Origin of the sequence: Luteibacter rhizovicinus (assembly GCF_004342265.1) — a bacterium.
Taxonomy (GTDB): Bacteria; Pseudomonadota; Gammaproteobacteria; order Xanthomonadales; family Rhodanobacteraceae; genus Luteibacter; species Luteibacter rhizovicinus_B.
In genome coordinates, this window is the sequence record NZ_SMCS01000010.1 from 1 (window position 1) to 57671 (window position 57671).

Genomic DNA, 57671 nt, shown 5'->3' on the forward strand with positions numbered 1-57671 from the left:
GGCCTCCCCAATCGGGGAGGCCTTCGTCTTTGCGGCTGTTGCCGGTGCGCGCATCGCGCGCGACCCGCAACAGGTCACCGCCAGGGGCTTTATCCTGAAATACCCGCTACGAGCCATCGTGGCGGGTTTTTCTTTGCCCGCGTTTCCACCGGAAACGACCCGCAACAGGTCTCCCAAAGCCGCGCGTGAGGCACAAGCATCAGCGCATTCCCGCACCGCCTTCCAGTAACCAAGTCCGCAAGAACTTGCGCCTACCCGCTATCATCGGGAATTACCCAGAAACACGAGATCCCGAATGCAACGCTCCAACCGCCTAGGCCTGATGTCTTACCTGATCTTCTCTTCGCGCTGGCTGCAGCTGCCGCTCTACCTCGGATTGATCCTTGCTCAGGCCATCTACGTCGTGCAGTTCCTGCGCGAGCTCTGGCACCTGATCGAAACCTCGCTCCTGCATGGCGGCATCGATGCCGCGGTTGCCGACCAGAGTGCCGAAACGACGATCATGCTCACGGTCCTCGGCCTGATCGACGTGGTCATGATCTCCAACCTTCTGGTTATGGTGATCGTCGGCGGCTACGAGACGTTCGTTTCCCGTCTTCGCCTCGAAGGCCATCCCGATCAGCCCGAATGGCTATCCCACGTAAACGCCACCGTCCTGAAAGTAAAGCTGGCGATGGCGATCATCGGCATCTCGTCGATCCATCTCCTGGCCACATTCATCAAGGCGAAAAACCTCGATGGAAGCGTAATCATGTGGCAGATTCTGCTGCACCTGACCTTCGTGGTTTCCGCGCTTGCCCTCGGCTTTATCGATCGTGTGATGCAGCCCGCGGCGAGTCGCTCTGGCGCACCGCACTAAGCCCCGGGAATGACATGGCGAGCCGCAGCGGTCATGATGTCGCTGCGGTTCGCATTTATCTCTGAGAACGATGGATCCAACACTCAATCGCCGCCAGGAAGAACTGATCGCTCTCGTTCAACGCGAGGGCTTCGTTGCCGTCGAGCAACTGGCGGTGCATTTCGACGTAACGGCTCAGACGATCCGTCGCGACCTCGCGATGCTGTGCGACGCCGGGTTGCTACGTCGCTATCACGGCGGTGTAAGTCCGCCCTCGAGCGTCGAAAATCTGGCCTACAACGCACGAAAAGGCCTCCTGCAAGCCGAGAAGCAACGTATTGCCGCACTACTTGCGCGGCACATTCCCGATGGTGCATCGCTCTTCATCAATCTAGGGACGACCAACGAAGACGTAGCGCGCGCATTGCTCGCGCACAAAGGCCTTCGCGTCATTACCAACAACCTCAATGTCGCGATCATGCTCAGCGACAACCCGTCGTTCGAGGTGATCGTCGCGGGCGGTGTCGTTCGGGGAAGGGACCATGGGGTGACGGGCGAAGCGACGATCGAGCTGATCCGTCAGTTCAAGGTGGACTTCGGCATCGTCGGTATTTCCGGTATCGACCTGGACGGAACGCTCCTCGATTTCGACTACCAGGAAGTTCGCGTGGCCCAGGCGATCATCGAGCATTCGCGCCAGGTCTATCTGGCCGCCGATCACACGAAGATAGGGCGCAACGCCCTCGTGCGACTCGGATCGCTCTCGCGCGTGGACGCCTGGTTCACCGACCAGGCCCCGCCAGAACCGCTCGCGGCGTTTCTCGAGACCGCGGGAACGCACCTGTATATCGCCGACTGAAGTCGGCGCCTCTCCTCCCCGCCAGCCATCCCGCCCGGTGCTCCGCTGCACTGCAGCGTGCGATGTTTGTAAATGTTCGAATATGATCGATAACGTTCGCTCATGGCGAAATATGCGTGCCATACGCAAATATTGCCGCTTACAATTTTCATTTGTCTCATAAATCGAACGTTCCCTGGCGTATGGTTCTCCCGGTCGACGGCCTTCTCCGTCGTAAGCCTTGCCTTCGGAGTGGTGAATGATCGAGCAGGTCGATGTACTGGTAGTCGGTGGCGGCATCAATGGCGCCGGCATCGCGCGCGACGCGGCGGGACGGGGAATGTCGGTCGTACTTTGCGAGCGTGACGACCTCGCCTCGCATACGTCGAGTGCAAGCACCAAGCTGATTCACGGCGGTTTGCGCTACCTCGAGCAGTTCGAGTTCGCACTGGTAGGCAAGGCCCTCGCCGAGCGCGAAGTGTTGCTGCGTGCGGCGCCGCACATCATCTGGCCGCTGCGTTTCGTCCTGCCACATCAGCCTCACTTGCGTCCGGCCTGGATGATTCGCATCGGCCTGTTCCTCTACGACCATCTCGGTCGCGGCCGCCGCACGTTGCCGGGCTCGCGGCGCATTCGTTTCAGTAAACACGTCGCCGGCGAACCGCTGCGCGACGAGTTTCACGTTGGCTTTGTTTATTCCGATGCCTGGGTGCAGGACGCGCGGCTCGTGGTTCTCAACGCGATGGATGCCTCACGGCGTGGTGCAGAGATACTCACGCACACGCGTTGCATCAGTGCAAAACGCGATGGTACGGAATGGATCGTCGAGCTCGAATCGGAGAAGGAGGGCCGGCGTACCATTCGTGCGCGTGCGCTCGTCAATGCGACCGGTCCCTGGGCCTCGTCGTTTCTCGACGACGTGGCTCACGTAAAGCACGATCACGCACTGCGTTTGATCAAGGGCAGCCACATCGTCGTGCCGAAGCTGTTCGAACATCGCTACGCGTACATTTTCCAGCAGCCCGATCGCCGCATCGTCTTCGCCATACCCTACGAACGCGACTTCACCCTCATCGGTACCACCGATATCGAATACCGTGCCGATCCGGCGCATCCGGCCATCGACGCGGAAGAAACGTCCTATCTGTGCGAGGCGGCCAATCGCTATTTCAAGCGCAGCCTAGCGCCTGCCGATGTGGTGTGGAGTTACAGCGGGGTGCGGCCATTGCTTGAAGACAAGAGTGGCAACGCGTCGGAAGTGACACGCGATTACCACATCGAACTCGATCAAAACGGGCCGCCGTTGTTGAATGTGTTCGGCGGAAAGCTCACCACCTACCGGAAGCTCTCCGAGGAAGCCGTCGATCTTCTCGGTCCGGCGTTGGGGAATCCCCAGCCGGCATGGACTGGCACGGGACACGCGCTGCCTGGCGGCGGCGAGTTCGACATCGATGCGCTGCTTGCCGACGTTCGCGCGGATCGCCCATGGCTACCGGAAGATCTGGCATGGCGACTGGTGCACAGCTACGGCACGCATGCGCGCGATCTCCTTGGCGAAGCATCGGGACTGGAAGCGCTCGGTCCGCATTTCGGCGGTGGCCTGTATCGGGCCGAAGTGGATTACCTCGTGAGACACGAGTGGGCAACGCAGGTCGAAGACATTCTCTGGCGTCGAAGCAAGCTTGGTTTGCGTCTGGTTCCCGCCGAGGTCGAGCGTCTTGCGCGGTACCTCGACGAAAAGAAAATCGCCACGAGCGCGTGAGCGCCCTGAAGACAAATTGAACGAAGAGGGCGCGCGTCGCTCCATGGGCGAAGCGCGTGTGTAGTGACTGGATCCGGACGGCTGGCGTTCCGGGCCTTGGCCAGATGGCACAGAGTGATCGTGCCGTCTGAGTGGATACAGGAGAGTGCGTCCATGTCGGTCTATCTAAGTGAATTCCTCGGCACCATGATCATGATTCTGCTCGGCGACGGCGTGGTTGCCGGCGTATTGTTGAAAGACTCAAAAGCAAAGGACGCCGGTTGGAGCGTCATTACCTGGGCATGGGGACTTGCCGTACTGATGGGTATCTATGTCGCCGCAGCGAGCGGTGCGCATCTGAATCCGGCAATCACGCTGGCCATGGCATCCATCGGCAAACTGAGCTGGGCTCTCGTGCCCGGCTACATGGCCGCCCAGTTCGCCGGTGCGTTTACCGGCGCCGTACTCGTCTATTTGACCTATCTCCCGCATTGGGCAGGTACCGTGGACCCAAAGGTAAAGCTCGGCGTCTTCTGCACGATTCCCGCGGTACGTTCGCTGCCGTCCAACATCCTTACCGAAGTGATCGGCACGTTCGTTCTCGTCTACTGCGTACTCGCGATCGGTAGCAATAACCTTTCCGCGGGTCTCGCGCCGATCGGCGTCGCATTGCTGGTGGTCGTCATCGGTATGTCGCTCGGTGGACCGACCGGCTATGGCATCAATCCCGCGCGCGACTTCGGTCCCCGCCTCGCGCACGCACTACTTCCCATTCCCGGCAAAGGCGGCTCCGACTGGGGGTATGCACCGGTGCCTATCGTTGGCTCCGTTATCGGTGCGTTGCTCGCAGCCTTCACTTATCGCGCTATTGCCGGCTAATTCGAGGACTTATCGTGACCAAGAAAAAATACATTCTCGCTATCGATCAGGGCACCACCAGTTCCCGTGCGATGCTTTTCGATCACGACGGGCGCGTCGCAGGCATGGCGCAACGCGAATTCACCCAGATATTTCCGCAGCCGGGTTGGGTCGAACACAATCCGCGCGAGATCATGACAAGCGTCCTGGTGACGCTTACGGAAGTGATCAACGAGGCAGGTGTCGACGCTGCGTCCATCGTTGGTATTGGCATCACCAATCAACGCGAAACCGCTGTCGTATGGGACAAGGCGACGGGGCAGCCCATTTATAACGCGATCGTTTGGCAGTCCAGACAGACTCGCGACATCTGCGACAAACTTCAGGCCGATGGCTACGAAGACATGGTGCGCGCAAAAACCGGATTGCTCATCGATGCCTATTTTTCAGGCACGAAAGTGAAATGGATACTCGATCACGTCGAGGGCGCACACGAGAGAGCCGAGAAGGGCGAGCTGCTTTTCGGCACGATCGACACCTGGCTTATCTGGAATCTCACGGGCGGCAAGGCGCACGTCACGGATTACACCAACGCATCGCGTACCCTGATGTTCAACATCCACACGAAGGAATGGGACGACGAGCTGCTGAAGATGCTCGATGTCCCGCGCGCGATGCTTCCGGAGGTGCGCTCGTCCAGCGAGGTCTACGGAACGACGTTGCCGCAGCATTTCCTCGGTCGCGAAGTGCCCATCGCCGGCGTCGCCGGCGATCAGCAGGCGGCGCTCTTCGGTCAGGCATGCTTCGAACCGGGTCTTGCGAAGAATACGTATGGCACCGGTTGCTTCATGCTTATGAACACCGGCGAGAAGGCTGTCACGTCGAAGAACGGACTGTTGACGACCATCGCGTGGGGCATCGACGGAAAGGTCGAGTACGCGCTGGAAGGAAGCATCTTCGTCGCCGGTTCGGTGATCCAGTGGTTGCGCGATGGACTGCGCATGCTCGGCAAGGCCAGCGATTCCCAATCGTATGCCGAACGCGCGCGCGATAGCGACGGCGTGTACTTCGTGCCGGCATTCGTAGGACTGGGTGCGCCGTACTGGCGTAGCGACGTGCGCGGCGCGGTGTTCGGTCTGTCGCGCGGTACGACGAAGGAGCAGTTCATCCGCGCGGCGCTCGAATCGATGGCGTACCAGACGCGCGACGTGCTCGCCGCCATGGAAACGGACTCGGGCATTCCGGTCAAGGAACTGCGCGCGGACGGCGGCGCTATTGCCAACGACTTTATGGCGCAATTCCAGGCGGACATCCTCAACATTCCCGTGCTGCGTCCCGAAGTGCAGGAAACGACGGCGCAGGGTGCTGCCTATCTTGCGGGTCTGGCGACGGGCTTCTGGTCCAGCCAGGAAGAAATCGCCAAGAAGTGGGCGGTGGACCGGCGCTTCAAGCCGACCATGCCGGAGCAGCAGCGTGAAGAACTGTATGCGGGATGGAAGCAGGCGGTGGAAGCTACGATGGGCTTTCGGGTGAAGTAAGCGGCTTTACCGCTTCCTAGGTTTCGCGCGCAGGCGCGCTCCCACAGAAGCTGGTTGTGCAGGTGCCTTGCTCTCTGGGGGAGCGCGCCTGCGCGCGAAGCCTGCGAAGCGAAGATACAAAGCGCATAAAAAAGGCGATGCCCGAAAGCATCGCCTTTTTTCATCGCATCGAAGCGACGCGTTACGCGAACGAATATCCGAACTGTTCGTTGAACTCGCTGGCGAACTGCTCGTACGTAAAGCTCTGGTTCTGCGTGCCCGGATGCTCGACCTTCAACGCGCCCATCAGCGACGCCATGCGGCCGACCGTCTTCCAGTCGTAGCCCTTCATGATGCCAAAGATCAGACCCGCGCGATAAGCATCGCCGCAGCCGGTGGGGTCGACGACCTGACGCTCGCGTGCCGGCGGGATTTCAATCACGTCGCCGGCGGTGTGGATCAGCGAACCGCGCGGACCCTGTGTGACGATATACGCCGTGACGTGCGAAGCGATTTCCGTCGCGCTCCATCCCGTGCGCTGCTGCAGCAGCTGCGACTCGTAATCGTTGACGATGACATACGTCGACTTCTCGATCATCGAGCGGAACTCGTCGCCGTTGAACAGCGGCATCGCCTGGCCCGGATCGAAGATGAAGGGCACGCCGCGCGCCGCGAATTCGTCCACATGCTGGAGCATCGCATCGCGACTGTCCGGCGCAACGATGCCGAACTCGCAGTCGGGAATATCGCGCACGTGGTTTTCATGGGCGCTGGACATCGCGCCCGGATGGAACGCGGTGATCTGGTTGTTATCCAGGTCGGTCGTGATGAAGCACTGCGGCGTGAACTGGTCGTCGTACTGACGGACGTTGTCCAGGCTGATGCCGCAGTTGACCAGATGCGTGCGGTACGGCGCGAAGTCCTGGCCAACGGTTGCCACCGGCATCGGATTGCCGCCGAGCAGTTTCAGGTTGTAGGCAATGTTGCCCGCGCAGCCGCCGAACTCGCGACGCATGCGCGGCACGAGGAACGAAACATTCAGGATATGAACCTTGTCCGGAAGGATGTGATTCTTGAACTGATCCGGGAACACCATGATGGTGTCGTAAGCCAAGGAACCGCAGATAACGGCTGTCATGCGTAGGCGACCCAATATCGGTTGAGGCGGCGCAGACCCCTGCTGCCGCGGGTGGCGGGCACGAAGGCCCGGCAAAGGTTCCAATCCTACCCGGAATGCTTCGATGTGGCGATATCGAAGTACGTACAGAATTACGCGAACGGCAGAGAACATGCTCGCATCATTCAGACTTACAAGGCTTTCTTAACTTCTTCGCCCTTGCGTGGGAAGGGGCGCCAAACTAGACTGCCACGCTTACTTTTTCCCGCTATTGGCGCCTGCCGCATCATGTTTAAGAAGTTTCGCGGACTCTTTTCCAACGACATTTCCATCGATCTCGGCACGGCCAATACGCTGATTTATGTGCGGGGCCAGGGGATCGTCCTTAACGAGCCATCCGTCGTCGCGATCCGCCAGGATCGTGGACCGGGCGGCCCGCGCACGGTTGCCGCCGTCGGTACCGATGCCAAACGCATGCTGGGTCGAACGCCGGGCAACATCGCCACCGTGCGTCCGATGAAGGACGGCGTCATCGCCGACTTCACCATGACCGAGGCGATGCTGCAGCACTTCATCAAGCAGGTTCACCGCTCGCGCATGCTGCGTCCCAGCCCGCGCGTGCTGGTCTGCGTGCCCTGCGGTTCCACCCAGGTGGAGCGCCGCGCCATCAAGGAATCGGCCGAAGGTGCCGGTGCCCGCGACGTGTTCCTGATCGAGGAACCCATGGCGGCCGCCATCGGCGCCGGCATTCCGGTGCACGAGGCGCGTGGCTCGATGGTGCTCGATATCGGTGGCGGTACTTCCGAAGTGGCGGTCATCTCGCTGAACGGCATCGTGTACTCGCAGTCGGTGCGCGTCGGTGGCGATCGCTTCGACGAGGCCATCATCAATTACGTGCGCCGCAACCACGGCACGCTGATCGGTGAATCCACGGCCGAGCGCATCAAGCTGGAAATCGGCTGTGCCTTCCCGCAGAGCGAAGTCCGCGAGATCGAAATCTCCGGCCGTAACCTCGCCGAGGGCGTGCCGCGCCAGTTCACCATCAACTCCAACGAAGTGCTGGAAGCGCTGCACGAGCCCCTGTCGGGCATCGTGGCGGCCGTCAAGGCCGCGCTGGAACAGACGCCGCCGGAGCTGTGCTCCGACGTCGCCGAGCGCGGCATCGTCCTGACGGGCGGCGGCGCGCTGCTGCGTGACCTGGATCGTCTCATCTCCGAAGAAACCGGCCTGCACGTCATGGTGGCCGACGACCCGCTCACCTGCGTGGCGCGTGGCGGCGGCAAGGCGCTGGAGATGATCGATCAGCACGGCAGCGATTTCTTCGCGTTCGAGTGATCGGTGCTGACGACGGGGCTCATCGCGCGTCCCGTCGTCCTCGCCAAAGCCGGGTGCGTATCCGCACCCGCAATCCTTCGTAATACCGCGTTCGCCGACCGGCGAACGCCGGCCTGGGTACAGAGCCTCCATGCATCCCACGCTTCCAGCCTCGTCGTCCACCGATCCGACGCGCCGCTTCGCGGCGGGCGTCGTGTCGTCCGGAGCGTGCTGACGTCATGGCACTGAACAGGGATGATTCCTCGCCGCTGTTTGCCGGGTCCGTCGCCGGTACGCTGAAGCTCATCGTGTACCTGGCGCTGGCCTGCATCCTGATGGTGCTCGACCACCGCGGCGGCTGGCTGGCCAACGTGCGCTACGGACTGTCGCTGGTCGTCGAGCCGGTTTACCGCATCGCGGGCCTGCCGTCGCAGGGCTTCCACGCCGCCACGGTGGCTTTCGCCGATCGCCAGCGCCTGACCGAATCGAACCAGCGTCTTCGCGAGGATCTATTGCTGGCCAATGCCAAGCTCAACCGCATGGCATCCGTCGCCGAGCAGAACACGCGTCTGAAGGAGCTGCTGGACACCCAGCACAGCCTCAATCTCAACGTGCAGCTCGCACGCCTGATTGGCGTCGACCTCGGCACCTTCCGGCATCGCATCGTGCTGAACGTCGGCGCCCGCGACCAGGTGAAGCCCGGCCAGGTCGTCATCGACGCGCGCGGCGTGATGGGGCAGGTGGTCGATGTCATGCCCACCACGTCCGTGGCCATGCTCATCACCGATCCGAACCACGCCATTCCCGTGACTATCGAACGCACGGGCCTGCGTACCATTGCCTACGGCTCCCGCGCGGGCGACATGCTGGTGCTGCCCAATATTCCCGTGTCGTCCGATGTGCGGGAGGGCGACAAGCTCGTCACCTCCGGCCTCGGCGGCCGCTTCCCGCCCGGATTTCCGGTCGGCGAAATCCGCGACGTGGCGCAGACGCCATCGGGCACGTTCCTTTCGGCGCAGGCTCGCCCCGCCGCCGATCTGGATCGCAGCGAGGACGTCCTGCTGCTGCACGATCTCGCCGAGCCCGCCGGTCCGCCGCCGCCCGCGCCTGTCGCAGGCCCGCCCGCGGATATGGCCATGCCAGCCGCGCCGCCCGCGGCAACGCTGCCCAGCGTGACGTCGCCCACCGCGACGCCCGTGCCGGCGCGCGCCTCTACCGCCACGACGACCCGGCCGGCGGTGAATCCATGAATCGTCAACGCGTTCGTCTCCTGTGGTTCATCGCGACCTTGCTCGGGTCGCTGTTCCTCATGCTCATTCCGCTGCCGTCGCCGCTGACGCCGCTGAAACCCTACTGGCCCGCGCTGGTGCTGCTGTACTGGTGCCTGCAATCGGGCGATCGCGTGACGCTCGGGCTCGCCTTCTGCATCGGCGTGGGCGCCGATCTGTTCGACGGCGTGTTGCTCGGCGAACAGGCGTTGCGCCTGACGGCGATGGTCTTCATCGCGCTGCGCTTCCGCTCGCGGCTGCGTTTCTTCCCGATGTGGCAGCAATCGCTGGCCGTGCTCGCCTTCCTGCTCAACGACCGTGTGCTGCTGTTGCTGGTGCGCGTGCTGGGCGGTGACGCGCTGCCGCCCGCCGAATACTGGATATCGCCCTTTGTCGGCGCGGCGATCTGGCCGTTCCTGTTCCTTATCCTCGACGACCTCCGTGCGCGACTGCGCATCCACGAGGCATGAGCACGCGGCGCGCATCCATCAAGGAAATGCGCGGCGAAGTGGCGCTTTTCAGGCGCCGCGCGCTGGCCGGGTTCGGGCTGATCCTGCTCGGGCTTTCGGCGCTGATCTGCCGCTACGTCTACCTGCAGGTGATGCACCACGACGAGTTCGCGGCGCGCTCGGAACAGAACCGCATCAAGCCGCGCGCCATTCCGCCCGCGCGCGGTCTGATCTACGATCGCAACGGTGTGCTGCTGGCCGATAACGTCCCGGCCTTCCGGCTGGAAGTCACGCCCGAGCAGGTCAAGGACATGGACGGCATGCTCGCGCGGCTGGGCAATGTCGTACCGATCAGCGACGACGACATCGAGACGTTCAAGAAGCAGGCGAAGGCCGGTCGACGCTTCGACGGCATCCCGCTGAAGCTGAAGCTCACCGAGGACGAGATCGGCCGCTTCGCCGTGAATCGCTGGCGATTCCCCGGCGTGGACGTCGTGCCTTATCTCACGCGGCGCTATCCCCAGGGTGCGCGTATGGCGCATGTCGTGGGTTACGTCAGTCGCATCGACGCCGACGATCTCAACCGTCTGGACGAAGCGCGCTACAAAGGCACGACGCATGTCGGCCGCATCGGCATCGAGCGCTACTACGAAGACCTGCTGCACGGCATGCCGGGCTACGAGCTGGTCGAAGTGAACGCCGATGGCCGGACCCAGGCCGTACTCGATACGACGCCGCCCACCCCCGGCAAGAATATCTACCTCAGCATCGACGTTCGCCTGCAGAAAGTCGCCGAGGAAGCGTTCGCGGGCCGATCGGGCGCCGCGATCGCCATCGATCCGCGCAACGGTCAGGTGCTGACCTTCGTCAGCGTGCCGGACTACGACCCCAATCTCTTCGTCAACGGCATCAGCCATGCCGACTACACCGCGCTGATGACCGCGCCGGACAAGCCGCTGTACAACCGTGCATTGCGCGGCGTGTATCCGCCCGGCTCGACGGTGAAGCCGTTCATTGCCCTGGGCGGTCTGGAGCTTGGGTTGCGCCGCCCTTCGGACACAGTGCTGTCGACGGGCGAGTTCTGTATTCCGGGACAGTCCCGCTGCTATCGCGACGATGTGCGCGGCGGCAACGGTGTCGTCAATATGGTCCGCGCCATCGAGAAGTCGACGAATACGTACTTCTACAGACTCGCGCTCGACATGGGCATCGATCGCTTCAGTGGCTGGATGAGCAAGTTCGGCTTTGGCAGCAAGACCGGTATCGATCTGGTGGGCGAGGTGGAAGGCATCCTGCCGTCGCGCGAGTGGAAGGCCACGCGCAGCAAAGCGGGCTGGTACCCGGGCGAAACCGTCATCGCCGGCATCGGCCAGGGTTACTGGTCCGTCACGCCGTTGCAGCTGGCCCATGCCACGGCGACATTCGCGGGCAAGGGCATCCCGTATACCCCGCATCTGCTGCTGGATACCCAGGATGGCGTCGATAGTCCGCGCGTAGCGCAGAGCTTCCCGCCCGGCGAGTCGATCATCAAGAAACAGGCCGACTGGGACGCGGTCGACCAGGGCATGATCGCCGTGATCAACGGCACGGGTACCGGTAAGGGCCTCGGCAAGGGTTTTCCCTACGTGATCGCCGGCAAGAGCGGCACGGCGGAACGTTTCTCGCGTACCACCAACGCTTACAACGAAAACAAGAATCTCGCTTACCTGGCGACTCGCCATCGCGCTCTCTTTATCGCGTACACGCCAGCGGAAGATCCGCGCATCGCCGTGGCCGTCGTGCTCGAAGCGGGCGCGTGGGGCGCGAAAGATTCCGGTCCCATCGCGCGCAAAATTCTCGACGAATGGGTCGTGGAGCAGGGCGGCCCGCGGCCGACCGATCCGGGTCCGATCGATGCCGTCACCACCGAACCGGTGCCCGACGCCGAGCATGAGCCCGCGCCCGGCAGCTCGTCCCCGTCCGATGCACCGGGCGGCGCGCCCGCCGATGTGCCCGCCGATGCCGAATCCACCGGAGACACGCCATGATCGCCAGCATTCCGGCACGCATGCGCCGTTTCGGGCTTCGGTTGCTCAAGCGTCCGCGGCTCGACCTGCCGCTGTTGCTTGCCTTGTTTATGCTGGGCTGCGCGGGTCTGGCCACGCTGTACAGCGCGGGCAACGGCAACCTGTCGCTGGTGGGCGGTCAGGCCGCGCGTTTCGCGCTCGGCGGCGTCCTGCTCGCCATCATTTCCCGTATTCCTCCACCGGTGCTGCGATCGTGGACGCCGTGGCTCTACGTAGGCAGCACGGCCCTGCTGGTGGTGGTCGCCGTGCTGGGCGAAGGCCGCGGCGCGTACCGTTGGCTGGATCTGGGCTTCATGCGCTTCCAGCCATCGGAGCTGCTCAAGCTGACGATGCCGATGATGGTCGCCTGGTACCTGCATCCCCGGCAGTTGCCGCCGCGCTGGAAGGACATCATCGTGGTCGGGCTGCTGATCGCGGTTCCCGCGGGCCTGATCGCCGAACAGCCCGACCTCGGAACGGCCCTGCTCGTCGCGGCGGCGGGTGCTTTCGCGCTGTTCCTTTCGGGCATGGCCTGGTGGCGCATCGGTGCGCTGCTCGCCGCCGTCGGCGCGGTCATTCCGGTGGCCTGGACCTTCCTGCACGAATATCAGCGCAATCGCGTGCGCACGCTGCTCGATCCCGAGTCCGATCCGCTGGGCAACGGCTGGCACATCATCCAGTCGAAGATCGCGGTCGGTTCCGGCGGCGTCTTCGGCAAGGGCTGGGGGCAGGGCACGCAGTCCCGCCTGGAATTCCTGCCCGAACATACCACCGACTTCATTTTCGCGGTGTTCTCCGAAGAGTTCGGGCTGGTGGGCGTCTGCGCCATCGTCGTGCTCTACGCGTTCATCATCGGCCGTTGCCTGTGGATCGCCATGAACGCGCGCGACACGTATTCGCGCCTGCTTGCTGGCGCCATCGGCATGAGCTTTTTCGTATACGTCGTGGTCAACGGCGGCATGGTCGCGGGCATGTTGCCCGTCGTCGGCGTGCCGATGCCGCTGGTCAGTTACGGCGGTACGTCGGCCGTATCGCTGCTCGTTGGATTCGGCGTGCTGATGTCCATCCATGCGAACCGTAAGCTGCACGAGTGATGCCTGAACAAAGCCACATTCATGGCCCGGAAAGCGCGAGAACGCGTGCTACGCTTCGGCGCATGGATGATGTCTCGATAGCGCGCAGCGCACGCCCCGCCACGAACCGGATCCGCCGCCTCGCCGGCGCGCTGTTCGTCTTTCCGTTGATTGCCGCCACCGCGCATGCCGAAACGCATCCGGGCGAAGCGCAACTGGTCAAGGAAGTGGCGAAGGAAACCGGGAAGAGCCCGGCAAAACTCACCGCCCTCCTGGATGGCGCGAAGAAACAGCAGAGCATTCTGGATGCGATCAGCCGGCCCGCCGAAGGCAAGCCGTGGAAGGACTATCGTCCGATCTTCCTGACCGAGCAGCGCATCGCCGCCGGTGCGGATTTCTACCAGGAACACCGCGCGCTGCTCGACGGCATCGGTAAAAAGTACGGTGTGCCGCCCGAATACATCGTGGCCATCGTCGGCGTGGAAACCTTCTACGGCCGCAACACGGGCAAGTACAAGGTGCTGGATGCCTTGTCGACACTGGCGTTCTATTACCCCAAGCGCGCGCCGTTCTTCCGCGAACAGCTGAAGGCTTTGCTGATCCTGCCGGACAACCATCTCGCCGGTCCGCTCGACACCCTCACCGGTTCGTATGCCGGCGCGCAGGGTTGGGGTCAGTTCATGCCGTCGAGCATCCGCGACTACGGTGTCGACGGCGACCACGACGGCCGCATCGATATGAAGGGCTCCATGCCCGACATTTTCGAAAGCGTCGCCAACTATTTCGCGAAGCACGGTTGGGAAGCGGGCGGCCCTGTCGCCGCGCGCGCCCAGCCGGATCGCAGTGCCGTCGCACCCGACGTCCTCAAGGACTATCGTCCGACCGCGCCGGTCGAGCGTTACATGGCCGACGGCTACGCGCCGGTGCAGCACCTGGCACCGGGTCGCGATGCCGCGCTGGTCCGGCTCGACGGCGTGTCCGGCGACGAATACTGGTTCACCTTCCAGAACTTCTACGTCATCACCACCTATAACCGCAGTCCGCTCTACGCCATGGCCGTCGACCAGCTCGCACAGGCCATCCGCGAGCGCACACATGGAGCAGGTTCCGGACGATGACGCGACGCGGCGCGGGGAGGGAGCCAAACCAGTCTCGTCGGATCGGCCGCGTTGCCGGTCTGTTGCTGCTTTGCGCGCTGGTGGCACTACTCGCGGGCTGCGGTGGATCGCGTAACGCGCGACCCTCGAAAGGCTCGCACGCCAGCGGTTCCTCGTCGCGTAGCGGATCGGGACGTAGCGACGATATCCGCAAATCGCAAGGCTCGCGCTACAGCGTCGACAACGACAGCGTGCCGACCGATGCTCCCGACGTCAGCAAGTTGCCCGAGCCGGTTCCCAAGGTCGAGCCGCGTGCGCTGTACGGCAATAAGTCGCCCTATAGCGTGCTTGGCAAAAGCTATAACGTGCTGCCGTCCCCGCGCGGTTACGTCGAACGCGGCATCGCATCGTTCTACGGCAACAAGTTCCACGGCTATAAAACCTCCAGTCTGGAGGAGTACGACATGTATCAGTTCTCGGCCGCGCATAAGACCCTTCCGCTGCCGAGCTACGCGCGCGTGACCAATCTCGAGAACGGGCGCAGCGTCATCGTTCGTATCAACGATCGCGGACCTTTCCACGAGAATCGCATCATCGACCTGTCGTTCGCCGCGGCCGTGAAACTGGGCGTCTGGCCGAAGGGTACGGGTCTGGTCGAAGTGCGGGCCATCGATCCCCAGCATCCCGGCGACGACGCGCCTCCGGCCTTCGTCGCCGCGCCGCCGCCGCGCCCCATGCCCGTCGCGCCGCCGGTCGTTCCCCGTCCCGCGGTCAGTGCGCCGCCGCCGTCCGCCGTTCAGACAATGCCGGCCACACTTTCGGGCACGGCCATCGTCGCTGGCCCGTTCACGGTGGCGCCCGCGCGGGTTCCGGCTGGCCCGATGCCTCCGGATGCGTCGGTCGTAGAGCCAAAACCTTCTATTTATCTGCAGGTTGGCGCATTTTCGGACATGTCCAACGCCGCCCGCGTCGCCGACCAGTTGAACCGGGCCGGCCTCGGACCGGTCAGTGTGGTGGAGGCCAGTATCAACGGGCGCAGCGTGCGCCGGGTGCGGGTCGGACCCCTGGCCGACGTGGACACCGCCGATCGCGTGACCGACCAGATAGCCAATATGGGCCTGCCCAGGCCGCAGGTCGCGGTAGACTGACCCGCTTTGAGCGGCCTCGAAGAGCCGCACGATTTCTTCAGACTTCACTTGGATTGCCGAAACAATGACCCTGTTGCCCCGCTCACTTTTCGCCTTTGCCGCAGTCGCCCTGATCGCTGGCGTCACCGTTGCACAGACGCCGCCCCGTCCGACTGTCCCGCGCCCCGTGGTGCCGGAAGCGCCGGTGCCGCCGCCGCCGGATGTGGAAGGCAAGAGCTGGGTGCTGATGGACTACACCACCGGCCAGATCCTCGCTTCGAAAGAGCCGGACATGCAGGTCGAGCCCGCCTCGATCACCAAGGTCATGACCGACTACGTCGTGTCGGCAGAAGTGGCCAATGGCAAGGTCCACATGACCGACCCGGTCAACATCAGCGAAAACGCTTGGCGTGGCGGCGGTGCGGGCACCGACGGCTCCACCAGCTTCCTGAAGCTCAACAGCCAGGTGCCGCTGAAAGACCTGCTGTACGGCATGATCATCCAGTCGGGTAACGACGCCGCCATCGCGCTCGCCGAGCACACCGCCGGCTCCGAGCCCGCGTTCGCCAACCTGATGAACGCGTACGCGAAGCAGCTGGGCATGGAGCACAGCCAGTTCCAGAACGCGTCGGGTTATCCGGTTGCCAATCACTTCACCACCGCGCGCGACATCGCAATCCTGTCCCGTGCGCTGATCCACGACTTCCCCGAGGACTACGCGATTTCCGCGGTCAAGGAATTCGAATGGAACGGCATCAAGCAGCACAACCGTAACCTGCTGCTGTGGCGCGACCAGACCGTCGACGGCATCAAGACCGGTCACACCGCCGCCGCCGGCTACTGCCTCGCCGCCTCGGCCAAGCAGGGCGACGCCCGTATGATCGCCATCGTCATGGGTGCCGGTAGCGAGAAGGGTCGCGCCGACGCCGCGCTGGCGCTGCTCAACTACGGTTTCCGCTTCTACGAAACCCACAAGCTGTACGAAGCCAACAAGCCGCTCGCCACGCCCAAGCTCTGGAAGGGCGCCGAAAACACCATCGCCCTCGGCGTAGCCGAAGACGCCATGGTGTCGGTCAAGCGCGGCGACTACGACAAGCTGAAGGCCAATCTCGATATCCCCGCCACGCTGATCGCCCCGTTCAAGAAGGGCCAGCAGGTCGGCACGCTGCGCGTGACCCTGGACGGCCAGCCCGTCATCACCGCGCCGCTGGTCGCGTTGGCCGATGCGCCCGAAGGTGGTTTCTTCTCGCGTCTGTGGGACACGATCATGCTGTGGTTCCACAGCGACGGCGACAAAGACAAAAAGTAAGAGGGCTCTCAGATGCAGCACATCGACCTGCACGCCATAAAGCGTCCGGACCAGGGCTTCCAGTTCCCCGGCGAATTCGAAATCACGGCTATAGGCTTTGCCGACAAGGGCCTGGATGCGCGCGTTCCGGAGATCCTCGCCGGCATCGGGTTGAAGGTGCTGCACGAGACGCTGAGTACGAAGAAGACCCCGGCGGGCAACTACCAGTCGGTCTCGGTCACCTTCGTGGCGCTCACTCGCGAGAAGTACGACGAGGCGCACGCAGCTCTCAAGGCAGACGAAAACATCCGCTTTACGCTGTAATCCAATCAATATGCCTGCGAAACCCCTGTGGGAGCGCGCCTGCGCGCGAAAGCCAACGGAGCGGTGAAGTGGGTAGCTTGCGTCGCGGGCCCGAACGCCGGGCTCGCGGACGTCACTCTCGGCTTCACCGCTCCGTTGGCTTTCGCGCGCAGGCGCGCTCCCACAGAGAGCATCTGTCCTCTTGTATCGCACCCCCCAAGCCCGCAAATTCACACGTTGAGCACCCCATCCAGGTCATTCCCCATGTCCTTACCCCTCAACGTGCGCCGGCTGGGCCGCGTTCCCTACGAGCCCATCTGGAAGGCGATGAGCGCCTTCACCGATAACCGCACGGACGATACCGTCGACGAGCTGTGGCTGCTGGAACACGATCCGGTCTTCACGCTGGGGCAGGCGGGCAAGATGGAGCACGTGCTGACGCCGGGAGACATCCCGGTCGTGCCGGTCGATCGCGGCGGCCAGGTGACCTACCACGGTCCCGGCCAGATCGTGGCCTATCCCCTGATCGACCTGCGCCGCGTCGGCGTGGGCGTGCGCGAACTGGTCAACCGCATCGAACAGGCCATCATCGACACCCTCGGCGAATGGAATATCGGTGCCGAACGCATCGAAGGCGCCCCCGGCGTCTACGTGGCCGGCGCCAAGGTCGCGGCGCTCGGGTTGCGTGTCCGGCGCGGGTGCAGTTTCCACGGGCTGGCCTTCAACGTGAACATGGACCTCGAGCCCTATCACCGCATCAACCCCTGCGGCTACAAGGGTTTGGAAGTCACGCAGGTGCTAGACTTGGGCGGTCCGTCGCGACTGGCGGACGTGGAAGACGTGCTGGTGGAGCAGTTCTCCCGCCAGTTTGGCTTCGACGCTGTGCCGGCCGCCCCCACTCTTCCCGAACTCCCGGCCCGCATCGCGGTCTGAGGCTGGTAGACGTCATGAGCCAAACCACCACATCCCCCTCCCGATCCATCCCTATCGCCGTGGTCGACAAGCCGGGCGAGAAAATGGTGGGCAACGACAAAATTGGCCTGAATCGCGCCAATTTCGACACCAACGTGCCGACGTTGCGCAAGCCGAGCTGGATCCGCGTTCGCCTGCCGCAGGGCAATGCCGTGCAGCAGCTGAAGTCGCGCCTGCGCGAGAACTCGCTGGTCACGGTGTGCGAGGAAGCCTCGTGCCCGAACATCCACGAGTGCTTCAGCAAGGGCACCGCCACGTTCATGATCCTGGGCGAGGTCTGCACGCGCCGCTGCTCGTTCTGCGACGTGGCCCACGGCCGTCCGCAGCCGCCCGATCCGCTGGAGCCGGCGCGCCTGGCCGAAACCATTCGCGACATGCGCCTGAAATACGTGGTCATCACCTCGGTGGACCGCGACGACCTGCGCGATGGCGGTGCGGAACATTTCGCGTCGTGCATCCGCGCGGTGCGCCATGCCAGCCCGAATATCCGTATCGAAATCCTCACGCCGGACTTCCGCGGCAAGGGTCGTATGGAGCGTGCGCTCGAAGTCATGAAAGACTTCCCGCCGGACGTCTTCAACCACAATCTGGAAACCGTGCCGCACCTGTATCGCGAAGTGCGTCCGGGCGCCGATTACCAGTGGTCGCTCGACCTCCTGAAGCGCTTCAAGGCGCAGCATCCCGACGTTCCGACCAAGTCCGGCATCATGCTCGGTCTCGGCGAAACCCTGGAACAGGTGCTGGAGACCATGCGGGATTTACGTGCCCATGACGTCGACATGATCACGATCGGCCAATACCTGCAGCCGACGGCGCATCACCATCCGGTGGTTCGTTACTGGACGCCGGACGAATTCGAGGCGCTGCGCGTCGCTGGTGAGCAGATGGGCTTCGGCCATGTCGCTTCCGGTCCGCTGGTGCGTTCTTCCTACCATGCCGACCTGATGGCTCACGCCGCCGGTGTCGTCGAATAAAGCGCAACGAGGCAATACACGTATGTCCTTTCGTCCCGCGTTAGTCCTGTTTCTGGCTCTTTCCGCCGCGGGCGCGTACGCCCAGAACGCACCCGACGCGTCGCAGGCGGCCACGTCGCCGGAACCCGGGCGCAAGGTATCGACGCTACCGCTGAAGCCGACCGTCGCGGAGGCGCAGGCCGCGCAGCTGTCGGCGCGCTTCCTGACGCGTTTCCATTACCAGGCACAGCCGCTCGACGACGCCATGTCGGCCAAAATCTACAAGGCCTACTTCGACGCGCTGGACAGCGAAAAGGTCTTCTTCACCCAGGCCGATATGGCGAAGTTCGAACCGCTGAAAACGCAGTTCGACGATGCCATCTGGAACCAGGACCTGACCGGGCCGTTTTCGGTGTTCAACCTGTACGTCGAACGCGCCGTCGACCGCATGAATTATGCCCGTGGCCTGCTGGCGAAGGGTTTCGACTTCAACGGTAACGACAGCTACAACTTCGACCGCAAGAAGGCCGCATGGCCGAAAGACCAGGCCGAGCTCGACGACGTGTGGCGCAAGCGCACGATGAACGACTGGCTGCGTCTGAAACTCGCCGGCAAGAACGACGACGACATCCGCAAGACCCTCGACAAGCGTTACGCGAACTACATCACCCGGGTGCGTCAGCTCGACAACGAAGACGCCACGCAGGCGTTCATGACCGCGTACGCCGAATCCACCGATCCGCACACCGATTACCTCGGCCCCCGTGCGGCGGACAGTTTCGACATCGCGATGAAGCTCTCGCTGGAAGGCATCGGCGCGGTGCTTCAGGCGCGCGACGATTACACCCAGGTGCGCGAACTCGTGCCGGGCGGTCCCGCCAGCAAGTCGGGCAAAATCAAGCCGGGCGACCGCATCGTGGCGATCGGGCAGGGCGAAACCGGCCCGATGGTCGATGTCGTCGGCTGGCGCCAGGACGACGTGGTCAAGCTGATCCGCGGCAAGAAAGATACGACGGTCCGCCTCGAAATCCTTCCGGCGGACGCAGGCCTCGACGGCAAGCACGAGTTCATCGCGCTCGTCCGCAAGAAGGTCACGATGGAAGAGCAGGCGGCCAAGAAGAAGGTCATCGACGTCAAGGACGGCGATGTCGACCGCAAGATCGGCATCATCGAACTGCCCACCTTCTATCAGGACTTCGGCGCACGCCGCGCCGGCGACGCCAACTTCAAGAGCGCCACCCGCGACGTCGCGAAGCTGCTCACCGAACTGAAAGCCGACAAGGTCGAAGGCGTCGTCATCGACCTTCGCAACAACGGCGGCGGTTCGCTGAGCGAAGCGACCGAACTCACCGGTCTGTTCATCGACACCGGTCCGGTCGTGCAGGTGCGCGACGCGCGCGGTCAGGTCGAAGCGCAGGGCGACGATGCGCCGGGCATGGCATGGGATGGCCCGTTGGCTGTGCTGGTCAATCGCGGTTCGGCGTCGGCGTCCGAGATCTTCGCGGCGGCGATCCAGGATTACGGTCGCGGCCTCATCATCGGCGAACCCACGTTCGGCAAGGGCACCGTGCAGAATCTCGTCGACCTCGACAAGTTCGGCCGCGGCAGCAGTTCCGAGAAGCCGCAGTACGGCGAACTGAAGATGACCATCGCCGAGTTCATCCGCATCAACGGCGACAGCACGCAGCTGCGTGGTGTCACGCCCGACATCAAGTTCCCCGAGAACGGCGACGCGAAGGACTTCGGCGAGTCGACCTACGACAACGCGCTGCCGTGGCGGCAGATTCCGCCGGCCGACTACAAGCCGGTCGCCGATCTGAAGCCGCTGTTCGTGCCGCTGACGCAGAAGCACGAGGCACGTGTCGCCACGTCGCCGGCGTGGAAGCTGATGCTCGACGAACTGGCGCAATACAAGAAGCTGCGCGACAAGACCGACGTGTCGCTGAACTTCGCGGCGCGTCAGGCCGAACGCAAGCAGTACGACACGATGCAGACCGATTTCCGCAATCGTCGCAAATCCATCTTCGGCGGCGACGGTTCGGATAACACCACCGACGACAACAGCGGCGACGATGGCCTGAATCCGAACGAGCGCAGCCTGAAGTCCGAGCTGAAGTCCGAAAGCGCGGCGAAGAAAGCCAAGGACACGCCGCTCGACGAAGCCGCGCATATCGTCGGCGACGAAGTCGGCATGCTGAAGGCCGATGGCAAACTCGCCGCCACGGTACTTCCGTACGGCGGAAAGAAAATCGACATGGCTCCCGCGCAGACGGCACAGGTTCCACCGCCGCAACCGTCGAGCCCGCACTAAGAAGAAGGCGCCGAAAGGCGCCTTTTTTTACGTTCGGAAAACGTCGATCTCCTTAATGCCGGCGTTGGCTTTCCGCGGCCTTCGGCGGCTTTCCATGGCTTTCTGTGGGAGCACGCTTTCTGTGAGGGCACGCCTTCTGTGGGAGCGCGCCTGCGCGCGAAAGCCTACGGGGCGATGAAGCCCGATGCTCGCATCGCGAGCCCGCCGATCTGGCTGCGGATGCAACGTACGGCATCTACGCTCCGTAAGCTTTCGCGCGCAGGCGCGCTCCCACGGAAGGTGCCTCCCAACAAGCGCCTCCCAGCCAACCCATCATTCACCATCCCCCTGTTACCCTCCCCGCCGAATTCCACGACAGGGCAGCCCATGAACGATTTCTTCGCCTCCATCGGCTTCGAACATTTCTCGCAGAACCTTTCCCGGTACGGCATCAAGATCGGCATTGCGCTGCTCGTTGTCGTCGTCGGCTTCTGGTTCGCCGCACGTTTAGCCAATTTCAGTCGCCGCGCGCTCGAACGGGCCAGCGTCGACGTCACGCTCGCGCTTTTCCTGCGCAATATCATTTACGGCATCCTGATCGCCTTGCTGATCGTCCAGGCCATGGGTGTCGCGGGCATTCCCACCGCGCCCTTCGTCGCCGCGCTGGGCGCCGCTGGCCTGGCCATCGGCCTGGCACTAAACAGCTCCCTGTCCAATCTGGCCTGGGGCGTCCTGCTGATCCTGTTCCGTCCGTTCCGGGTAGGCGATTTCGTTCTCATCGGCGGCGTCGAAGGCACGGTCCAGAGCGTCAACCTGATGCACACCTATCTCGTCATGCCCGATAACCGCGAGGCGGTCGTGCCGAATGCCAAGGTGGGCGGCGATGCCATCATCAACTACAACCGCCGTGGCACCCGCCGCTTCGAGATCAAGGTCGGCATCGGCTACGGCGACGACATCGGCAAAGCCATGGACACCGTCCGCCAGCTCTTCGCCGCCGATCCGCGCATCCTCAAGGACCCGGCACCCGGTGTCTGGACCGAAGCCCTGGGCGACAGCGCCGTCAACCTCGTCATCCGCGGCTGGACCGCCACCGCGGACCTTTGGGAGACCCAGACCAGCCTCCTGCGCAGCGTGAAAGAACACTTCGATGCCTCCGGCATCACCATTCCCTTCCCGCAGAGCGAGATCCGCGTGGTGAGCCAGCCAGGGCCCGCAGAGGCGTCCGCGCACCCGCTGATGCCCTCGCCGCAGGCCCCGAAATGAGCCAAACAACCGTTTAAACCGTGGGAAATGTCTGAACAGGGATTATGATTAGAGGGTTGCGCCGTCACAGGCGCCCCCCATTCCCCCGCCGACGGGTTCGTCAGCCCGTCGGTGCATGTTTCAGGAGGTTCCATGGCCGACGTCAAAGAAGCGCTAGTTCCCGATATTGGCGGTAACGCCGTTCCCGTGATCGAAATCATGGTGAAGGTCGGCGACCGCGTCGAAAAAGACCAGAGTCTTGTCACGCTTGAGTCGGACAAGGCCACGATGGAAGTCCCCGCGCCGTTCGCGGGCACCATCAAGGAAGTGAAGGTGAAGGTCGGCGACGAGGTCAACGAAGGCTCGGTCATCGCCCTGGTGGAAGCCGACGGCGCTGCCGAGGCCAAGCCTGCCGCCGAAGCTCCGAAGGCCGAAGCCGCTGCGCCGGCCCCCGCGCCTGCCGCTGCTCCCGCGCCAGCCCCGGCCAAGGCCGCGGCGTCCGCCGACGGCACGAAGGAAGTGCGCGTTCCCGATATCGGCGGCAGCGCCGTTCCGGTCATCGAGATCATGGTCAAGGTCGGCGACACCGTCGCCAAGGACCAGAGCCTGCTCACGCTGGAATCGGACAAGGCCACGATGGAAATTCCCGCGCCGTTCGCGGGTGTCGTGAAGGAACTGAAGGTCAAGGTCGGCGATGAAGTGTCCCAGGACGCGGTCATCGCCCTGATCGAAGCCGAAGGCGAGGCCGCTCCGGCCGCTCCGGCCGCTGCGCCTGCCGCCGCTCCGGCGCCGGCCGTTTCCGAAGCGCCGAAGCGCGTCGAAGCCGCTGCTCCGGCTCCGGCCCGCGCCTCCACCGATGCCGGTGGTCCGCGCACGCCGCCGGTGTCCTTCGACGCCAGCGTCGTCATGCCGGAACAGGTGCCGTATGCCAGCCCCGCCGTTCGTGCCTTCGCGCGCGAACTGGGTGTCGACGTGTCCCAGGTAAAGGGCACGGGTCGCGGCGGCCGTATCCAGCGCGACGACGTCGCCGGTTGGGTCAAGCATGCGCTTGCCTCGGGTGCGCGTCCGGTCGAGGGCGGCGCTATCGCCGTCGGCGGCGGACTCAACCTGCTGCCGTGGCCGAAGGTCGACTTCTCGAAGTTCGGTGAGATCGAAGAAAAACCGCTTTCGCGCATCCAGAAGATTTCCGGCGCCAACCTCGCGCGCAACTGGGCGATGATCCCGCACGTCACGCAGCACGACGAAGCGGACATCACCGAGCTCGAAGCCTTCCGCAAGAAGCTCGGCGAAGAAAACAAAGACCTCAAGGTCACGCCGCTGGTCTTCCAGATCAAGGCCGTGGTCGCCGCGCTGAAGAAATTCCCGCAGTTCAATGCGTCGCTGGATGTCACGGGCGAGAAGCTCACGCTCAAGAAATATTTCCACATCGGCATCGCCGTCGACACGCCGGACGGCCTCGTCGTCCCGGTCATCCGAGACGCCGACAAGAAGGGCCTGCTCGATCTCGCCGCCGAACTGGGCGAAATTTCGAAGAAGGCGCGCGACAAGAAGCTCACCGCCAACGACATGTCCGGCGGCTGCTTCTCGATCTCGTCGCTCGGCGGCATCGGCGGCACGGCGTTCACGCCGATCGTCAATGCGCCGGAAGTCGCGATCCTCGGTGTATCGAAGGCGCAGATGAAGCCCGTCTGGAACGGCAAGGAATTCGCGCCGCGCCTGATGCTTCCGCTGTCGCTGTCTTACGACCATCGCGTCATCGATGGCGCGCTCGCCGCGCGTTTCGCCGTGTTCCTCGCCAACCAGCTCGGCGACATCCGTCGCCTGCTGCTCTGATCGGGGAGATACACATGGCCAATACCATCGAACTGAAAGTCCCCGATCTCGGCGGCTCGCACGACGTGCCGGTCATCGAAATCCTGGTCAAGCCCGGCGACACCGTCATCAAGGAACAGAGCCTCATCACGCTCGAATCCGACAAGGCGACCATGGATATCCCTGCCAGCCAGGGCGGCGTCGTCACCGAGATCAAGATCAAGCTCGGCGACGAAGTGAACGAAGGCACCGTCATCGCGCTCATCGAAGTAGCCGATGCCGTCGACACGGGTAAGCCGACCGGCGACAAGGTCGTCGGTCAGTCGAAGACGCCCGAGGCACCGAAGCCGGTATCGGCTCCTGCACCGGCCGCCGCGGCACCAAAGGCCGCTGGCGCATCGGGCCGTACCGCCGATATCGAATGCGAAATCGTCGTGCTGGGCTCCGGTCCGGGCGGCTATACGGCCGCGTTCCGCGCCGCCGATATCGGCATGGACGCTGTCCTCGTGGAACGTTACGAAACGCTCGGCGGCGTCTGCCTCAACGTGGGCTGCATTCCGTCGAAGGCGTTGCTGCATGCATCCGCCGTCATCGAGGAAGCCGAAGCGATCTCCGCGCACGGCATCACCTTCGGCAAGCCGAAGATCGATCTGGACAAGCTGCGCGAGTTCAAGACCAAGGTGGTCGGCAAGCTCACCGGCGGTCTCACCAGCATGGCCAAGCAGCGCAAGGTGCGTACGGTCACCGGCGTCGGCATGTTCATTTCGCCGAACGAACTGGAAGTGACCACGTCCGAAGGCACGAAGCTCATTCGTTTCCAGAAGGCGATCATCGCCGCGGGTTCGCAGTCGGTAAAACTGCCGTCGTTCCCGTGGGACGACGAGCGCGTCATCGACTCGACCGGCGCGTTGGAACTGCGCGACGTGCCGAAGAAGCTGCTCGTCGTCGGCGGCGGCATCATCGGTCTGGAAATGGCCACGGTGTATGCGTCTCTCGGCGCCGAAGTCACCGTTGTCGAACTCGCCGACCAGCTCATGCCGGGCGCCGACCTCGACCTCGTGAAACCGCTGCAGCAGCGAATCGCCAAGCGTTACAAAGGCATCCACCTCAAGACCAAGGTCGTCGCGGCCAAGGCCGAGAAGAAGGGCATCGTCGTCACGTTCGAAGGCGAGAGCATTCCGGAGACCACCGTATACGACCGCGTCCTCGTTTCCGTCGGCCGCTCGCCGAACGGCAACAAGGTCGGTGCGGACAAGGCCGGCGTCGAAGTCACCGATCGCGGCTTCATCCCCGTCGACAAGCAGATGCGCACGAACGTCCCGCACATCTTCGCCATCGGCGATCTCGTCGGTCAGCCGATGCTGGCGCATAAGGCGACGCACGAAGCGAAGGTCGCCGCCGAAGCGGCACACGGCGAGAAGAGCTTCTTCGACGCACGCGTGATCCCGTCGGTGGCATACACCGATCCGGAAATCGCCTGGGTCGGCGTCACCGAGCGCGAGGCAAAGGAAAAAGGCCTGAAGATCGGCGTGGGCAAATTCCCCTGGGCCGCATCCGGCCGCGCGATCGGCATCGACCGCACGGAAGGTTTCACCAAGCTCATCTTCGACGAAGCCACGCACCGCATCGTCGGCGCGGGTATCGTCGGCGTGCACGCTGGCGACCTCATCAGCGAACTCGCACTCGCCATTGAAATGGGGGCGGAAGCCGGCGACATCGGCCGCACCGTCCACCCGCATCCGACCCTCGGCGAATCGGTAGGCATGGCCGCCGAAGTGTACGAAGGCACGATCACCGATTTGTATATTCCGAAGAAGAAGTAAAAACATCCGCGCGCTCCCGAGCGGAGCGCGCGGACACCACGTTGGCAGGAACCTTGTAGGAGCCCGCTTCGCGGGCGAAAGCCAACGAAGCGAAGAAGAGGGGCGCCCACTTAGAGCCGCGCTCCCCACCCTCGCCGACGACCGCCCAAGCAGCCTAGTCGCAAATTCTCGCGAGCTTCACTCTCTCGCAGATGCATAATCCCCCCGGAAATTATTCGCTCCGTCGCGGACGCGTCTCCTGTGAAGGTCAGATCTACCTGATCACCGCCTGCACATGGGGTAGGGCGAATCTGTTCGCCAACTACCGAATAGCCCGTCTAGTTTCGAGGGTCTGTCATGCTGAAAAAACATGGCCAGATGCCACCTGCCTTGCATGGGTCGTGATGCCAGACCATTGGCATGGCCTGATCGAGCTTCACGAAGGCGATCTCTCCAAAGCGATCCGCCGATTCAAATCCCACGTCACGCGGGCTGTCCGCGCGACGGGACGGCGATATCCCGTATGGCAGAAGACCTTCCATGACTCGGCTTTGCGCCGCGATCGGGATGTTCGGCAGGCTGCACGCTATCTTGTTGCCAATCCGATAAGGGCGGGGCTGGTCGATCGTGTTGGTGACTACCCGTACTGGAATGCTGTCTGGCTATGACGTTTTGCTGCTTCTACGTTCCATAGGCTTTCGCCCGCAAGCGGGCTCCTACAGGACGGCACCGCACGGCAGGCTCTTGTAGGAGCGCGCCTGCGCGCGAAAACCTACGAAGCGAAGAAGCCCCACCCCCATTTGTGGCATCGTAACCCCATGCCCCCCACCGCCCCGACCCCGAGCCATTACCTCCGCCGCCTCGGCATCTGGGATGCCGCGATGATCGTTATCGGTGGCGTCATCGGCGCGGGCATTTTCCGCACGCCGGCCACCGTTGCCGAGCGCACGCAGTCCAGCGTCGCGCTGCTCGCCTTATGGGTGATCGGCGGACTGCTGACGCTTACCGGCGTCCTCTGCTACGCCGAACTCGGCGCGCGACGCCCGCAGGCGGGCGGCACATACGTCTATCTGCGCGAAGCATTTGGGCAACTGCCGGCTTTTCTCTTCGGCTGGACGATGGCGCTGATCAACTATCCGGGCAGCGTCGCCGCCGTCGCGACCACGTTTGCCGACTACGCATGCGCTGCGACAGGCCTCCCGGTCGAATGGGTCAAACCCCTCGCGGTCGGGGCCATCGTCTTCATCGTCGCAGTGAACCTCTTCGGCATCCGCGCTGGCGCACTGATGCAGAACGTCTTCACGTTGCTGAAGCTCGGCGCCGTGGCACTGCTGATCGTCGTGGGACTGGTGCTGGCGCGCGGTCACTACGGCATGGCCTTCGAACCGGGCCCCGCACATGTGAGCTCGGGAACCTTTATCGGCGCGTTGCTGCCGGTGCTCTTCGCTTATGGCGGATTTCACTACCTGAACGATCTTGCCGGCGAAGTCCGCGAACCGCAGCGCACGTTGCCCCGCGCGCTTGGCCTCGGCATGGGTAGCGTGGTCGTCTGCTACGTGCTGGTCAACTTCGCCTATCTGGCGGGCCTGGGTCACGCCGGCCTTGCGGCCAGCACAGCGCCCGCCGCCGAACTGATGCGCCGCATGTTCGGCGAACACGGCGCCACGGTCATCGCGGTCGGCATCGCCTGTTCCACCTTCGGTTACTGCAGCATCGCCATTGCCGGCGGCGCACGCGTACTCCAGGTAATGAGCGCCGACGGTATGTTCTTCCGTCCGATCGCACGCATCGAACCGCGCACGCGTGCGCCGCAGTTCGCGCTGGCGGCGCTTGGCCTGTGGGCGATTTTTCTGATTCTTTCGGGAAGCTTCGGCGCCTTGCTCGATTTCACCACGGTGGGCGAATGGCTCTCGCACGCATTCGGTATCGCCACGATCTTCTGGTATCGCAGGAAACTCAAGAGCGAACCGTCGCCGTACCTGGTGCCGCTATACCCCGTGCTACCGATGATTTTCGTTGTCACGGTGCTTGGCGTCATCGTCGCCACCGCCATCAACGATCCGCGTAACGCAGGCATGAGCCTGCTCGTCATCGCATTGGGCATTCCCGTTTACTACCTGTGGCGGCGTCGACTGCGCACAGTCTGATCCCACGGAATCATCATGCGTCTATCGAAGTTTTTCTTTGTCGGTGCTTGTTTCGCCAACGCCTGTTGCCACGCCGCCGTTCCGCCACCGGGCGATACGGTCGTCGATCTGGTCCATCCGGGCGCGTCGATCCGCATCGACGCCAGCGACGCTTCGCTCGACGGCAAAGTGCAGCACGCCGCCGACGGAAGCGAGCAGGTCGCCGCTACCTTCCGGCCTGCGGCAGCGCCGTCCCTTACCCTGAAGCCCACGTCGGGAACATGGGACTGGTCGGCGAAAGGCAGCGTGACGCTTCGCGTGCAGAACGGTATGCCCTGGCCCGTGACCCTGATGGTCGACATCGCAGGGCAGGGCGATGCGCATCTGCGCACGACGGTGGGTATTCCGCCCGGGCCGCCGCAGACACTGATCGTCCCGCTGGCGCCGACCTCTCCGCGTGCGTTCGGCATGCAGGTCGGGCCGCCGATGCCGTTTGGCGACGATGCGCACAAGCTGATCGTCGCGACCTTCGTCGACGGTGGCATCGATACGCACGCCGTCACGTCGTTGCGTCTGTCGATGCCGCAGCCGGGGTCGCCGCAGACGCTGCTTTTCGGCAAGCTCGACGCGGTAGCTGGCGACGCTGGCCTGAAAAGCGCGTACACCGCCATCGTCGATCGCTATGGTCAGTTCACGCGTGCCACGTGGCCCGAGAAAGTCGGTACGGATGCCGAGCTGAAAGAACGCGCGAACGCCGCGCCCGCTGCCTCGGCCCGTGACGATCTCGATATCTATGGCGGCCGGAAAGACCTCGCCGGTCTGCAACGCACTGGCTGGTTCCACACGCAGAAACTTGGTGCCCGCTGGTATCTCGTCACGCCGGAAGGCCATGCATTCTTCTCGCTTGGCGTGAACGCGGTAAACGCTACCGACGGCCGCACCTACGTGGAAGGCCGCGAGTACATGTTCACCGATACAAAGTGGACCGGAGAGGATCGCTTGGGCACCGGCGACAGTCGCAGCGACAAAGGTTCGCAGCGCGACAACGGCCTGAACCACGGGCGCTGGTGGGACATCTACGCCACGAACATCACGCGTACGCTGGGCGCGAACGGAGCATCGGCATGGCGCAAGCGCAGCATCGATCGCCTGCTCGCATGGCGATTCAATACGCTGGGCAACTGGAGCGATCCGGCGTTGGCGAAGGAAAAGCGCATCGCCTATACCGTGCCCATCCTCGTCCATGGCGATTACAACACCGTCGCCACCGGTTTCGATTACTGGGGCCGCATGCCCGACCCGTTCGATCCGCGTTTCGTGGCGGCGGTACGCGATGCCGTGACGCGAGCGACGCACGACGTGCGCTACGATCCCTGGTTGCTGGGTTACTTCGCCGACAACGAACTCGCATGGGCGGGCACGGGACCACAAGGTCGCTGGGCGCTGGCTACCGGCACGCTGAAGCAGGGTCCGGATAGTCCGGCGAAGCAGGCGTTCATCGCCGCGCTGAAGAAAACCTATGGCGACGACGCTGGCCGGTTCGCGCAGGCGTGGGGCTTGCCGTCGATGTCATGGAGCCAGCTCGCCGCAGCGAACTTCGTACCGCCCGATCCATCCGAGGCGCATCCCGCGGTCGCCGTCGACTACATCGCGTTTCTGAATCTCTACGCGGACACCTATTTCCAGACGGTTGCGCAAACGCTGAAGAAGGCCGATCCGCATCATCTGTTCCTCGGCGGTCGTTTAGCCGTCCGTACGCCGGAAGTGGAAGCGGCCAGTGCGAAGTGGAGCGACGTCACCAGCATCAATACGTATACGGATCTCCCCGAGCACGGTTTCGATATCGCGGCCTTCCGCAAGATGGACAAGCCCGTGATGATTACCGAGTTCCATTTCGGCTCGGCGGATCGGGGCCCGTTCGGCAATGGTGTAGCGGCCGTGGCGAATGAAGCCGAGCGCGGCAAAGCGTACGCCCGTTTCGTCGATTCGGCCGTGGCGTCGGGTGTCATCGTCGGCACGCACTGGTTCCAGTATGTGGATCAGCCCGTCACCGGAAGAATCCTCGACGGCGAGAACGCGCACATCGGGCTGGTAGGCATCACCGATATCCCGTTCGGGGAATTCACGAAGGCGGTGACGGAAGAAAACAAACGCGCGACAAGCCGCTAAAACTGTATGTAGGAGCCCGCTTGCGGGCGAAAGCCAACGAAGCGGAGTCGCCATGCGTAACATTCGCAGCCCGTAGATCGGGCTCGCGGAGGTGAGCATCCGTCTTCCTCACCCCGTTGGCTTTCGCCCGCAAGCGGGCTCCTACACAGAGCGGGCGAGTTCTCAGCCAGCGCAAACCTTCGCCGGTTCCCTCACCGCCTGCCTGCCCGCATCCTGACGAAACGCCCGCCGGCCGAACGCAAACGCGATCGGCTCGGCCACCCCGATAGCGGTACTGGCAAGCACGCTCTGGTTCACCGCGTAACTCATGGAAAACGCGATGCTGAAATGCGTCGCGGCGTATTTGATCGCCCGGGCCATGTCGGCGCCCTCATTGAGAATGACTCTCATTATGGGGGCGCACTGGCCAGAGTCCAACGCATAGTCTCAATCGCCCCGATAGGGCGACCGAATGGCGTTCAGCGGCGAATCGTGGTCCCCACGATCATCGCCACCATCATCACGATGGCCACCGCCATGCAGGCGCTGGTCGGTTTCACGCGACGGGCGTCGATTCGCGGCACCAGCCGCCATACGAGGAAGGCGCCCAGAACCATGTCGACGACCAGCGAGGCACGCATCCAGGGCAGCTCGAAGATCGATACGCCGGCCGCCCTGCCGTGCTGGGCGATGATGACCATACCGCTCATGGCCACGGCCGCCAGCGTCCAGAGCAGGCTGGCGAAATACGCGCGATTGAACACGACAGGCACTTTTTCCAGCCAGCGCAGCACCAGCCAGACCACCAGCGCGGGAAGGACCGCACCCGCGCTGCTATAGATAACCCACCAGATGGCGCCGCTTAAGAAGGTGAGCAGGGTTTGCGTCACGCAGGATCCTTTGAACTCAGTAAGACACGCCGAACCGGCGCATGGCCTTGCTCATCAGCCACGCGGGGCCGATCAGCAGGTATTGCAGGTCGGTGAAGAACGACGGACGGCGGCCTTCGATGGCATGGCCCACGAACTGGCCGATCCACGCGGCGACGAACACCCCGACAGCGAGCCAGGCCAGTCCGGCCGGCCCAAGCGCGCGGTAAAGCCCTTCGGTCACCAGCCCGAGGACGATGAATACCAGCGCCATCGCCAGTCCGATCCGTCGCGACAGCCGGAAATAGTAGAAGAGGAAGGCGAGAAACATGGCGACCACGGCCCAGAGCCCGGGTCGTCCGATCATCGGCGGCACGGGAATCAGCCAGATCAGTGCGATGGCGCACCAGGTAATCGCCGGCACGCAGATCCAGTGGATCAGGGTATTGGTCGGATTCTGGTGGTCTTTGCTGTAATTGCCGAACCAGGTGGTTGCGTCGCGCATGTGATCCCCTCCTGCCAGTGTTCGAACGGATCAGTCGATCCGGATGCCCGCGAGGCGCTGCAATGCCTCGGCGTATTTTGCCGCCGTACCCTCGATGACGTCGGCCGGCACGTTCGGGCCCGGCGCGCGTTTATTCCAGCCCATCGCTTCGAGATAGTCGCGCACGAACTGCTTGTCGTAGCTCGGCGGGCTGATGCCTACCTGATACTCGGACGCCGGCCAGAAGCGCGACGAATCGGGTGTCAGCATTTCGTCCATCACGTACAACGTGCCGCTATCGTCCGTGCCGAACTCGAACTTGGTGTCAGCGATGATGATGCCGCGCTCGGCGGCATAGGCGGCGGCGAAGCGGTAGATGGACAGCGTCGCCTCGCGGACCGTATTGGCCAGTTCCTCGCCCACGGCCTCGACGACCGCGTCGAAGTTCACGTTCTGGTCGTGGTCGCCCACGGCGGCCTTGGTCGACGGCGTGAAAATCGGCTCGGGCAATTTTTCCGCCTGGCGCAGGCCGGCGGGCAGGGCGATGCCGCAGATCGAGCCGGTCGCCTGATAGTCCTTCCAGCCCGAACCGATGATGTAACCGCGGGCGATGGCCTCGACCGGTACCGGCTTCAGGCGTTTCGTAATGACCGCACGCTTCTCGTACAGCGCCGGATCGACCCCAGCCGGCAGCACCGAGGCAACGGGCTCGTGCGTAAGATGATTCGGCACGATGTGCGCCGTCTTCCCGAACCAGAAGTTGGATATCTGCGTCAGCATCTCGCCCTTGCCCGGAATCGGGTCGGGCAGCACCACGTCGAACGCGGATAGCCGGTCCGTCGCCACCATCAGCAGGCGGTTGCCGGGCAGGGCGTAGACGTCGCGGACCTTGCCGCGATGGATCAGGTCCAGACCAGGCAGTTCGGATTGCAGCAGGGTGGTGGGCACGGGCTTCAGGCTCCGGAAAACGAAGAATGCGGTCATTGTACCGCCCGGCATCCTGCTTGGCGCCGGCCAGCACCCCCGACGCGTGCGGCCACAGGCTAGAATTACCGCCTGTTGCCCCCATTGCGTTCCGAATGCGTATTCCGACGACCGCGGCGCTTGCCCTGGCCCTGACCTTCCCTGTGTTCGCTGCCCCGCCCGTCAAACCGGCGCGGCTCGGCCTGTGTGCGGCGTGCCATGGCGCGGACGGCATGGCGACGATGCCCGGCGCGCCCAATCTGGCAGGGCAGAAGCTCGACTATCTGCGCGAAGCACTGCGCCAGTACCGCGACGGCCGTCGCGACGTAGCCGTCATGCGCGCGGCTACCGGCCCCCTTTCCGATGCGGAACTCGACCAGCTGGCCCAGTGGTTCGCCGCCCAGACGCCCCACCCGCAGGCCGCTCCATGAATTTCACCGCTACGATGATCGGCGCCTTCGCCGGCTTCTGGGTCACGCATTACAGTCTGCTCGGCGCCCTGGTCGGTGCGGCGCTCGGCTTCATGTTCGACGCCAGCCGCCAGCAGCAGCGTTCCCGTGCCGCTCCCGTCGCCGGCGGCTACATCCATCCGCTGTTCGCGTTGATCGGCGCGGTAGCCAAGGCCGACGGGCGCATCTCCGAAGCCGAGATCGCCATCGCCGAACGCCTGATGAGCCGTTTCGGCCTAGATACCGAACAGCGCCGCGACGCCATCATCGCGTTCAACGAAGGCAAACAACCCGAGTTCAACGCGACCGTCGTCATCAACGAACTGCGCGCGTGGGTCGGCCATCGGCGCGACCACAGCTTCACCGTCCTCGACGTCGTCATGGAGACGGTACTCGCCGAGGGCGAGCCCGCGCCCGAGAAAATGGCGATCCTGCGCCAGCTCGCATTCGCCCTGCGCATCAGCGATATGGAGCTCATGGCCCTGATGGCCATGAAAGGCTACGCGTGGAACGCCACGGGCGGCGGCCAGCGCGGTCGCGCGTACGGCGGCGGCAACGGTGGCGGCTACGTGCCGCCCCATCGCAACACGCAGGGCCCCGATCCCTACGCCATCCTGGGCATCCAGCGCGATGCGGACGATCGCGCCATCAAGCGCGCGTATCGCAAGCTGATTTCCGAACACCACCCCGACCGCCTTGGCGATCTGCCCGAAGACATGCGCCGCCGCGCCGAATCGCGGGCAAGCGATATCAACGCGGCGTACGAGCGGATCAAGGCGGAGCGGGGGTTCAAATAACCTTCCCGGGAAGCTCTCACGCTTTCTGTGGGAGCGCGCCTGCGCGCGAAAGCCAACAGGGCGCGGAAGCCCAAGGTTTCCTTCGCGAGCTCGCTATCCAACTGCGGATGCCAGGCACCGCTTCTCCGCTCCGTAGATTTCGCGCGCAGGCGCGCTCCCACAGAGAGCGCTACGCTACCCGCATCAGCCCCACGCCAAAGGCCACCCCCATGTCCCGCCAGCCTTCCGTCATCGCTCCATCCATCCTCTCGGCCGACTTCGCCCGTCTCGGGGACGACACCCGCAAGGTGCTCGATGCCGGTGCCCAGTGGGTGCATTTCGATGTCATGGACAACCACTACGTGCCGAATCTGACGATCGGTCCGATGGTTCTGAAAGCGCTGCGCGACTACGGCATCAAGGAGCACATCGACGTGCACCTGATGGTCAAGCCCGTCGACCGCATCGTGCCGGACTTCGCCAAAGCCGGTGCCAACAGCATCAGTTTCCATCCCGAAGCCAGCGAGCATGTCGACCGCACCATCGGGCTGATCAAGGAGGAGGGCTGCCAGGCGGGTCTGGTGTTCAATCCGGCCACGCCGCTCGACTACCTCGACTTCGTCATGGACAAGATCGACCTAGTGCTGATCATGTCGGTCAACCCCGGCTTCGGCGGTCAGAAGTTCATCCCCATGGCGCTGGAGAAGATCCGCCAGGTGCGCGAGCGGATCGATCGCAGCGGCCGGGCCATCCGCCTCGAAGTCGACGGCGGCGTGAATGCCGACAATATCGGGCAGATCGCGGCGGCGGGTGCCGATACCTTCGTCGCGGGCTCGGCCATCTTCAATGCGCCCGACTATGCGGACGTTATCGCCAGGATGCACGCGTCGATTCACGGCAAATGAGCGTTTAGGCTACTAAGATCGACCTCCGGGGCGGGAGAACCATCGGAGGATCGGATCATGAGCGTACGCAGCAGTCTTACTGTTCTGGTCGTCGCACTGACCGCGACGTTTGCCGCGCAGTCGGCGGAACGTCCGGTACCGTTGCCGGATCAGGGCGCGGCCGTGGCCAAATCGCTGATGCCGTGTCCCGGTGGGCTGGAACGTTTCCTTCCCGGCGAATACTACTTCTGCGCCGCTGCCCGCGATTTCTGGGCAGGCCATCAGGGCATGGCCGTCGAGCGTCTGAAGGACGCCTCCCGCTGGGCCAGCAAGCCGGCGCAGTACGCGCTTGGCATCATGTACTTCAACGGCGATCGCGTCGCCGCCAACCGCCCGCTCGGACTGGCCTGGCTGGCGATCGCGGCGGAACGCCACGACGTGCAATACGAGCCGGCCTTTATCTCGGCCTATCGCATCGCTACCCCGGCCGAACGCGACCAGGCAAATGCGTACTGGAACGAGTTGAAACCCGTCTACGGCGACAAGGTCGCGGCGGTTCGCGCCAAGAAGCGCTTCGACCGCGAAATGAACCAGATCGCCTGGGCGGCCAATTTCGGCGGAAGCATCTTCGTCGACGGCCTCACCTCGCCGATGGGCGCGCAACCGGGCGACACCCGCTTCATGGCCAGCGGCTTCGGCTTCGGCCGCATGATGGAATACAAGGCAGCCAACTACTTCTACGGCTGGGAAGGCGAAGTCACGGTGGGCGAGGCGCAGCTGGTTCCGCTACGGACGCTGATTGCAAAGGGCGGTTAGCCGCCCCGCAAAAAAACTCCCTCCGCCAGCTGGCGGAGGGAGCAAAAGTGCTCCACGGCGGAGCGGGGTAAATCAGATCGGCTGCCAGTCGGGGTCGGGCTCACTGCGAACGTCCATCACAGATCGGTCCATCACGGGTCTCCTCTCAGTGCATGCCGAAGACGATGCCAAGCAGTAACGCGCCGACGGCCAGTGCCACGCGCAGCGGCTCGAAGTTGCGTTCCAGTTCGGTATTGTTCGCTTCGGGTTTCATGAAAGTCCTCCAGTGGCTGCCAGTAAAGCGTTCCTGTCGGTACGCAGAGCGACCATGAAGAGGCAAACTGCCGATGGTTTGTGGCGGTTCGCGGGCAGGGGAACCGATTTATCGTACGCGCGACGAACGGGGCGATCTCGTTGCCTGTTCGACCAGACGCTCGAGCCGTTCATTCCCGATGGCCGAGCCACGGCATTCGGACAGGCCTTCCGGTAGCCGGTCATGGATCAGGTAATTGCCGATCTTTCCGAACGAGCAGGCATTGCCGCGTGCGATGACCCCGTGGCCGGTAGTCCCGGGTAGTACGACCATCGCAGCATTGGGCAATGCGCCGTATGTCGACATGGCACCCGGCAACGGCGTGCGCGAGTCGTGTTCGGTTTGCAGGATCAGGGCGCGCGGTATGCGTGCATAGTCGCCTGGCGAGGGTCGCGAAGCGGCGTGCCGCGTCCAGTACATGCATGGCCGATGCGTCATCGCCCCGCCACTGGCCATGCGATAAAGCGCTGCGTACGAGTCGCCTTTCCGAGTCCAGTACGTGGGATCCCGAATGGCTTGCGTGTCGTTGCAGGCCACTGCTTCATTGATCGAATCGCTTACGCCCAGGTCGAACGTATCCGCCGTGGGCAGGGAGTAAGCCGGATAGACGACGTTCGGGACCATGAACGTGGCAAAGGCGCCGAGTTCTGGCGGAGCCTCATGCCGGTAGTAGTTCTTTGCAAGGTCCACCAGGGTGTCGGCATCCGCTTCCGGGTGATGGGAGGCAATCCTTCCGATGTCGTTGCCCATCGAGAGCACGAATCCCGCCTCCCTGACGTTTCCCTGCGCGAGTTGAACTTCCAGGAATTCGCGTACGGATTTTTTCAGGACGTGCGGCATGGCCTCGAACGTTGCCCGGACCGCGTCGGGTGAGTCGCCCAATCCGAAAACCTCCGGCCTGGAAATGGCGAGGGGAATTACGAGGTCGTCGATGATGGCCTGGGTTTCGGGTGCCTGCGCAAGTCTGGCTACGTCGAAATCCTGGGTAATGTTCATGGCGCTATCGAGGACGAGCCGGTCTATGCGATCCGGATATCTGGCCGCGTACCACGAGGCCAGCCAGGTGCCGTACGACACGCCGTAAAAGCTGATCCGCGATTCACCCAGGACCTCGCGTATCGCGTCGATATCGCGCACGGTCATTTCCGTATCGACGTAGCGAGACATCGGCTGGGATTCGCATGTCTGTGCCGTGAATTCCGCGCTGGCATGCATGCGCGCTACGTTGCCCTGGGTGCGATCCTCGTTGGGGTCTTCATAAGGCACGTCCGGGCGAGTGGAGGTGCAACGCAGTGCTCCCTCACTCTCCGGCGTGAGTGCAGTCGGTTCGACGATGCCGGTTCCGCGGGGCAGGAAGCCGATGAAGTCGTAGGTATTTGCCGCTTCGACCAACAGGGGGTCATCGTGACGGTCCCACGATTGCTGGGTGGTCATGGCGAACTCGAGGCCATTCGGCGCGCCGGGGCCGCCGGGATTGAGAATGATGGCGCCGCGCCGGTGCGCGGTATCGCGCGCTGTCACCCGTACAACGGTTATGCGCATGGCACCGGCCGTCGGATCGTTGTAATCGCGTGGCACGGTGAGCAATCCGCAACGTGTACGGTCGGCCAGTTCGCCGGGTTCCGGCGCGTAAACCGAATAGGCGTCGCACAATTCCCACTCAATCGCGTCGCGAGCGACAATCTCGGAGCAGCAGGCAAGAGCGCCCAGGCAAAGCAAGGGTCGGAGCATGGGGTGGTTCCATGGGAGGGAGGCGAAAGTATGGGTCGCCGTCCGCCTGCGGTCAGGGCAGTCTCCCCCGTGAAGACGAGTACGCTCTGGCTGATAAATTGCTGGCCGCGCCCTGTGTCGTTTGAGGCGAAACAGAGGCAATGTCGCCATGTCCCTTGCATGCGCGGCCGCCACATAGCACGCTGCGCACGCCGCTCAATCACCCGGAGTACCGCATGGCCCGCAGCATCGCCATCGTCGAAGACGAACCCATCATCCGTGCGAACTACGTCGAGGCGCTCAACCGCTTTGGCTACGAAACGCGCGGCTACGGTTCGCGGGGCGAGGCCTCGATCGCGTTTTCCATGCGTCTTCCCGAACTGGTCATCATCGACATCGGCCTGGGCGACGAGCCCGAAGGCGGGTTCGACCTGTGCCGCGAACTGCGGGCGAAATCGGCCACGTTGCCGATCATCTTCCTTACGGCGCGCGATTCCGATTTCGACGTCATTTCCGGGCTGCGTCTTGGCGCCGACGACTATCTCAGCAAGGACACCAGCCTGCATCAGCTCGCCGCGCGCATTGCGGCGTTGTTCCGGCGTATCGAATCGCTGAAGGCCCCGGCCGCTAGCGAAACGGTGATCGAACACGGGCCGCTGAAGCTCGAATCCGAGCGTATGCGCGTGCTGTGGAACGGCATCGAGATCCCGCTGACGGTGACGGAATTCTGGATGGTGCACACGCTCGTGCGTTTTCCTGGCCACGTGAAGAATCGCGATCAGCTGATGCGCGAAGCGGAGCTGGTGGTCGATGACGCGACGATTACCTCGCATATCAAGCGCATCCGTAAGAAGTTCGTCGCGCTGGCGCCGGATTTCGATGCGATCGAAACGGTGCATGGCGTGGGGTATCGCTGGACGCCTTGAAGGGCGCGGTCGTGCGCGTAGTCGCTCGTTCCGGCGCATTCGTCCTGGGTTCCTGCCTGCGCAGGAACGACGGTGAGGGTTGCAGAAGCGTCGCTATAAGCTCTCTTGTGGGTTACGGAAACATCGCTATAACCTCACCGTCGCCCCTGCGCAGGCAGGGCCCAGCGCGGTGCAACCGGATGTCGCGATGAAACCCCTACGCGCTCTTCGACAGCACCGATAATCCCCCCATGACCCTCCGCCGCAAACTCCTCCTCGTCGCCCTCTGCACGCTGGCTCTTCCGGTCGCCGGCTGGCTCTACGTGCGGCAAATGGAAACGTTGCTACGCGAAGGCCAGGCCCAGGCGCTGGTCGCCTCCGCCCGCGCGCTGGCACGCAGCCTCGTTGTCGTCGACGCCCCGCTACCGCCGGGCGGACCCGCCTGGTACGTCCAGCACGCCAGCGTCCCCATCACGGTCGACGGCTACGCCGACGACTGGGCGTCGCTCACGCCGTGGTCGCAGCCGGCCGGCAAGAACGGCAAGGTCCTGCTGGCCGAAGACGAGCATTGGCTCTACCTCTACATCGACGTGCGCGCCACGCGCCGGCATCGCTCGGACGCCGACGAGCGGCTGGCGCTGAACGCCGATCACATCATCCTGTCCGTCGCCAGCAGCGACGAGGCGCAGCGCTATCTCATCGCCAGCGCCGCGCCCGGCGCCACGACCGCCATCGCTCTCGACCCCGCCATGGGCATCCTGCCGGACCGCATCAACGCGCAATGGCAGGAGGACGGCAGCGGTTTCCGCGTCGAACTGCGCCTGCCGCGCGGTCTTGCCATCGAAAAGCTCGGCGTCGGCGTACACATGCCGGGCGACGGCGGCGATCCGCAGTCCGCCGATACACGTCCGCTGCTGGCCTTCTCGCCGTCCTTGTCGAAGGAACTCGCACTGCTGGCGCCCGACGGCGTGCGCGTACGCGTCCTCACGCCGCAGGCGTGGCTGCTGGCGCAGAGCGGACGACTGGATCTGCCCGACCTCCCGGCCACCGAACGCCCCGGCTGGTTTGCCTCGCTGGTGTATCGCTCGCTGTTGGCCACCCGGTTGGACGAAGAGGGCGGATGGGCCGACGATGCGCCTCGCGTCGATCTGCCCGAAGTGACCGAAGCGCTACACGGCAAGCCGGCCACTGCGTGGCGTGCGGGTGAATCGCGCGGCAGCGTGGTCCTCGCGGCCGCAATGCCGATCGAAGTAAAGGGAGAGTCGCGTGGCGTCGTCCTGCTCGAACAACCGAGCCGCGCCGTGCCGCTGCTCGCCAATCGCGCGCTGTTCGGCCTGTTGCTGACCAGTTTCGCCGTCCTGCTGATCGCCGGCGGCGTTCTGCTGCTGTTCGCCACGCGCCTGACGATCCGGCTGCGCCGTCTGCGCAACGCCGCCGAACGCGCACAAGACAACGACGGCAAGCTGGACGGTCCTTTCCCGCTGATCGATGCCGAAGACGAACTGGGCGATCTGGCCCGCAGCTTCGCGCGGCTGTTCGATGTGGTCGGCAGTTACACCGACTACCTGCGCACGCTGGCATCCAAACTTTCCCACGAACTCAATACGCCGCTGGCCATCGTGAAGTCGTCGCTGGACAACCTCGATCACGCCGGCCTGCCGCCCGAGGCGCAGCCGTATCTGCTGCGCGCCCGCGACGGCGTCGCCCGACTCGGCGCCCTGGTCCGCGCCATGAGCGAAGCCAGCCGCATGGAACGCGCCATCGCCTCCGCCGAGGCGGAAGACGTGAACATGGCCGACATCGTGCGCGGCTGCGCCGAGGGCTACCGCTCGGTAGCCGGTGCCCGCCACATCGAATGCATCCTGCCGCCGGGGCCGGTATCCATGCATGTCTCGCCCGAGCTCATAGCGCAGGCACTCGACAAGCTGTTCGACAACGCACTCTCGTTCACCCCGGCCGACGGCTGGCTCCGTATCGCCCTGAAGCCGACCACGGACGGGGCGGATATCGAACTGGCCAATCAGGGGCCATCCCTGCCCACTGCCATGCAGGGCCGGCTCTTCGATTCCCTGGTCAGCCTGCGCGACAAAGCCACCCCCGGCGACGCGCCGCATCTGGGCCTGGGCCTTTACGTGGTTCGCCTCGTCGCCGAACGGCACCAGGGCAGCGCCAGCGCGCGAAATCTCGAGGACGGGTCCGGCGTCGTGTTTACGCTGCACCTGCGCGGGTTGCCGAGGCAGAGGCTGGGATAGATCCCCAAAATTCGCCGCCCGCCCCCTACAATCCAAGACCCACCTGCCATCCGAACGCCCCCCATGCTGTCCCGAACCGAATTCGACGCGCTGGCTGCCCAGGGCAATACGCGCATTCCGCTGGTGCGCGAGGTCTTCTCCGATCTCGACACGCCACTGTCGGTGTACCTGAAACTGGCCGATGGCCCGTACACCTTCCTGTTCGAATCGGTCGAAGGCGGCGCCACCTGGGGACGCTATTCCATCATCGGCCTGCCCGCGCGACGGGTATATCGCCTGCGCGGTCACGAGCTGGAAGTGGAGGAAAGTGGCGAAGTCGTCGAGCGGCGTCATCTCGAAGATCCGCTGGGTGAGATCGAAACGCTGCGCAAGCAGTACGAAGTGCCGAAGCTGCCGGGTCTGCCGGACTTCACGGGCGGCCTGGTCGGCTACTTCGGTTTCGAGACGATCGGGTACATCGAAAAGCGGCTGGCGCAGTGGGACAAGCGCGACGAACTCGGCACCCCCGATGTCCTGTTGATGCTGGCCGAGGAAGTCGCCGTTTTCGACAACCTCAAGGGCCGCCTGTATCTCATCGTGCATGCCGATCCATCGCGGCCGCAGGCCTACGCCGAAGCATCGCGACGTCTCGACGCGCTGGCGTTCCGCCTGCGCCAGAGCGGCGCATCGTACCCGCAGATGCTGCAACCGGCCGTGCTCGACGAAGCCGACTTCAAGTCCTCGTTTACCCGCGAGGAATACGAAGCCATGGTCCGCACGGCGCAGGAATACATCCGCGCCGGCGACATCTTTCAGGTCGTACCCTCGCAACGTCTGAGCGTCGGCTTCCATGCGCGTCCGGTGGACGTCTATCGCGCCTTGCGCGCGATGAATCCCTCGCCTTACATGTTCTTCATCGACATCGGTACGACGCAGATCGTTGGTTCGTCGCCCGAAATCCTCGTGCGGCTGAAGGACGGTCGCGTCGTCCTGCGCCCCATCGCCGGCACGCGCAAGCGCGGCGCCGACGAAGCCGAGGACAATGCGCTCGAAGCCGAACTGCTGGCCGATCCGAAAGAGCGTGCCGAACACCTGATGCTGATCGACCTCGGTCGCAACGATGTCGGCCGCGTCAGCAAAACGGGTACGGTCGAGCTCGCCGAATCGTTCGTCGTCGAACGCTATTCGCATGTCATGCATATCGTGTCGCAGGTCGAAGGCGATATCCGCGACAACCTGTCGTACATGGACGTTATCAAAGCGACGTTCCCCGCCGGCACGGTCAGCGGCGCGCCGAAAATCCGCGCGCTGGAAATCATCCAGGAACTGGAGCCCTTCAAGCGGAACATCTACGCGGGCGCCATCGGCTGGCTGAACTGGTGGGGCGACGCCGACACGGCCATCGCCATTCGCACCGCCGTTATCCAGGATGGCCGACTGCACGTGCAGGCCGGTGGCGGCATCGTGTACGACTCTGATCCCGCCGCCGAGTGGGAAGAGACGATGAACAAGGGCAGGGCACTGTTCCGTGCGGTTGCGCAGGCGGCGAAAGGTCTATGAAACGCCTGTCGACCGTAGCGGCACTCGCTACCATGCTTGCTGTCGGCACCGCCGATGCGCGCGGGCCACAGGAACCGTGGACCGACGACTTCGATTCGCGCGTCCAGGCGCTGGCGCTGCTGGAATCGCTCAATGCCGACCTGCTCAGCCATGCCAGCGCCACGTTGACGCTGGAGCGCTGGTGCGGCGACCACCGTATGGCCGATACGCCGAAGATCGTCGCCAACCGCGTGCAGGGTGCCGATAAGGCGTTACCCGAAGGCGCGCGCGCCGAACTGGGCATCGGTGCCGACGAACCCGTGCGGTACCGGCGTGTGCAGCTCGCCTGCGGCGGCCATGTGCTGTCCGAAGCCGACAACTGGTACGTCCCGTCGCGTCTTACGCCGGAGATGAACCGCATTCTCGACACTACCGATCAGCCTTTCGGCAAAGTGGTGCAGGCGCTTGGTTTCCGCCGGCAGACCAAGAGTGCCGACCTGTTGTGGTCGCCATTGCCCAAGGGCTGGGAAAACGGCGCGATATTGCCTCCGTCGAAGAAGACGCTGTTGATCATTCCGCACGAAGTACTCCAGCACCGCGCCGTCCTCTATACCGCCGAAAACCAACCCTTCAGCCTGGTAGTGGAAACCTACACGGCCGAAGTGCTGACCTTTCCGCGCAGCCGGTAAGAGCTCACAGCCTAGCCTGCTCTCTGCTCTCTGCTCTCTGCTCTCTGCTCTCTAGCTTTCTGTGGGAGCGCGCCTGCGCGCGAAAGCCAACGGAGCGAAGACGCCGTGGCTCACATCGCGAGCCCGGACTTCCGGCTACGAGTGTTGTGCATCGCATCGCTGCTCCGTTGGCTTTCGCGCGCAGGCGCGCTCCCACAGAAAGCTCAGAGAGAGGGCCACGGCAAACGAGGGTTTGCCAATGTACGAGGCATACCCCATCCAGCCGAGTTGACCCCACCCCCCGCCTGGGAGGAACCTGCCAGCGCAGGGTGCGGAGGAGGGCACATATGGCAAGCACGCCATCCCGCGGGTACGCCGCGGTCGACAACCTGGGCAAGCTACGGGCGATGGCGGAGTTCCTCACCATCGGTCCGGGCGCCGATACACCCGTGCGCAGCATCGACGGCGCTATCGGCGCGGCCACGCGCTGGGTCGAACTATCCGATACGCACCAGGCCGAAGCCATGTGGCAGGCCGCCGACGACATGATGCGTCAGCTCGTACCGCTTGCCGACTGGGTTCGCTACCTCATCGGCGTGCGCGCGCAACTGGGCAGACTCCGCTCGCGCGACTGGTTCGAAATCGTCCGCGTGTGCAACCCCAATGGGCTGCCCGCCGGCGATTATCTCAACGTCGTCTTCCACGCCAGCTATCGGCAGGGCGCGGTCTACGAAACGATCTCGCTGGCACCCACGCCGGCCGGCTGGTCGCCCGTCGGCTACGTCATCCGCCCGGTGCAGCCGGACACCATGGGCTACAACGCCTCGTCCAACGCCATATAGAAACGCTCCGGCGCTTCCAGCATCGGCGAATGGCCAAGTCCTTCGAGCGGAATCAACTTCGCCCCCGGAATACGCGACGCGGCCTCCTTGCCCAGCGCGGGATAGTCGCCAAGCTTCGCCGCCACATCGGCTGGCGCCAGATCCCTGCCGACGGCTGTACGATCGCGCTGCCCGATGATCAGCACCGTTGGCACGCGGATATCGGGGAATTCGTAAACCACCGGCTGCGTAAATACCATGTCGTACGTCAGCGCACCGGCCCATGCGGCCGTCTCGCGCCCGCCGCCCTCGTACATGCCCGCCTGCAGCGCTACCCAGCGGCTGTACTCAGGCCTCCAGTTCCCGCCGTAGTAACTCTTCAGCTGATAGGCCTTGATGCTCGCGAAACTGGTTTTCAGTTCGTTCGCATACCAGTCGTCCACGCTGCGCCAGGGCACGCCCTTCGCCTTCCAGTCTTCCAGCCCGATCGGGTCTACCAGTACGAGCTTCTCGACACCTTGCGGGAACATCAGCGCGTATCGCGCCCCGATCATGCCGCCCATCGAGTGAGCGATCATCGTCACTTTGTCCGCTCCCAGACTCGCCAGTAGCGCGTGCGTATTCGCGGCAAGCTGGTGGATGCTGTACTGATAACCGCGCGGTTTGGACGATTTGCAGAAGCCAATCTGATCCGGCACCACGACGCGATAGCCCTTGTCACGCAGCCGTTCGGCTGTCGCCGTCCAATACGGCGCGCAGAAATTCTTCCCATGCAGCAATACGGCGGTGCGCCCGTTCGGGTGCGCGGGTTTCAGATCCATATACGCCATCTGCAATGTCTGCCCCTGGCTATGCACCTCGAAGAACTGCGCGGGGTAGGGATAGTCGTACTTCTCCAGCCGAGCGCCGAGCGCGGTGATGCTGGGTGCATCGTCGGCGAAAGCGGGGCAGGCGAGGAGCAGGGAGGTGGCGAGAAGAAGGCGGCGCATGACGTGTTCTCCAGCGAAAGCCCACAGCCTACTGCGGGTGAGAGTCAACGGAGCGCGATGCGTATGAGCTGACCTGTTGTGGGAGCGCGCCTGCGCGCGAAAGCCAACGGAGCGAAGATGCCATGCGTGACATTCGCAGCCCGAAGCGCGGGCTCGCGAAGGGGCTCATCCCGCTTCCCCGCCCTGCTGGCTTTCGCGCGCAGGCACGCTCCCACAGAAAGCAAATCGTGGACGATTCGCACAGAAAATCGCGGCACAACCTCACGTATTTTCGATGCGATAATCGCGCCCCGTCGGCACGCCATCAGGAGGACAACGCCCCGATGAATACCTCAAGCGAATACACCCGCCCACCCATGACGCGCGGCGTCGATCCGCAGCGCATGAACTGGCTCTGGCAACTGGTGTTGCAGTCGACGCACCTCGACCCGCAGCGCGTACGCGAAGCACTGAACGCGGTTGGCATTCCTGCGACCGACGCGCGCATCGAAAGCTGGTCGGTCCCCGATCGCGCCGACAATTATTTCCCGCTGACTCTTGCAGAGATGGAGCGCAATCTCCGCGCGCTGGTAGCGCTGGAAATCGCCGAAGCCCGCCGTGCGGCATCGGCATCGGACGAATCGCCCCGCGATTCGTCCGACCAGCGCTTAACCGATCAGGCGTAGCGCTCGGACAGGAACCGGAAGAACGCGCGCAGACCCTGCGCTTCGCCGCCACGCGGATGACCCGGCCGGTCGCTGTCGTTCCACGAATACGTGTCCAGGTGCATCCAGTCGACGTTGTCCGGCACGAAACGCTCGAGATAGAGCGCGGCCGTCACAGCGCCGGCATGGCGCGACGGTCCCGCATTCGCGAAGTCGGCGATAGACGACTCCAGCATGCGGCGATACGGACGCCACAGCGGCAAGCGCCATAACGGATCGGCCACGAGGTTGCCCGCGGCGATAACCTCGTTCGCCAACCCGTCGCGATTGGTGAACAGTGCGGGCAGCTCGGGTCCCAGCGCGACACGTGCGGCGCCCGTCAGCGTGGCGAAGTCCACGATCAGATCGGGCTCCTGTTCGGCGGCGTAGGTCAGCGCGTCGCACAGCACCAGTCGGCCTTCGGCATCCGTATTGTCGATCTCGACCGAATAGCCGGCGCGCGTCACGACGACTTCGCCGGGACGCATGGCATTGCCGGCAACAGCGTTTTCCACGGCGGGGACCAGCAGCGTCAGACGCACCGGCAGCTTCGCCTGCATGATCAGGCCGGCGAGCGCGATGGCATGCGCGGCGCCGCCCATGTCCTTCTTCATCCAGCGCATACCGTCGGCCGGTTTCAGGTCGAGGCCGCCCGTATCGAAGCACACGCCCTTGCCGATGATGATCAGTTTCGGATGCGTTGCCTTGCCCCAGGTCAGTTCGATCAGGCGTGGCGGTCGATGACTTGCGCGGCCCACGGCATGAATCGTCGGAAAGTTCTCTGCCAGCAACTCATCGCCGACCCACTCGCGGAATGTCGCCTTGTGCGCGATCGCGTGCGCCTTCACCGCGGCAGCCAGATGCTCCGGCCCCATATCTTCGGTGGGCGTATTCACCAGATCGCGCACCTGCGCGGTGGCATCGATCAGGGGCGCGAGTGTCTTCAGCGTTGCGCCGTCCACCGTCAGCTGCGCCGGCGCACGCGGTGCCTTGCGATAGCGGTCGAAGCCGTAGGCGCCAAGTGCCCAGCCCAGGGCGGCCAGCAGTCGATCGTCGACGACGCCCTCGTCCGCCAGCTCGTAGCTGCCGACCGGAAGTCGATAGGGCAGGCCGGCGATGGCCGATAGCGGATCGGCGCGATCCACGGCGACCAGCACGCGGGCGAGGCCGCCCTTCGCATCCGGTAGCAGCGCGACGTTGCCCACGGTCGGACGGAATCCGATGGTTTCCAGCCATTGTTTCTGCGTCGCATCCAGCCGCCCTTCGGTGGCGGGCATGCCGGCCGTATCGACGGTTTCGACAGGAATAAAGGCATGCTTCCCGGATTTACGTTCGATCAGCGACGACATGTGGCCTCCAGATGCCTGCGGTGCGCTCACCGCGCGTTGGGATGAGTGTGGATGGACGGATCCGACGCACGCAACGCGTCCAGCCAGTCGGCCAGTGCGGTCATGTCGGTGAATTCGAGATCGGGCGCGGGACCGTGCGACCAGCGTTCGCCCGTGCGATTGAGCCAGGCCGTCGCCAGTCCCGCTTCGCGGGCACCGACCACGTCCAGCAGCGGGTCGTCGCCGACATGCAGGATGTGCTGGGGCGCGATACCGAGACGTTCGGCCGCGGCGCGGAAAATCTGCGGATGCGGCTTGGCCACGCCTTCGCCGCTGGCGCTCAGGCGCTCGCGAAAGAAATGGTCCAGGCCGATGACTTCGAGATCCGCATTGCCGTTGCTGATGCTGGCGATCGGCAGATGCGCCGCGATGCGTTCCAGCGCGGCAAGCGAATCGGGATAAAGCTCCACGCGGTTGCGCGCGGCGAAATAGATCGACCACAGCTCGTCGACCGGCGCATCGTCGATGCCGCAGGCCGCGAACGCGTGCCGGATGGTCAGGCGACGCTGCTCGCTGAAGTCGTGGGAAAGATGGGTGTTTTCCAGCGCGATGCGATCGCGCAGTTCGCGCATGGCCTCGATGGGCCATGCCGTCGCCACCGTGGGATGGTGTTCGCGCAGCCAGGCATCCACGCAGCGCTCGGCCTCGATCAGGGCGGGCAGAACCGGCCAAAGGGTGTCATCGAGGTCGAGCGATACCGCGTGGATTTGCATCGATGGGCTCAGCGAGCCGAGCCGATCTTCAGCACCTGGCCCGGGTGTACGTTGTTGTCTTTGATGCCGTTCATGGCGCGAAGCTGGTTCACGTCCACCGCATTCTTCTTCGCGATGGAGTACAGCGTGTCGCCCGTCGACACCTTATAGGTGTGGGAGGCAACCGCCGCCGGCTTCTTCGCCGGGGCTTCCTTCGCGACGACCTTCTTCGGCTCGGCCTTCGCGATCGGCTTCAGGGGCAGGGCGGGCGTGGCCTTCTCGGGCACTTCGTTCGCCGGAACCGGCTTGGCGACCGGCTTGCCGCGAACCGTCACGGCATCGGCCGTGACCTTCGCGAAGCGACCGCCACGCTTGGCCTGATCGGATACGGTGATGGCTTCGGCATGGACGCCACCGAAGGCCTTGCGTGCCGTCGTCGTCACGCTCGCCACGACGGTGGCGAACTGCGACGGCTCGGCGGCCGGTGCCTTGGTCTTGGCCGGCTTGCCAGCCTTCGCGACCGTGCCCTTGGCAGCAGCCACGGCGGCCTGCGTCGCTTCGGCGCCGGCTGCGGCGGCAGCCACGGTCGGCGTCGTCATCGCGGAGCCAACGTTGGCACGTGTGCCGACCGTCGAGGCAATGCGTGCACGACGCGCGGCGTCGCCCGAGGCCAGCGTAGCGCCATCGGCATACGGCACCAGGCTATGCGCCCGCAGCAGGGAACTGCCCTGGCTGCTGGTCACGAACTGGATGAATTCCTTCGTCTCGGCAGCCTTCGGGCTGGCGTCGTTCGTGACGAGATACAGCTCGGTGTACAGCGCATACGAACCGTTGGCGATCGTCGACGCCGAGGGCGCGACGCCGTCGATCGAGATGATCTTGACCTTCTTGTTGCCGGTGACGCCCGCCAGGGTGGTCGCGCCGAGGCCGCGCTTGTCCAGCGTCACGCCTTCTTCGAGCTTGGCGACGTTGACGTACAGACGCGGAGCGGCCACCGGCTGGTTGCCGCGTCCGAACAGCAGCTTGCGCATGCTGAATTCCACGCCGTCGCCCGGGCTGGCCACCGCGTACAGGTTGATCGGCTCGTCGTTGCCGCCGACGTCCTTCCAGTTCGTGATGCGGCCGAAGTAGATCTCGTGCAGCTGCATCAGCGTGATGTTGCTGACCGGATTGGCCGGGGAGGTGATCATCACCAGCGCGTCCCATGCGACCGGCGTGAAGGTCAGCGACTGTTCGGCGCCACCGAAACCCGGGCGGGCGCTACCGGCCAGATCGGCCGTGCCCTTGACCACCGCGTCGATACCCGACGCCGTATTGAACGGCTGCAATTCGATCTTGCCCTTGCCGGACTTTTCCCACGCCTTGGCGACGTCGGTAACCACGCCGCGCGCGGTGGTGATATCGCCACGCCAGACCAGGGGAGGCTCCGCGGCCAGGACAGTTGCGGACGCACAAACGCTAATAAGCGTGGCGGAAATCAGTCGCGCGAGACGTAGGGACATGGACGGCAAAAACCTCAGAGGGCGAAGCGGTGAAGTAATGGTCGGCAATTATGGCCATGTAGGCCCTCGCCTGCACCTGCGGCGTCGTTCAGCATCCTGCCGGGGGGAAACCGAACGGGGGCTGAGGGGCGTGAAGGGTGCCGCGTCGCCGCTTTGTTGGCTATCGCACCGTCATGGATATTTTGCTTGGCACAAGCGCGCAGGCGCGCTTCCACAGAAAGCGAGCCTGCTCCCGAATCTCTTGATCTCTGTGGGAGCGCGCCTGCGCGCGATAGCCAACGAAGCGATGAAGCCGCGCCCACATCAGAACCCCACCTCACAAAACCGCGTAATAAACCCCATCCCCCCGCACCACAGTCAATAACAACTGCCGCGGCGGCTGCCCGCCAATCCCCTGCAACGCCTTCACACTTGTGACGCGCCGCTGCCCGACCCCGATAACAATGTCGCCATCCTGCAACCCGGCGGACGCCGCCACCGTCCCGCGCCGCACGCCACTCAATACCGCGCCATACAACCCCTGCGCCCGCTGCTCTCCATCCACATCCGTCAACGTCACCCCCGTCAGCCGCGGATCGACACGCCCGCCATCCAGCGTCGCCAGCTTCGCTGCCTCGATCTTCGCCTCCACCTCGCGCGACGTTCCCTCTCGCTGGACGGTGAGATGCACCGACGTGCCCAACGGCAACAATCCTTCGGCATTACGTACATCCTGCGCACTACGCACGGGCTTCCCGTCGACCGCCGTCAACACGTCGCCGATCTGCAACCCGGCGCCATCCGCGGGCGACCCCTCATTGATCCGGGTGACCACCGCCCCGGTTGTGTCCTTCAGCTTCAGCGCCTGCGCCACGCGCGGCGTCACATCCTGCACGTCCACGCCGAGATTCCCGCGCCGCACCTTCCCATAAGCCAGCAACTGCTTCATCACCTGTCCGGCGAGGTCCACGGGAATGGCGAAGCCGATACCGACATTCCCACCCGAGGGCGAGAAGATCATCGAGTTGATACCCACCAGCTCGCCACGCAGATTCACCAGCGCGCCGCCGGAGTTACCGGGATTAATCGATGCGTCGGTCTGGATGAAACTCTGATAGCCCTTGCCCAACCCAGACCGGCCCAGCGCCGAGACAATGCCCGACGTCACCGTCTGACCCAGCCCGAACGGATCGCCCACCGCCACCACGAAGTCGCCCACGCGCAGTTGCGACGAATCGGCCAGGGGCAATGCCTGCAACCGGTCCGCGTCGATCTGCAGCACCGCGATATCGGTATCGGCGTCGCTACCGACCAGCTTCGCCTTGAAGTCGCGACCGTCCTGCAACGTGACCGTGATGTCGTCCGCGCTGCCCACCACATGGTGGTTCGTCAGCACATAGCCCTTGGCCGCATCCACCACCACGCCTGACCCCAGACTCTGCTCCACGCGCTCGCGCGGTACGCCCTGTCCGCCGAACAGTTGCCGGAAAAGCGGATCGTCGAAATACGGATCGCGGGCACGCACGCGCGTCTTCGTGGAGATATTCACCACGGCGGGCGTGACCTTCGTAAGCATAGGTGCCAGCGAGGGCAGGGCCTCGCCGCCCACGACCGGAGGCAGCGCTGCGTGGGCGGCGAACGCGGTGGAGGCGAACAACAACGCAGCAAGCATCCGGCCAGCGATACGTCGAAAACAAAACATAGTGATTCTCCCTTAAGCAGTTCTGATCGATGGACACCCGAGGCCGCCTACTCCTGTGGGAGCGCGCCTGCGCGCGAAAGCCAACGAAGCGAAGAAGCACAATGCCCACCTTCGCCAGCCCAATTTCCAGGCTGCGGATGCGACGCACGGCACCTCCGCTCCGTTGGCTTTCGCGCGCAGGCACGTTCCCACAAGAGAGCAAACGCAGCGAGCGAAAAACCTCCATTTCGACCGCAACAAAATACCCAGGTTTCCCAGCTCTCAAAAACCGTTCCACGACCCTTTACATCGTCCATGCCCAGCAGTACTGTTCCCACCTGCGGCAACCACAACATCTTGTGTTCTCTTCTTCACACATCACCTAGTGCTGGTGATACGGTTCGGAAGAACAAAGCTGGAAACGCGTATCGGCAGGCTTGGGCCGGGGGCCGGATCGCGAGGTCGGACAAGGATGGTTTCGAAGTGTCCGGGGGCGGCGCTTCGAGGTTGTGCCACGACGACAATAAAGGCCTGGTCATGGCCGAGAACGAGGACGACAAATTCATGAGCACAGCACGTGCGCAAGCCATCGGGCTTGAGACCGCGGCGATTCCGCTCCAGCCCGCCTCCTACGACATCTGGGACAAGAAGTACCGTCTGAAGGCGAAGTCCGGCGAGCCCGTCGATGGCAGCGTGGACGAAACCTATTCGCGCGTCGCTCGCGCCCTTGCCGATGTCGAAATCACCGAAGAGCTTCGCGCCCATTGGTTCGAGCGCTTTCTCTGGGCCCTGCGCCGCGGTGCCATTCCCGCCGGCCGCATCACGTCCAATGCGGGTGCGCTGGCGCACAAGCCGGCCACGTCCACCATTAACTGCACCGTGTCGGGAACCATCCACGACTCGATGGACGACATCCTCGAGAAGGTGCACGAAGCAGGCCTCACCCTGAAAGCCGGCTGCGGCATCGGCTACGAATTCTCGACGCTTCGTCCGCGCGGCGCGTACGTCTCCGGCGCTGGCGCACACACGTCCGGCCCGCTGTCGTTCATGGATATCTACGACAAGATGTGTTTCACCGTCTCGTCCGCCGGCGGTCGCCGCGGCGCGCAGATGGGTACGTTCGACATCAGCCATCCGGACGCCAAGGAATTCATCCGCGCCAAGCGCGAAGACGGCCGGCTGCGCCAGTTCAACCTGTCGCTGCTGATCACCGACGGCTTCATGGACGCCGTGGAGAACGACCAGGACTGGCCGACCGTCTTCCCGGTACACGTCAAAGAGCAGGACGAAATCGACCTGACCGACCCCACCAAGGTCGTCTGGCGCGAATGGCCCACCACGCAGAACTACGTCGTCCGCGAAGACGGTCTGGTCGCCTGCAAGATCTACGGCCACATCCGCGCGCGGCACCTGTGGGACATGATCATGGTCTCGACGTACGACTACGCCGAGCCCGGTTTCATCCTGATCGACCGCGTCAACGAGATGAACAACAACTGGTGGTGCGAGCACATCCGCGCGACCAACCCCTGCGTCACGGCCGATACCTGGGTGCAGACGTCGGAAGGTCCGCGCCAGGTCGCCGACCTCATCGGTACGCCATTCGCCGCCCGCGTCGACGGCAAGGACCACGCCACCGGTCCGGAAGGCTTCTTCCTTACGGCACGCAAAGACGTCGTGAAGCTCGCGACCGATCAGGGCTACCAGCTTCGCCTGACCGCCGATCATCGCGTGCGCAAGGTCGTTCGCAAGACGCGCTGGGCGCTGGACACCGACTGGTGCGCCGCTGGCGACCTGCGTCCGGGCGACGAGGTGCTGCTCAACAACCATCGCGGCGGTAACGCGTGGGCTGGCAAGTACACCTTTGAACAGGGTTTCCTGCTCGGTCTGCTGGTCGGCGACGGCACGCTGAAGAACGACAAGGCCGTGCTGTCCGTTTTCCATGCTGCCATGGCGGCCAACGGCGGCATCGCCGCGCCGTCGCCCGGTGTCTATGCGCTGATGGACGCTGCCGAGACGGCCGCCCGCACGCTGCCGCACCGCGCGGACTTCGCCGGTTGGCAGTCGGTGGGCAACCGTAACGAATTCCGTCTGTCGCTGGGCGCGCTGAAAGAGCTGGCGCTTGAAGTCGGCATGACACCCGGCAACAAGTGCATCGGTCCGGCAGCCGAGCAGGCGTCCAGCGATTTCAGTCGCGGTTTCCTCCGCGGTCTGTTCGATGCCGACGGTTCGGTGCAGGGCAGCCAGTTGAAGGGCGTCAGCGTCCGTCTGGCCCAGTCCGACCTGCCGCGCCTTGAAGCCGCGCAGCGCATGCTGCTGCGTCTGGGCATCGCCTCGACGATCTACGCCAACCGTCGCGACGCGGGCACGGCCCGCTTGCCCGACGGTCGTGGTGGCATGGCCGACTACGCGACGCAGGCTCAGCACGAGCTGGTGATCGCAGGCGACAACCTCGCGACCTTCGCCGAGCAGATCGGCTTCGCCGACACGGACAAACAGGGCAACCTCAAGCGCCTGCTTGCCGCCTATGTCCGTACGCCGAACCGCGAGCGCTTCACCGCCACCGTCGCCTCCATCGAGGCCGACGGTACCGAAGCCGTCTACGACGTGCAGGTGCCGGACATCAACACGTTCGACGCCAATGGCCTGCACGCGCACAACTGCGGCGAACAGCCACTTCCGCCGTACGGCTCCTGCCTGCTGGGCTCGGTGAACCTCACCACCTTCGTGCGCGATCCGTTCGGGCCGAAGGCCCGCTTCGACTGGGACGAGTACCGCGAGGTGGTGAAAATCTTCACCCGCATGCTCGACAACGTCGTTGAGATCAACGGCCTGCCGCTGGAACGGCAGCGCCAGGAAATCCTGGGCAAGCGCCGTCACGGCATGGGCTTCCTGGGCCTGGGTTCGACCCTGACCATGCTGAAAATGCGTTACGGCAGCACCGACGCCGTCGGCTTCACCGACGAAGTTTCCCGCGAAATGGCCGTGGCCGGTTGGGAAGTGGCACTGGAACTGGCGAAGGAAAAAGGTCCGGCGCCCGTCCTGGCGGCCACCTATGAAGTCACCGGCGACATGCTGCGCAAGCGCCCCGAAATGGCGCGCGACGGCTACAAGATCGGCGACGCCATCCCCGGCCGCATCCTGCACGCGAAGTATTCGCGCTACATGCAGCGCGTGGCCGAAGTGGCCCCGAACCTGATCGAAGCCCTGGCCGAAACCGGCGCGCGCTTCACCCATCACTCGTCGATCGCGCCCACCGGCACCATCTCGCTCAGCCTGGCCAACAATGCCTCCAACGGCATCGAGCCCAGCTTCGCGCATCACTATTCCCGCAATGTGATCCGCGAAGGCAAGAAGTCGAAAGAGAAGGTCGAGGTCTTCAGCTACGAGCTGCTGGCCTACCGCGCCCTGATCAACGGAGAGGCCATGCCGTACTCCGACGATCCGAAGGCGAAGCTGCCCGAATACTTCGTTGCGGCCGACGACATCAGCCCGAAAGAGCATGTCGACATCCAGGCTGCCTCCCAGAAATGGATCGACTCGTCGATTTCCAAAACCGCGAATGTCCCGACGGACTATCCGTACGAAGACTTCAAGGACATCTATTTTTACGCTTATAAACAGGGTTTAAAGGGATGTACGACATTCCGTTTCAACCCCGCGGCGTTCCAGGGTGTGCTGGTCAAGGAAACCGATCTTGAGAACACCCTCTACCGCTTCGAGTTACAAGACGGTAGCTTTGTCGAACTGAAAGGCAACGAGCAGGTCGAATACGACGGTGAAATGCATACCGCCGCGAACCTTTTCGATGCTTTGAAGGAAGGCTATTACGGCAAGTTCTGACCCCGCGGAGAGGGATAAAAATGTCTGAAGAAAACCAGGTCGTCGAAAGCGAAGCTTTCGAATTCGACACGATTACCACCGAAGTCACGCCGGTAAACGAAGCGTCCGTTGCTTCCGAAGCCCCCGTGGCCAAGAAGGTCGTGAAGCGCAAGCCGCGCAAACCGAAGGTCGTCGCACCGGTCGCAGCACCGGTCGTCGAAGAGCCGGTTGCCGCCACCCCGGCGAAGAAGGCTGTGCGCAAAGCTACGAAGAAGGCAGCCGCGAAGAAGGCAGCGCCGGCCAAGAAGGCCGCTGCTAAGAAGGCGTCCGTCAAAAAGACCGCCAAGAAGGCAACGGCTAAGAAGCCGACGGCCAAGAAGGCTCCGGCCAAGAAAGCCGGCGTCAAGAAGGCTGTGAAGAAGCCGGCAGCGAAGAAGGCCGCCGTCAAGAAAGCTCCGGCCAAGAAAGCCGCAGCCAAGAAAGCGGTGAAGAAAGCCGTCAAGAAAGCTGTCGTGAAGAAGTCGGCAGCGAAGAAGGCACCGGCCAGGAAGGTCAGCGCCAAGAAGGCTGTGAAGAAGTCGGTCGCCAAGAAGGTTTCGGCCAAGAAGGCTTCGGTCAAGAAGGTCGTCAAGAAAGCTGTAAAGAAAGTCGCCAAGAAGGCCGGCGCCCGCAAGGTCGCCGTCAAGAAGGGCGTCCGCAAGGCAGCCACCACCGCACGCAAGGCCGTCAAGAAAGTCGCCGGTCGCGTCGCGAAGAAAGCTTCCACCGCCCGCAAGGCGGCGAAGAAAGCTGTGACCAAGCTGGACCGTAAGGCCGGCGTTCGCAGCAGCACGGCCAAGAAGACGGTCCGCAAGGCCGCCAGCACGAAGACGGCGCGTAAGCCCGTTGCGAAGAAAGCCGCCCGCAAAGCGGTGAAGAGGCCCACTGCCAGCAAGAAGACGGGTCGTACCGCGGCACGCAAGTCCGCCGCACGTGGCGTCCGTCGCAAGTAAGTAGTACCCGTGCGGCCCGGCTAGCCCGGGCCGCACACCCATCCGGGCCGCGCCGTCGTCACCGATACACAGAGTAAAAAGTCATGGCGATCAAGATCGACAAGAAGATCACGGGCTACCAGGTAGTCAAGCCCGAAGACAAAGCCGCCCCGGCAGCAACCGCGGCACAGGCCAAAGACATCGCGCCGATGGCCGAAGTCATCCAGATGCACGAAAGCGTCGAGCGTCCCGAGACCCTCGTCGGCAGCACGTACAAAATAAAGTCGCCGCTCTTCGAGCACGCGCTGTACGTCACCCTGAACGACATCGTCCTCAACGCCGGCACCCAGCACGAACAGCGTCGCCCCTTCGAAATCTTCATCAACTCGAAGAACATGGACCACTTCCAGTGGATCGTGGCGCTCACCCGAATTCTGTCCGCCGTCTTCCGCAAGGGCGGCGACGTGACGTTTATCGTCGAAGAACTCAAAGCAGTCTTCGATCCGCGCGGCGGCTACTTCAAAGCCGGCGGCGTCTACATGCCCAGCATAGTCGCCGAAATCGGCGCGGTCATCGAAACCCACATGAAGTCCATCGGCCTCATCCACGACCCCGAAATGAGCGACGCCACCCGCGCGCTGATCGCGGAGAAGCGTGCGGCTTATGAGGCGGCGAGCAAGAAGCCGGCGGCGGCAAGCGCCACTGCGTCGCTCTCTGCAGGAGCCCGCTCCGCGGGCGATTCACCGTCCGACGGTGCGTCGGCATCGCAGGTTGAAGCGGTTCAGAGCGAAGCCTCAGGCTTCCCGCCCGGCGCAACCCTCTGCGTTAAGTGCAATACCCAGGCGCTGGTTCTGATGGATGGGTGTCAGACTTGTTTGAATTGTGGGTATTCGAAGTGCGGGTGATGATCGACGTTCCTGCGAAATCGGGGATACGGTGTACGACCTTCATTTAACCTCTTTGCAAGAGGTCTGGTCTCTTCAATCACTGGTTCGGATGCGAGAGCTTCTGCCACTGATGAGTCCGTTTGCTCTGTCGACGCATTGGTCATCAAATGAGTTAGTTGTGCTGGGGTCGTTAGCGAGCGCGTCCGCTCGATCGACCGAGAGCGTTCTTCTCCTTTGTAGGTACGGTCAGTTATGGGACGCCGAGCTCGCGAGTCGTTCCGTTTTGGAAGGGACGTTGAAATTTGCTTATCTACTTCAGAGTGAAACAACGTTTAACGCGAGATTTCACGAGTACTCTGAGGTGCAATTTGAAACATCGTTGATGAAGGATCATAAGAAGGCCGCCGCCACGGTGAGTGCTCTATCTGGCTTGGGGGTGGAATGGCTTAGGCCATTTACCGACAGATTGCTTAGCGATGACGAGTATCGAGAGTACTCGGATCGAACATCAGCGCAGGAACGACGACGAATCGACGCAAGCTGGGGCTTCACTAACCTGCTGGCGACCCTTTCAAAGGGTGAAGAAGGTGGCTTCAAAGGTATCACTGCACTTGCAATAGGTTATTCGACGGCTAGTCATATCCAGCATGCGGATTTTGTCGGTGTATCCCTCCCTAGCGATCGCGAAGCGCGCTCAGTGGAAAACCGTAATTACCTTCACCTATCCCATTTGGGGCGTCTCATATCAGACGTTTTCTCTATGCTTTTCCTGCGGCTGATGGCGGCATACCGGTTCCTTGGTATTGACGAGGCGCCAATTAAGGACGCAATGGCAGCGCTGGATGATCTATTGAGTCCGATGCTGGAGGCTCAATGCAAATGGGCTGAGATTGAATATGGTGTGACTGATGCTCCGTCTGGGCACTGGTGTGCGTAAGTCTCATAACATACGGCCCTATCATCCAAGTCAGTGATGAGCTGTTAAAACGACTCGATGTTGAGTGGCCTATACGGCAGCCCGTAGTCCTCACGTTGGGTTGGGTATGCCCTACGTCAAAACTGGAAATTTGGTGACGTGCGTTCTTCTAGACAAAGCCCGCATCGATTGCTCGACGCCATGCTTCCTCGAGCTTTGTTAGTCGGAAGCCACGAAAGTTGAAACTTGCCGCTACAGCAGCGCGCTCCACGAGTTCAGACTCTCCGTCGGTCAATCCTGCCGCCTTCAAATTCCACGTGTGTAGCCGCTTCCATGTGCCGTCCTGAGCGAAGCCGTGCGCGCGGTCGCGCCAAGATCGTCCCCTGTCTTTGCTCTGTTTCGTATCGACAAGCGTGGATTCAAAATCTGAAGAGAGAGTTACGTCGCTGGCCTGCAACCGCGTCCAGCACGCCTCCTTCTTTGCCCATTCGGTAACAAGGCGATTCTTCAGCTGTTCAGGCGGAATGTCGATC

At 63.7% G+C, this 57671-nt stretch carries 49 protein-coding genes and 1 pseudogene (1 of these 50 running past the window's edge); 38 read left to right on the plus strand and 12 right to left on the minus strand.

Translation table 11 applies throughout. The features are described from left to right. From EC912_RS19560 to glpK, 6 genes are all read left to right on the plus strand, one after another. On the plus strand, positions 1 to 229 hold a 229-nt coding region (locus EC912_RS19560), incomplete at its 5' end, for a hypothetical protein (protein ID WP_207906890.1). Positions 230 to 295: 66 nt separating this feature from the next. After that, complete coding sequence (locus tag EC912_RS17840; protein ID WP_132146921.1) at positions 296 to 859, plus strand: TIGR00645 family protein; 564 nt, start codon at positions 296 to 298, stop codon at positions 857 to 859. A 70-nt stretch (positions 860 to 929) separates the two neighbouring features. Next, positions 930 to 1697, plus strand: a complete 768-nt coding sequence (locus EC912_RS17845) for a DeoR/GlpR family DNA-binding transcription regulator (RefSeq protein WP_132146924.1) — start codon at positions 930 to 932, stop codon at positions 1695 to 1697. Positions 1698 to 1935: 238 nt separating this feature from the next. After that, positions 1936 to 3438, plus strand: coding sequence for a glycerol-3-phosphate dehydrogenase (glpD, locus tag EC912_RS17850; RefSeq protein ID WP_132146927.1), 1503 nt, complete (start codon positions 1936 to 1938; stop codon positions 3436 to 3438). A gap of 153 nt (positions 3439 to 3591) precedes the next feature. Further along, positions 3592 to 4296: an MIP/aquaporin family protein gene (locus EC912_RS17855; protein WP_132146930.1), complete on the plus strand. Its 705-nt coding sequence runs from the start codon at positions 3592 to 3594 to the stop codon at positions 4294 to 4296. 14 nt (positions 4297 to 4310) lie between these two features. Continuing rightward, positions 4311 to 5813, plus strand: a complete 1503-nt coding sequence (gene glpK / locus EC912_RS17860) for a glycerol kinase GlpK (RefSeq protein ID WP_132146933.1) — start codon at positions 4311 to 4313, stop codon at positions 5811 to 5813. A gap of 181 nt (positions 5814 to 5994) precedes the next feature. Here glpK and EC912_RS17865 read toward each other — a convergent pair whose 3' ends face one another. Continuing rightward, positions 5995 to 6930: a carbohydrate kinase family protein gene (locus tag EC912_RS17865; RefSeq protein WP_132146936.1), complete on the minus strand. Its 936-nt coding sequence runs from the start codon at positions 6928 to 6930 to the stop codon at positions 5995 to 5997. 267 nt (positions 6931 to 7197) lie between these two features. On the opposite strand from EC912_RS17865, the gene EC912_RS17870 reads away from it, so the two are divergent. The 18 genes from EC912_RS17870 (at position 7198) to EC912_RS17955 (ending at position 30242) form a co-directional block, all read left to right on the plus strand. Then, complete coding sequence (locus EC912_RS17870) at positions 7198 to 8244, plus strand: rod shape-determining protein (protein ID WP_132146939.1); 1047 nt, start codon at positions 7198 to 7200, stop codon at positions 8242 to 8244. 218 nt (positions 8245 to 8462) lie between these two features. After that, complete coding sequence (mreC, locus tag EC912_RS17875; RefSeq protein WP_132146942.1) at positions 8463 to 9473, plus strand: rod shape-determining protein MreC; 1011 nt, start codon at positions 8463 to 8465, stop codon at positions 9471 to 9473. Continuing rightward, positions 9470 to 9961, plus strand: a complete 492-nt coding sequence (gene mreD / locus EC912_RS17880; RefSeq protein ID WP_132146945.1) for a rod shape-determining protein MreD — start codon at positions 9470 to 9472, stop codon at positions 9959 to 9961. The genes mreC and mreD overlap by 4 nt, the downstream gene beginning before the upstream one ends. Beyond that, positions 9958 to 11967 carry a penicillin-binding protein 2 gene (gene mrdA, locus EC912_RS17885; RefSeq protein WP_132146948.1) on the plus strand — a complete coding sequence of 670 codons (2010 nt, stop codon included), beginning with the start codon at positions 9958 to 9960 and terminating at the stop codon, positions 11965 to 11967. Before mreD ends, mrdA begins: the two co-directional genes overlap by 4 nt. Further along, complete coding sequence (gene rodA, locus EC912_RS17890) at positions 11964 to 13079, plus strand: rod shape-determining protein RodA (RefSeq protein ID WP_132146951.1); 1116 nt, start codon at positions 11964 to 11966, stop codon at positions 13077 to 13079. Before mrdA ends, rodA begins: the two co-directional genes overlap by 4 nt. A 62-nt stretch (positions 13080 to 13141) precedes the next feature. Continuing rightward, a complete protein-coding gene (gene mltB / locus EC912_RS17895) occupies positions 13142 to 14176 on the plus strand; it encodes a lytic murein transglycosylase B (RefSeq protein WP_132146954.1) in 1035 nt (344 codons plus the stop codon). Beyond that, positions 14173 to 15303: a septal ring lytic transglycosylase RlpA family protein gene (locus EC912_RS17900; RefSeq protein WP_132146957.1), complete on the plus strand. Its 1131-nt coding sequence runs from the start codon at positions 14173 to 14175 to the stop codon at positions 15301 to 15303. The genes mltB and EC912_RS17900 overlap by 4 nt, the downstream gene beginning before the upstream one ends. Positions 15304 to 15367: 64 nt before the next feature. Further along, positions 15368 to 16591 carry a D-alanyl-D-alanine carboxypeptidase family protein gene (locus EC912_RS17905; RefSeq protein ID WP_132146960.1) on the plus strand — a complete coding sequence of 408 codons (1224 nt, stop codon included), beginning with the start codon at positions 15368 to 15370 and terminating at the stop codon, positions 16589 to 16591. A 12-nt stretch (positions 16592 to 16603) separates the two neighbouring features. Beyond that, positions 16604 to 16894, plus strand: coding sequence for a DUF493 family protein (locus EC912_RS17910; RefSeq protein WP_132146963.1), 291 nt, complete (start codon positions 16604 to 16606; stop codon positions 16892 to 16894). Positions 16895 to 17137: 243 nt separating this feature from the next. Continuing rightward, positions 17138 to 17806, plus strand: a complete 669-nt coding sequence (gene lipB, locus EC912_RS17915) for a lipoyl(octanoyl) transferase LipB (RefSeq protein ID WP_132146966.1) — start codon at positions 17138 to 17140, stop codon at positions 17804 to 17806. A 14-nt stretch (positions 17807 to 17820) separates the two neighbouring features. Next, positions 17821 to 18819: a lipoyl synthase gene (gene lipA, locus EC912_RS17920; protein WP_132146969.1), complete on the plus strand. Its 999-nt coding sequence runs from the start codon at positions 17821 to 17823 to the stop codon at positions 18817 to 18819. A gap of 22 nt (positions 18820 to 18841) precedes the next feature. Then, positions 18842 to 21109, plus strand: coding sequence for a carboxy terminal-processing peptidase (locus EC912_RS17925; protein WP_132146972.1), 2268 nt, complete (start codon positions 18842 to 18844; stop codon positions 21107 to 21109). A 366-nt stretch (positions 21110 to 21475) separates the two neighbouring features. Beyond that, positions 21476 to 22354 carry a mechanosensitive ion channel family protein gene (locus EC912_RS17930; RefSeq protein WP_132146974.1) on the plus strand — a complete coding sequence of 293 codons (879 nt, stop codon included), beginning with the start codon at positions 21476 to 21478 and terminating at the stop codon, positions 22352 to 22354. Positions 22355 to 22486: 132 nt separating this feature from the next. Next, complete coding sequence (gene aceF / locus EC912_RS17935; RefSeq protein WP_132146977.1) at positions 22487 to 24166, plus strand: dihydrolipoyllysine-residue acetyltransferase; 1680 nt, start codon at positions 22487 to 22489, stop codon at positions 24164 to 24166. Between the two features lie 14 nt (positions 24167 to 24180). Beyond that, positions 24181 to 25968 carry a dihydrolipoyl dehydrogenase gene (lpdA, locus tag EC912_RS17940; protein WP_132146980.1) on the plus strand — a complete coding sequence of 596 codons (1788 nt, stop codon included), beginning with the start codon at positions 24181 to 24183 and terminating at the stop codon, positions 25966 to 25968. 191 nt (positions 25969 to 26159) lie between these two features. Further along, positions 26160 to 26615 (plus strand): REP-associated tyrosine transposase, encoded by a 456-nt coding sequence (locus tag EC912_RS17945; RefSeq protein ID WP_132146983.1) that lies wholly within the window; start codon positions 26160 to 26162, stop codon positions 26613 to 26615. A 150-nt stretch (positions 26616 to 26765) separates the two neighbouring features. After that, positions 26766 to 28094 carry an APC family permease gene (locus tag EC912_RS17950; protein WP_132146986.1) on the plus strand — a complete coding sequence of 443 codons (1329 nt, stop codon included), beginning with the start codon at positions 26766 to 26768 and terminating at the stop codon, positions 28092 to 28094. 15 nt (positions 28095 to 28109) lie between these two features. Next, entirely contained in the window at positions 28110 to 30242 is a 2133-nt protein-coding gene (locus tag EC912_RS17955) for a beta-agarase (RefSeq protein ID WP_132146989.1), read from the plus strand. Positions 30243 to 30404: 162 nt separating this feature from the next. On the opposite strand, the gene EC912_RS17960 is transcribed toward EC912_RS17955, so the two are convergent. The 4 genes from EC912_RS17960 to EC912_RS17975 all read right to left on the minus strand — a co-directional run bounded on the left by EC912_RS17960 (position 30405) and on the right by EC912_RS17975 (position 32522). Beyond that, positions 30405 to 30602, minus strand: a complete 198-nt coding sequence (locus EC912_RS17960; RefSeq protein WP_165973659.1) for a DUF2061 domain-containing protein — start codon at positions 30600 to 30602, stop codon at positions 30405 to 30407. Positions 30603 to 30700: 98 nt separating this feature from the next. After that, positions 30701 to 31111, minus strand: coding sequence for a hypothetical protein (locus tag EC912_RS17965; RefSeq protein ID WP_132146995.1), 411 nt, complete (start codon positions 31109 to 31111; stop codon positions 30701 to 30703). Positions 31112 to 31127: 16 nt separating this feature from the next. Next, a complete protein-coding gene (locus EC912_RS17970) occupies positions 31128 to 31595 on the minus strand; it encodes a DUF962 domain-containing protein (protein WP_132146998.1) in 468 nt (155 codons plus the stop codon). A gap of 30 nt (positions 31596 to 31625) precedes the next feature. Then, positions 31626 to 32522, minus strand: coding sequence for a phosphoribosylaminoimidazolesuccinocarboxamide synthase (locus EC912_RS17975; protein ID WP_165973664.1), 897 nt, complete (start codon positions 32520 to 32522; stop codon positions 31626 to 31628). Positions 32523 to 32653: 131 nt separating this feature from the next. Between EC912_RS17975 and EC912_RS17980 the strand changes: the two genes are divergently transcribed. The 4 genes from EC912_RS17980 (at position 32654) to EC912_RS17995 (ending at position 35462) form a co-directional block, all read left to right on the plus strand. Then, on the plus strand, positions 32654 to 32968 hold the full coding sequence (locus EC912_RS17980) for a c-type cytochrome (RefSeq protein ID WP_132147004.1): 315 nt from the start codon (positions 32654 to 32656) through the stop codon (positions 32966 to 32968). Further along, positions 32965 to 33783: a co-chaperone DjlA gene (gene djlA, locus EC912_RS17985; RefSeq protein WP_132147007.1), complete on the plus strand. Its 819-nt coding sequence runs from the start codon at positions 32965 to 32967 to the stop codon at positions 33781 to 33783. The genes EC912_RS17980 and djlA overlap by 4 nt, the downstream gene beginning before the upstream one ends. 209 nt (positions 33784 to 33992) lie before the next feature. Further along, positions 33993 to 34667, plus strand: coding sequence for a ribulose-phosphate 3-epimerase (gene rpe / locus EC912_RS17990; RefSeq protein WP_132147010.1), 675 nt, complete (start codon positions 33993 to 33995; stop codon positions 34665 to 34667). Between the two features lie 57 nt (positions 34668 to 34724). Beyond that, a complete protein-coding gene (locus EC912_RS17995) occupies positions 34725 to 35462 on the plus strand; it encodes an SEL1-like repeat protein (RefSeq protein ID WP_132147013.1) in 738 nt (245 codons plus the stop codon). A gap of 361 nt (positions 35463 to 35823) precedes the next feature. Here the strand turns inward: EC912_RS17995 and EC912_RS18000 are convergent, their stop codons facing one another. Further along, complete coding sequence (locus EC912_RS18000) at positions 35824 to 37485, minus strand: alpha/beta fold hydrolase (RefSeq protein ID WP_165973660.1); 1662 nt, start codon at positions 37483 to 37485, stop codon at positions 35824 to 35826. Between the two features lie 215 nt (positions 37486 to 37700). Between EC912_RS18000 and pdsR the strand changes: the two genes are divergently transcribed. The 5 genes from pdsR (at position 37701) to EC912_RS18025 (ending at position 43649) form a co-directional block, all read left to right on the plus strand. Continuing rightward, positions 37701 to 38390: a proteobacterial dedicated sortase system response regulator gene (gene pdsR, locus EC912_RS18005; RefSeq protein WP_132147021.1), complete on the plus strand. Its 690-nt coding sequence runs from the start codon at positions 37701 to 37703 to the stop codon at positions 38388 to 38390. Positions 38391 to 38620: 230 nt separating this feature from the next. Then, positions 38621 to 40621 carry an ATP-binding protein gene (locus EC912_RS18010; RefSeq protein ID WP_132147023.1) on the plus strand — a complete coding sequence of 667 codons (2001 nt, stop codon included), beginning with the start codon at positions 38621 to 38623 and terminating at the stop codon, positions 40619 to 40621. A 63-nt stretch (positions 40622 to 40684) separates the two neighbouring features. After that, positions 40685 to 42160 carry an anthranilate synthase component I gene (trpE, locus tag EC912_RS18015; RefSeq protein ID WP_132147026.1) on the plus strand — a complete coding sequence of 492 codons (1476 nt, stop codon included), beginning with the start codon at positions 40685 to 40687 and terminating at the stop codon, positions 42158 to 42160. Continuing rightward, complete coding sequence (locus EC912_RS18020) at positions 42157 to 42828, plus strand: hypothetical protein (protein WP_132147029.1); 672 nt, start codon at positions 42157 to 42159, stop codon at positions 42826 to 42828. The genes trpE and EC912_RS18020 overlap by 4 nt, the downstream gene beginning before the upstream one ends. 326 nt (positions 42829 to 43154) lie before the next feature. Then, entirely contained in the window at positions 43155 to 43649 is a 495-nt protein-coding gene (locus EC912_RS18025; protein WP_132147032.1) for a DUF4019 domain-containing protein, read from the plus strand. On the opposite strand, the gene EC912_RS18030 is transcribed toward EC912_RS18025, so the two are convergent. Next, positions 43622 to 44617, minus strand: a complete 996-nt coding sequence (locus tag EC912_RS18030; protein WP_132147035.1) for an alpha/beta fold hydrolase — start codon at positions 44615 to 44617, stop codon at positions 43622 to 43624. The two genes, EC912_RS18025 and EC912_RS18030, sit on opposite strands and share 28 nt — an antisense overlap. A 323-nt stretch (positions 44618 to 44940) precedes the next feature. On the opposite strand from EC912_RS18030, the gene EC912_RS18035 reads away from it, so the two are divergent. After that, positions 44941 to 45282, plus strand: coding sequence for a hypothetical protein (locus tag EC912_RS18035; protein ID WP_132147038.1), 342 nt, complete (start codon positions 44941 to 44943; stop codon positions 45280 to 45282). On the opposite strand, the gene EC912_RS18040 is transcribed toward EC912_RS18035, so the two are convergent. From EC912_RS18040 to EC912_RS18055, 4 genes are all read right to left on the minus strand, one after another. After that, positions 45273 to 46649, minus strand: a complete 1377-nt coding sequence (locus EC912_RS18040) for a leucyl aminopeptidase family protein (protein ID WP_132147041.1) — start codon at positions 46647 to 46649, stop codon at positions 45273 to 45275. The two genes, EC912_RS18035 and EC912_RS18040, sit on opposite strands and share 10 nt — an antisense overlap. A gap of 26 nt (positions 46650 to 46675) precedes the next feature. Continuing rightward, complete coding sequence (locus EC912_RS18045; RefSeq protein WP_132147044.1) at positions 46676 to 47401, minus strand: HAD family hydrolase; 726 nt, start codon at positions 47399 to 47401, stop codon at positions 46676 to 46678. 8 nt (positions 47402 to 47409) lie between these two features. After that, positions 47410 to 48882, minus strand: coding sequence for a LysM peptidoglycan-binding domain-containing protein (locus tag EC912_RS18050; RefSeq protein WP_132147047.1), 1473 nt, complete (start codon positions 48880 to 48882; stop codon positions 47410 to 47412). A gap of 316 nt (positions 48883 to 49198) precedes the next feature. Continuing rightward, the gene (locus EC912_RS18055) at positions 49199 to 50563 is read right to left on the minus strand and encodes a DegQ family serine endoprotease (protein ID WP_207906891.1); all 1365 of its coding nucleotides are present in this window, start codon (positions 50561 to 50563) and stop codon (positions 49199 to 49201) included. Between the two features lie 543 nt (positions 50564 to 51106). On the opposite strand from EC912_RS18055, the gene EC912_RS18060 reads away from it, so the two are divergent. The 4 genes and pseudogenes from EC912_RS18060 to EC912_RS18075 all read left to right on the plus strand — a co-directional run bounded on the left by EC912_RS18060 (position 51107) and on the right by EC912_RS18075 (position 57159). Further along, a complete protein-coding gene (locus tag EC912_RS18060) occupies positions 51107 to 54385 on the plus strand; it encodes an LAGLIDADG family homing endonuclease (RefSeq protein ID WP_132147050.1) in 3279 nt (1092 codons plus the stop codon). Between the two features lie 140 nt (positions 54386 to 54525). Further along, positions 54526 to 54951 (plus strand): annotated as a pseudogene (locus EC912_RS19875) (hypothetical protein); the annotation flags it as partial. Between the two features lie 488 nt (positions 54952 to 55439). Beyond that, positions 55440 to 56240 carry an NrdJb gene (locus tag EC912_RS18070; protein ID WP_132147053.1) on the plus strand — a complete coding sequence of 267 codons (801 nt, stop codon included), beginning with the start codon at positions 55440 to 55442 and terminating at the stop codon, positions 56238 to 56240. A gap of 277 nt (positions 56241 to 56517) precedes the next feature. Further along, positions 56518 to 57159 (plus strand): hypothetical protein, encoded by a 642-nt coding sequence (locus EC912_RS18075; protein ID WP_132147056.1) that lies wholly within the window; start codon positions 56518 to 56520, stop codon positions 57157 to 57159. Positions 57160 to 57307: 148 nt separating this feature from the next. Here EC912_RS18075 and EC912_RS18080 read toward each other — a convergent pair whose 3' ends face one another. Then, on the minus strand, positions 57308 to 57671 hold the final stretch of the coding sequence (locus EC912_RS18080; protein WP_132147059.1) for an AIPR family protein. 1676 nt of this gene lie beyond the right edge of the window; only the last 364 of its 2040 coding nucleotides appear in the window; its start codon lies beyond the right edge, outside the window; it ends in the stop codon at positions 57308 to 57310.

Excerpts from the sequence above, each read along its gene's own strand:
- EC912_RS17840 (WP_132146921.1), top strand. The coding sequence starts at position 296 with ATGCAACGCTCCAACCGCCTAGGCCTGATGTCTTACCTGATCTTCTCT.
- EC912_RS17845 (WP_132146924.1), top strand. The coding sequence starts at position 930 with ATGGATCCAACACTCAATCGCCGCCAGGAAGAACTGATCGCTCTCGTT.
- glpD (WP_132146927.1), top strand. The coding sequence starts at position 1,936 with ATGATCGAGCAGGTCGATGTACTGGTAGTCGGTGGCGGCATCAATGGC.
- EC912_RS17855 (WP_132146930.1), top strand. The coding sequence starts at position 3,592 with ATGTCGGTCTATCTAAGTGAATTCCTCGGCACCATGATCATGATTCTG.
- EC912_RS17865 (WP_132146936.1), bottom strand. The coding sequence starts at position 6,930 with ATGACAGCCGTTATCTGCGGTTCCTTGGCTTACGACACCATCATGGTG.
- EC912_RS17870 (WP_132146939.1), top strand. The coding sequence starts at position 7,198 with ATGTTTAAGAAGTTTCGCGGACTCTTTTCCAACGACATTTCCATCGAT.
- mreC (WP_132146942.1), top strand. The coding sequence starts at position 8,463 with ATGGCACTGAACAGGGATGATTCCTCGCCGCTGTTTGCCGGGTCCGTC.
- mreD (WP_132146945.1), top strand. The coding sequence starts at position 9,470 with ATGAATCGTCAACGCGTTCGTCTCCTGTGGTTCATCGCGACCTTGCTC.
- mrdA (WP_132146948.1), top strand. The coding sequence starts at position 9,958 with ATGAGCACGCGGCGCGCATCCATCAAGGAAATGCGCGGCGAAGTGGCG.
- rodA (WP_132146951.1), top strand. The coding sequence starts at position 11,964 with ATGATCGCCAGCATTCCGGCACGCATGCGCCGTTTCGGGCTTCGGTTG.
- mltB (WP_132146954.1), top strand. The coding sequence starts at position 13,142 with ATGGATGATGTCTCGATAGCGCGCAGCGCACGCCCCGCCACGAACCGG.
- EC912_RS17900 (WP_132146957.1), top strand. The coding sequence starts at position 14,173 with ATGACGCGACGCGGCGCGGGGAGGGAGCCAAACCAGTCTCGTCGGATC.
- EC912_RS17905 (WP_132146960.1), top strand. The coding sequence starts at position 15,368 with ATGACCCTGTTGCCCCGCTCACTTTTCGCCTTTGCCGCAGTCGCCCTG.
- EC912_RS17910 (WP_132146963.1), top strand. The coding sequence starts at position 16,604 with ATGCAGCACATCGACCTGCACGCCATAAAGCGTCCGGACCAGGGCTTC.
- lipB (WP_132146966.1), top strand. The coding sequence starts at position 17,138 with ATGTCCTTACCCCTCAACGTGCGCCGGCTGGGCCGCGTTCCCTACGAG.
- lipA (WP_132146969.1), top strand. The coding sequence starts at position 17,821 with ATGAGCCAAACCACCACATCCCCCTCCCGATCCATCCCTATCGCCGTG.
- EC912_RS17925 (WP_132146972.1), top strand. The coding sequence starts at position 18,842 with ATGTCCTTTCGTCCCGCGTTAGTCCTGTTTCTGGCTCTTTCCGCCGCG.
- EC912_RS17930 (WP_132146974.1), top strand. The coding sequence starts at position 21,476 with ATGAACGATTTCTTCGCCTCCATCGGCTTCGAACATTTCTCGCAGAAC.
- aceF (WP_132146977.1), top strand. The coding sequence starts at position 22,487 with ATGGCCGACGTCAAAGAAGCGCTAGTTCCCGATATTGGCGGTAACGCC.
- lpdA (WP_132146980.1), top strand. The coding sequence starts at position 24,181 with ATGGCCAATACCATCGAACTGAAAGTCCCCGATCTCGGCGGCTCGCAC.
- EC912_RS17945 (WP_132146983.1), top strand. The coding sequence starts at position 26,160 with ATGCATAATCCCCCCGGAAATTATTCGCTCCGTCGCGGACGCGTCTCC.
- EC912_RS17950 (WP_132146986.1), top strand. The coding sequence starts at position 26,766 with ATGCCCCCCACCGCCCCGACCCCGAGCCATTACCTCCGCCGCCTCGGC.
- EC912_RS17955 (WP_132146989.1), top strand. The coding sequence starts at position 28,110 with ATGCGTCTATCGAAGTTTTTCTTTGTCGGTGCTTGTTTCGCCAACGCC.
- EC912_RS17960 (WP_165973659.1), bottom strand. The coding sequence starts at position 30,602 with ATGGCCCGGGCGATCAAATACGCCGCGACGCATTTCAGCATCGCGTTT.
- EC912_RS17970 (WP_132146998.1), bottom strand. The coding sequence starts at position 31,595 with ATGCGCGACGCAACCACCTGGTTCGGCAATTACAGCAAAGACCACCAG.
- EC912_RS17980 (WP_132147004.1), top strand. The coding sequence starts at position 32,654 with ATGCGTATTCCGACGACCGCGGCGCTTGCCCTGGCCCTGACCTTCCCT.
- djlA (WP_132147007.1), top strand. The coding sequence starts at position 32,965 with ATGAATTTCACCGCTACGATGATCGGCGCCTTCGCCGGCTTCTGGGTC.
- rpe (WP_132147010.1), top strand. The coding sequence starts at position 33,993 with ATGTCCCGCCAGCCTTCCGTCATCGCTCCATCCATCCTCTCGGCCGAC.
- EC912_RS17995 (WP_132147013.1), top strand. The coding sequence starts at position 34,725 with ATGAGCGTACGCAGCAGTCTTACTGTTCTGGTCGTCGCACTGACCGCG.
- EC912_RS18000 (WP_165973660.1), bottom strand. The coding sequence starts at position 37,485 with ATGCTCCGACCCTTGCTTTGCCTGGGCGCTCTTGCCTGCTGCTCCGAG.
- pdsR (WP_132147021.1), top strand. The coding sequence starts at position 37,701 with ATGGCCCGCAGCATCGCCATCGTCGAAGACGAACCCATCATCCGTGCG.
- EC912_RS18010 (WP_132147023.1), top strand. The coding sequence starts at position 38,621 with ATGACCCTCCGCCGCAAACTCCTCCTCGTCGCCCTCTGCACGCTGGCT.
- trpE (WP_132147026.1), top strand. The coding sequence starts at position 40,685 with ATGCTGTCCCGAACCGAATTCGACGCGCTGGCTGCCCAGGGCAATACG.
- EC912_RS18020 (WP_132147029.1), top strand. The coding sequence starts at position 42,157 with ATGAAACGCCTGTCGACCGTAGCGGCACTCGCTACCATGCTTGCTGTC.
- EC912_RS18025 (WP_132147032.1), top strand. The coding sequence starts at position 43,155 with ATGGCAAGCACGCCATCCCGCGGGTACGCCGCGGTCGACAACCTGGGC.
- EC912_RS18030 (WP_132147035.1), bottom strand. The coding sequence starts at position 44,617 with ATGCGCCGCCTTCTTCTCGCCACCTCCCTGCTCCTCGCCTGCCCCGCT.
- EC912_RS18035 (WP_132147038.1), top strand. The coding sequence starts at position 44,941 with ATGAATACCTCAAGCGAATACACCCGCCCACCCATGACGCGCGGCGTC.
- EC912_RS18040 (WP_132147041.1), bottom strand. The coding sequence starts at position 46,649 with ATGTCGTCGCTGATCGAACGTAAATCCGGGAAGCATGCCTTTATTCCT.
- EC912_RS18045 (WP_132147044.1), bottom strand. The coding sequence starts at position 47,401 with ATGCAAATCCACGCGGTATCGCTCGACCTCGATGACACCCTTTGGCCG.
- EC912_RS18050 (WP_132147047.1), bottom strand. The coding sequence starts at position 48,882 with ATGTCCCTACGTCTCGCGCGACTGATTTCCGCCACGCTTATTAGCGTT.
- EC912_RS18055 (WP_207906891.1), bottom strand. The coding sequence starts at position 50,563 with ATGTTTTGTTTTCGACGTATCGCTGGCCGGATGCTTGCTGCGTTGTTG.
- EC912_RS18060 (WP_132147050.1), top strand. The coding sequence starts at position 51,107 with ATGAGCACAGCACGTGCGCAAGCCATCGGGCTTGAGACCGCGGCGATT.
- EC912_RS18070 (WP_132147053.1), top strand. The coding sequence starts at position 55,440 with ATGGCGATCAAGATCGACAAGAAGATCACGGGCTACCAGGTAGTCAAG.